Below are 55,643 nucleotides of genomic sequence, written 5' to 3'. Positions count from 1 at the left end.
TACCGGTTGATCGCCGGCGAGCCGGCCTACCGCGCCCCACCCTCCCGCTCCGCCCATCTCGCCGCGAAGGTGGCCCATTGGAGCCTCTACGTCCTGATGCTGCTCCTGCCGGTGAGCGGCTACGTCTACTCGGCGGCGGGCGGCTACGGCCTGCCGTTGTTCGGGCTCTTCTCGTTCCCGCGCCTCGTGCCGGTCGACAAGGCCCTGTCGCAGGCGGGGTACGGCGCGCATTACTGGATCGCCTGGGCGGTCGGGATCGTGCTCGCCCTGCACGTGCTGGCAGTCGCCTGGCACGCCTGGATCCGGCGCGACGAGGTGATGGGGCGGATGTGGCCGCGGCGGGTGGCCGGGGGGTGAGGCGGGTTTGGTCGATCCTTGCACCATTCCTCCTGCCCGCAACCTCATCCTGAGGCGTCAGTCGATGAACATCGACTGACCTCGAAGGAGGGCTCCAGAGGTCTCCGAGATTCCTGGAGCCCTCCTTCGAGGCTCACTTCGTTCGCACCTCAGGATGAGGTCGCGACCAGGATGAAGCGGGCTTCGCTCACCGTGCCGCCGGCGCAAACAGCCCCAGGAACAACGGCCGCGCATACAGGTCCGCGGCGGTGTCCGGCGTCACCCCCGGCACCCAGGCCGGCAATTCGGCCGCCGCGTTGACCATGCTGGAGACGAGCTGCGCGGCGATCCCCGCATCGAGCGGCCGCACCGAGCCGTCCGCCATGCCGTCGACGAGGCAGAAGCCGAAGCGCTCGGTCAGGCGGTTCATGGTGCGGCGCGTCTCGGTGCGCAGGGCCTCCGGCAGGGCGCTGAAGGCGGTGACGCGCAGGAGCGGACCGCCCGGCCCGAGCTGGCTGCGCACCAGCGTGGCGGAGGCGGTGCAGATCCGGTCCCAGCCGCTGCCGCCGCGGGCGTCCGCCGCGTCCTGCACCGCCCGGATCTGCGCGAAGCTGCGGGCGAAGCAATTGGCGACGAGGTCGTCCTTGTTGTCGTTGTGGTGATAGAACGAGCCCTTGGTGACCTTGAGGAGGCCCGAGATCTTCTCGACCGAGGCGCCGCGATAGCCCTGCTGGTTGATGAGGATCGTGGCGGCGCGCAGGAAGGCCTCCGGCGACACCTCGCTCTCCTCTGCGGGCGCCGGCTCGGGCAGAGGGTCCGGCCGCCAGGCCGAGCCCGGCGCCGCCAGGCCGTTCGTGAGGAGGTCGGCCATCCGGGCGCCGGCCCGCGCGTAGTCGCGCGGCTCGTAGCGGTGGATCCACAGCCGGGTCGAGTGCATCACCGAGAGCAGCAGATGGGTGCGGGCGTTGCGGTCCTGCCGGTCGAGGCCGCCCTCGTCGAACAGGCCGCGCAGGCGGCGGAACAGCGCGTTGTAGGCCGAGAACACGCTCTCGGCCTGGGGCGCGGGCAGCGCCCGCACGTCGTTGAGCACGGCGATGTCCGGCTCCTCGCCCGCCGCCATCGCGGCCCGGTGGGCGACCGCGAGGTCGAGGAGGCGCGCGAGCCGCGCCGGCCCGTCCGGCGCCGCCTCGGCCCGGGCCACCAGCCCGTCGAGCACCCCGATCGTGTGCAGGAAGCAGGCCGCCGCCAGATCCTCCTTGCGGCGGTAGTAGTAGGTGACGCTGTTCGTCATCAGCCCGACGCTGCGGGCGACGTCGGCGAGCGTCGTGCCCTTCACGCCGGCCTCGTTGATCAGGGCGGCGGCGGCGTGGAGGATGGCGTCGCGCTTCAGGGCGTAGCGCCGGGTCTGGCGCGGCGCCGCGTCGGGGGCGGGCACGGTCTCGGGATCGAGGCTGCGGGGCATGGGGGGATTGAGCACTGTCGCGGGGGCGCTGACAAGCCGGCGATCACGGATCCGTGCGGTAGTGCTCCCGGTACCAGGCGACGAAGGCCGGGATGCCGGCCTCGATCGGCGTCTGCGGCACGTAGCCGACGAGGTCGCGCAGCAGCGCGGTGCTGGCCTCGGTCTGCGCGACGTCGCCGGGCGGCAGGTCGCGCAGGTGGCGCACCGCCCGGCATCCGAGCGCGTCTTCGAGGGCGTCGATCATCGCCGACACGCTCACCGGCCGTCCGCCCCCGATATTGACCATCCGGTAGGGCGCGACCGGGCTCAGGGTGTCGGCCGCCGAGACGGGATCCGCGCCGGGCGGGGGAGGGGGGATGTCGACGAGCCGCGCGATGCTCTCGACGAGGTCGTCGATATAGGTGAAGTCCCGCACCGCCCGGCCGTGGTCGTAGACGTCGATCGGCTCGCCGGCCAGGATCTTCCGGGTGAACAGGAACAGCGCCATGTCGGGCCGGCCCCACGGCCCGTAGACCGTGAAGAACCGGAACGCCGTGGTGGGGATCTGCCACAGATGGGCGTAGGAATGCGCCATCGCCTCGCCGGCGAGCTTCGAGGCGGCGTAGATGGTGAGCGGCCAGACCGCCCGGTCGGTCTCGCGGAACGGCGCTGCCCGGTTGCCGCCATAGGCCGAGGAGGTCGAGGCGAAGAGCAGGTGGCGCACCGTATGGGACCGGCAGCCCTCCAGCACCTGGAACGTGCCCACCACGTTGCCCGAGACGTAGGCTTCCGGGTGCTGCAGGCTGTAGCGCACCCCAGCCTGGGCGGCGAGGTGCACCACCACCTCCGGCCGTGTCCCCGCCATCAGGGCCGTGAACGCGCCGGGCTCCTCCAGCATGAAGGCGTGGGCCGAGAAGCCCGGCATCGCCTCGAGCAGTGCCAGCCGGGCCCGCTTCAGGGCGACGTCGTAGTAGTCGGTCAGCCCGTCGACCCCCACCACCTCGTGGCCGGCCTGCAGCAGGCGCCGGGCGAGGTGGAAGCCGATGAAGCCGGCCGTGCCTGTCACGAGGAAGCGCATGGCGGGTCCTTGGGGCGCGTTTGGCTCTCGCGGGGTCCGTCGCCCGCCCGGGGCGGTTACACCGACGGGGGGCGGGTTGCCAGCCCCGTGGGGTCCCGCCTCGCCTGGTTCTGCGAGCGCCCGATCGACTCGGCCGCCCGTGAGCGGCCACGACCCTCATTCCCGCATCGTGCCTCAGTGACGTTGCATGCACGGTGCTGGGGTTTTTGACCGCGGCATCGGCCTCTCCCACCCGCGAACCTCATCCTGAGGTGCCCGGCGATCGTCGATCGCTGGGCCTCGAAGGACGAGGTTCGCGGGTGGGAGAGATGAAAGTCTGCGGCCCTCATGCCGTGTCGTGGACTGTGGAGCTGCCTCGTGCAGCTCTGCTGGCTTCGTTGTTTTGCATCGTTTTCAGCGCCGAGCCGGTGACCGTTCCGGCACCCGTCGACCCGGCCGGCGGAATGATGCCTAGACCCGCCCCGCCGCCAGGTAGCGCCGCCGCCGCACCGCGCTCTCCGCGGCGAAATGCCGGTCGGGCGTGACCACGGCGCGGGTCGGCGGGCGGGTGCAGATCTCGGCCTCGGTGCCGCCGGCGCACAGCATGCCGAGCCGCGCCGCCCCGAAGGCGGCGCCGAGCTCCCCGCCCTGCGGGCAGGCGAGCTCCAGGTCGAGCGTATCGGCGATGAGCTGGTTCCAGAACGCCGTGCGCGAGCCTCCGCCGACGACGACGCAGTGGCGCGGCGCCGCGCCGGCCTCGCGCAGCACGTCGAGGCAGTCCGCCATCGCGAAGGCGACGCCCTCCAGCACGGCGTAGACCATCGCGTCGAGGCCGTGCTCGGCCCGAAGGCCGGTGAACGAGGCGGTGAGGTCCGGGTCGTTGTGGGGCGTGCGCTCGCCCGTGAGGTAGGGCACGAAGACCGGCGCGTGGGCGCGCCGGCCCGGATCGGCCGCGAAGGCCTCGGCCCGGGCGATCAGGGCGCCGACCTGAGCCCCCTCCCCGGCGAGGCCGGCGAGCCACGACAGGGAGGCGGCGGCCGAGAGCGCCACCGCCATGCCGTGCCAGCGCCCCGGCAGGGCGTGGCAGAAGGCGTGCAGGGTGCGCTCAGGCCGCGAGACCATCCGGTCGGTCGTCGCGAACAGCACGCCCGAGGTGCCGAGCGACAGGAAGCCGTCTCCGTCCCGCACCGCCCCGATCCCCACCGCCGAGCAGGCATTGTCGCCGCCCCCGCCAGCGATCGGAATCCTGTCTGCTCCCAAGCCCCATGCCGCCGCGAGGTCGGCCGAGAGATGGGCCGATACCTCCGAGCCCTCGACGAGGTCGGGCATCTGCGCGCGGCTGAGGCCGCAGGCGGAGAGCAGCGTGTCGTCGAAGCGCCGCGCTGCCACGTCGAGCCAGAGCGTGCCGGCGGAATCCGACATCTCCGACACGAAGGCGCCGGAGAGCCGCCAGCGGACGTAGTCCTTCGGCAGCAGCACCTTGGCGATCCGGGAAAAGGTCTCGGGCTCGTGCCGGGCGACCCAGAGGAGTTTCGGGGCCGTGAAGCCCGGCATCGGCACGTTGGCCGAGCGCACCGTGAAGTCCGGCACGCGGGCGAGGAGCTCGGCGCATTCCGCCCCGCAGCGGCCGTCGTTCCACAGGATCGCCGGGCGCAGCACCTGGCCCGAGGCCGAGAGCAGCGTGGCGCTGTGCTGCTGGCCCGACAGGCCGATCCCCCGCACGGGGCCCAGCTCGCCCCCCGGCGCCCGGGCGCGCGCCTCGGCCACCGCCGCAAGCGTCGCCTGCCACCACGCCTCCGGGTCCTGCTCCGACCAGAGCGGCCGCGGCCGCGCGATCGCCACCGGCGCGCCGCCCTCGGCAAGGCAGGTCTGGGTCTCGTCGAGGAGGACCGCCTTCACCGAGGAGGTGCCGATGTCGATGCCGAGGAAGCGGGCGGGTTGGGTCATGCAAGGCTCGCGGTTGGTCAATCCGGCTGGCGCCCGCTCAGATCGCGAGCCCGGCCCCGTCGAACAGGTAGATCTGCTCGGGCGCGACCCGCACAGGCAAGTCGTCGCCGGCCCTGACCGGGGGGCGGCCGGGGGTGAGGATCGACAGGGTCTCGCCCTCCGCCGGCCGGGCGTAGATCTGGGTCGAGCCGCCGAGATTCTCGGTCATCTCCGCCCGCAGGCGGAGCGAGGGCGCGGCGCCGTCGAGGGCGAGGTGCTCGGGCCGTAAGCCGACCGTGATCCGGTCGCCGACGCGCGCCCCGCCGCGGCGGGGTGCGGCGGAGAGATGGCCGCCCACGAAGCTCGGATGCGCCAGGGTCAGGCGGCCGTCCGCCGCCTCGGTCACGGTGGCGGGGAGGAAGTTCATCCGCGGCGAGCCGATGAAGCCGGCCACGAAGGTGTTGACCGGGGCGTCATAGAGCTCCGAGGGCGTGCCGACCTGCTCGACGCGGCCGGCCCGCAGCACCACGATCCGGTCGGCCAGCGTCATCGCCTCGATCTGGTCGTGGGTAACGTAGACCATGGTCACGCCGAGCTTCTGGTGCAGCCGGGCGATCTCGATGCGCATCTGGGTGCGCAGCTCGGCGTCGAGGTTCGAGAGCGGCTCGTCGAACAGGAAGAGTTTCGGGTGGCGCACGATCGCCCGCCCGATCGCGACGCGCTGGCGCTGGCCGCCGGAGAGCTGGCGCGGCTTGCGCTGGAGCAGCGGCCCGACCTGCAGGATGGCGGCCGCCTCCTCGACCCGGCGGCGGATCTCGTCGGCCGGCATCTTCGCCATCTGCAGGCCGAAGGCCATGTTCTCGTACACGCTCATGTGGGGGTAGAGCGCGTAGGACTGGAACACCATCGCGACCTGGCGGGCGGCGGGCTCGACATGGGTGACCTCGCGCCCGTCGATCGACAGCGTGCCGGCGCTGATCTCCTCCAGGCCGGCGATCATCCGCAGCAGGGTCGACTTCCCGCAGCCGGAGGGGCCGACGAAGACGATGAACTCGCCCTTCTCGGCGCGGAAGCCGACGCCGTCGACCACCGTGTGGTCGCCATAGCGTTTGACGATGCCGTCGAGGCTCAGGAAGGCCATCTCGTGTCTATCCGTGATCGGCGGTGAGGCCCGCTTCCGCGAGGTCGTCGGCGAGGGGGGCGGCTTCCGTCGCCCACGCGTCGCGCTCGACCGTGTTGCGGACCTCGAACAGGGTCAGGTAGGTCTGGTAGGCGCGCTCGTGCGCCCGCGCCCAGGCCGGGTCGGGGGTGAGCGCGGCCTGCTCCGGCGCCATTGCGTCGAGGGCGCCGAACAGGTCGGGGACGAGGCCCGCCGCGGTGGCCGCCACCATGGCGGTGCCGAGCAGCACCGGCTCGGCCGCCTCGCCGACCACCAGGGTGCAGCCGAGCGCGTCGCGGTAGAGGCGCATCAGGAGCGGGTTGTGCCGATGCCCGCCGGCCAGCGCCACCGTGTCGATGGCGTAGCCGTGGCGGTTCAGGTGCTCGCGGATGTGCCGGGTCTGAAGGGCGAGCGCCCGGGCGGTGGCGTAGTAGGCCTCCAGGAACGACCGCTCGCTCGTCTCCTCGCCGATTCCCGTGAGGAGGGCCCGCACCCGCCCGTCGCCGAGCGGCGCCCGGTTGCCGAGCCAGTCCGGAACGACGTGGCGGCGGGCCGCGAAGGCCGGCCCCTCGGCGTCGAGGCAGGCCAGCACCGCGGCGGCGGCCGCCGCGTGGCGCTCCGGCGTCGGCGGCCCGGGGCTCGCCGGGTGGTGGGCCAGCACGGCGTCGAGGGCGGCGCCCGACAGGCTCTGCCCGGCCTCGTGCATCCACAGGCCGGGGAAGACCGCGTCCTTGAACGGGCCCCAGACGCCCGGCACGAAGCGCGCGTCGGGAGCGAAGGGCATGAACGAGGTCGAGGTGCCGGCGATCATCGGCAGCACCCGGTTGAGGCGCGGACGGCAGTCGCGCCCGAGCACCCCGAGGGCGCCGGCCTCGGCGTCGATCAGCCCGACCGCGACCGGCAGGCCGGGCGGCAGGCCGAAATCCCGCGCCGCGTCCGCGCCGAGCGGGCCGTGCACCGTGCCGACATGGGCAGGCGCCGCCGCGAGGCGCCCGAGGCTGGTCAGGTCCTCGAGGCCGAGCGCGTCGAGGAGGTCGCGGCACCAGGGCTCGTCGTCGTTCGGCAGGTAGGGCCACTTGCAGGCGAGGCCGCAGACCGAGTGGCGGTCGATGCCGGTCGCCCGGTAGGCGAGCTCGTCGCAGAGGTCGCGGGCGGCCGTCAGCCGGGCCCAGGCTTCGGGGCGGTGGCGCTTGAGCCAGAGCAGCTTCGGCAGGTTCGTCTCCGGCGAGACGGCGCCGCCGACATGATCGAGGAAGCGGTGGCCGGTGCGGTCGATGTCGAGCGCCTCCGCCTCGCCCCGGTGGTCCATCCAGCAGACCACGTCGGCCTCGCCGTCGAGCGGGGGCTCGCCCGTGGCGGTGAGCGCGAGCGACGAGGTGGCGTCGAAGGCGAGCCCGGCGACCCGCGCGGCCGCGCCGGGCTCTACTGCCATGGCCTCGCGCAGGCAGGCGCCCACCGCCGCCCAGATCTCCGCCATGCGGTAGACCGCGTGGTGCTCGGCCGGGCGCAGCAGCCGGAACGGCGCCTGGCGCGCCGCGAGGCAGCGCCCGTCCAGGGTGAACAAACCGGCCCGGGCCGACAGGGTGCCGACATCGACGGCGAGGACGAGGGGGGTGCTCATCGCGCTGCCTGCGCGGTGTGCCGGTGATCGGGCGCGCGGCGGATCATTGGACGGCGCGCAGTCCCGCGGTCACGCGTGACGCTCAGGGCCTGTACCGTGAGCGTGTTCGATCCCATCCTCGACCTCATCCTGAGGTGCCGGGCGATCGAAGATCGCGCGGCCTCGAAGGAGGCCTCCAGATCGCTCTGAGACTTCTGGAGGCCTCCTTCGAGGTCAGTCGATCTCCAATCGACTGACACCTCAGGATGAGGTCGCGGATGGGACAAGCAAGTCAACCAAATCGACCAGGTTCCGAGATAATGTGATCGCGCTTGGACGGGCTCGCCCCTCCGTCGGCCTCGGCTCGTCACGATCCCGCTCACGCGCGCGCCTCCTCGTCCAGGATCATCCCCGCCACCGCCTCGTCGGTGACGAGGCGGTTGACGTAGCGCGCGCGCAGCACCGCCGCCACGATGCCGGCCTTGTGCGGGCCGCCGGCGGCGAGGATCGAGCACGGCACCTCGCGCAGGTCGTCGGGCGGCAGGGCGACCGCGCGGGCGTTGAGGGGGTGGTCGACCGGCCGGCCGTCGCGGTCGAGGTAGACGCCGAGCAGGTCGCCGACCGCGCCGGCCGCCGCGAGGGCCGCGCGGTTCTCCGAGACGGTCTGGGTGCGGGCCAGCAGCGAGAGGTCGGACAGGTCGCCGGCCGCCACCAGGGCGACGTCGGCCTGGCGCGCCCGCCGCATCGCCTCGGCGAGGCCGTAATGGGTCAGGAGCGCGAGCCGGTTCTCGCTCGACGGGCAGTAGATCGGCGCCGGCAGGTAGTAGCACTCGGCCCCGAGCGCCCGGGCGAACTCCGTCGCGACCTCGAACGTGTTGGTGCCCGAGCCGCGGGTCAGCCCGCCCATCAGGGCTGCCACCCAGGCGCCGGGGAGGCGCCGCGGGGTGATCCGCCGGGCCGCCGCCGAGAGCGTGCTGCCCCAGCCGACGCCGAGGCCGCGGCCCTCCGCCAGCAGGGGGTCGAGCAGGGCGCCCGCCGCCTCGCCGATGACGCGCTGCTGGACGGCCGGGTCGCCCACCGCCGGCACCACCACGGCCTCGGCGAGGCCGAAGCGATCCCTGAGCCGCGCCTCCAGGGCGACGCAATGGGCGAGCGGCATCCGCAGCTCGATATGCACCGAGCCGTCGGTCCGGGCTTGGCCGACGATCCGGTTCACCCTGAGGCGCGTGATGCCGAGCCGGTCGGCGATCTCCTGCTGCTTGAGGCCGGCGATGAAGTAGTACCAGGCCACCCGGGCCCGGACGTGCTCGCCCTCGTGGTCGGCCTCCTCGGCACCCGCCCTCACGCGGCCGCCTCGCGCAAGATCAGCGCCGAGCGGCGCACCGCGTCGAGCACCGAGGCGTCGTCCTGCTCGAACGGGTAGAACACCTCCAGGAAGACCGGCGCGTGGCCGAGGCCGGCGCTGCGCTGGAGTTCGAGGGCGGCGCGCGGATCGACCCGGCCCGGCTTCGTCAGGTCCCAGTGGCGGTCGAGCTGGTAGTCGGTCTGCTGGAGGTGGACCGCGCCGATCCGGTCTCCCAGGCCCCAGAACCACGGTTCCATCGCGGCCCGGCCCGGCCCGTAGAGCGGCTCGTAGGTGCCATGACCCCAGTCGACGCAGTAGCGCCAGGGCAGGGCGGTCCCTGCGAGGTCCTCGGCCATCCGGACGGCCTGGGCGACGGTCCAGGGCCATTCCCGGCGCAACGGGGTCGGCTCGACCAGGAGCTCGGTGAGCCCCGCTCCGGATGCGGCCTCGGCGAGGCGGTGCATCCGGGCGATCAGGTCGCGGTAGTCGGAGTCGGGGATCGCCTCCGCCTCGTGCCCGTCCGGGCGCGCCGCCACCGCCCCGAGGGGACCGCCGACCCGAGCGATGCCGGCCCGGGCGGCGAAACGGTAGGCGCGGGTGAGCCAGTGCTCGGCGACGTCGCGCAGGCGCGGGTCGGGGTGGAGGAGCTGGTTGAAGCTGTAATGGGCCAGCCCCACGAAGGCGCTGTGGACCGTGATCCCGTGGCGGGCCGCAATCTCCCGGATGTCGTCCGCCGCGGCGTCGAGCACCGCGTCGGGCCAGAGCGGATCGACGAGGTCGAAGGTGAGCTGGACGAGGTCGAGGCCGAGCGCGTCCCGCACCAGCGGCGCCCAGAGCGCCGGCGTGACCCAGCGCTTGACGCAGAACGACAGGTTGATGCCGACGGGCGGGCTCGTCGCTTCCCGGGTCGTCACTTCCTGGGTCGTCGCTTCCGGGTTGGTCACTTGGTCGCCCCCATGGTGAGGCCGCGGACCATGTGGCGCGAGACCGCGAGGGCGAACAGCGTCACCGGCAGCACGATGACGGTGCCGGTCGCCATGATCTTGCCCCAGGGCAGCTCGTAGCCGGACATGAAGCTCGTCGCGACGACGGGGGCGGTCTGCACCTGGCGGCGGGTGAGCACGAGGGCGTAGAGCAGCTCGTTCCACGAGAAGATGAAGCTGAAGATCGCCGAGACCGCGATGCCGGGCACGCCGAGGGGCAGGTAGATCCGCCGGAAGATCGTGAACTGGTCGGCGCCCTCCAGGCGGGCCGCCTGTTCGAGGTCGCGCGGGATCGACCGGAACTGGTCGGTGCAGATCCAGATCACGATCGGCAGGTTGAAGGTGAGATAGATCAGGATCAGGACGAGGTGGGTGTCGAGCAGGTTGACCTGAAGCGCCAGCAGGTAGACCGGCAGGGCGAGCACGATCGGGCTGATCATCCGGTTCGAGATGAACCAGAACCACAGGTCGCGCTTGCCGCGGAACTCGAACCGGGCAAGCGCGTAGGCCGCCGGCGTGCCGAGGCAGACCGCCAGGACGGTGGTGGTGCAGACCACGATCAGGGAGTTGACGATGGCGCCCGAGACCTTCTGGTCGGCGAAGATCTCGGCGTAGTGGGCGAGCGTCGGGCGGAACAGCCACACCGGCGGCGAGGCCAGCAGCGCGGCCTGCTCCTTCAGGCTCGACGACACCATCCAGTAGAACGGAAACAGGGTGAAGCCCAAGGTGACGAGGAGCCCGAGGGCGTGGAGCACGCGCGCGGATCGGCCGGTCACGAGTCGATCTCCCGGTAGAGGAGGCGGATGTAGAGCCGGCTCAAGGCGATCGTGACGATCAGGAGCAGGATCGCCTGGGCCGAGGCGGTGCCCATGTCGAAGACCCGGAAGCCGATCCGCTGGATGTAGATCGAGATCAGGTCGGTGGCCGAGCCCGGCCCGCCCCGGGTCATCACGAACACCATGTCGAACAGCTTGAGGATGTCGGCCGAGCGCAGGATCAGCACGGCGGTGAGCCCGGGCAGCAGGTAGGGCAGCTGGACGTGGCGCAGGAGCGCGAGCCGCGAGGGCGTCTCGAGGCGCGCCGCTTCCTCGATCTCCACCGGCACCATCGACAGGCCGGCGAGGAAGATCAGGGCGCAGAACGGTGTCCACTGCCAGATGTCCATGATGGCGATCGCCGCGAAGGCCCCGGCCGAGGAGCCTAGCCAGTCGAAGCCGCCGAGCCCGACGAGGCCGAGCAGCTGGTTGGCGACCCCGAAGTCGCGGTTGAAGATCAGCCGCCCGATCAGCCCGACCACCGCGAAGGTGGTGGCGAGCGGCACCACCAGCGAGACCCGGGCGAGGGCCCGCAGGAAAGGCAGGCCCGGCTGGTGCAGCATCAGCGCGATGGCGATGCCGAGGACCAGCTCGACCGGCATTACGGTCAGGAAGAACTTGGCGGTGAGGAGGAGCGAATCCCAGTAGGTCCGGTCGCCGAGCACGCCCAGGTAGTTCTCGAACCCGACGAACGGGAAGCCGTCCCGCGGCCGGGCGAGGTTGTAGCGCCGGAACGAGGTCACGAGCGCGAACAGGGTCGGGTAGATCCCGATCACCAGGAGCGTGCCCACCGCCGGCAGCAGGAACCACAGCGGCGTCAGCCGGCCGTAGCCGGGATTGAGGCGCTGCGGCGCGGCCGCGTCGCGGGCGGCGGGCGCCGCGGCTGCGGCCCCGGTCTCGGCAGCAGCGGGCGCCGCAGCTGCGGTCCCGGTCTCGGCAGCAGCGGGCGCCGCAGCTGCGGCCCCGGTCTCGGCAGAGTGTGGGGTCATTCGAGATTGGTGTGGTTGGCGCGCATCGCCTCCGGGCTGACGCCGAGCTGCGCGCGGAGCTTCACGATCATGATCTCGAACAGCACGAACAGGGCGCCCTCGTAGAGCGATCCCATCGGCAGGATCGAGGCGCCGCCTCCGTTCTCCGCCTGGTCATCCGCCATGGTCTGGGCCGGGACGACGAGGACGCGGTCGGCGCGGCCCGCCGCCTCGCCCTGCCCTTGCGCCGTCACCACCAGCACGGCGGCCCCGGCGGCGCGGGCGGTGTCGATCAGCGCCAGCACGGTCGAGAAGCTGCCGGGCCCGGCCGAGACGACGAGCAGGTCGCCCGCTCCGATCGGCGGGGTCGTCATGTCGCCGACGACGCTCGCCTGAAGCCCGAGGTGGAACAGCCGCATGGCGAGGCCGCGCACCTGCAGCCCCTCGCGCCCGACGCCGTAGAGCGCGACCCGCCCCGCCCCGGCGATCGCCGCGACGGCCGCGTCGACGGCGTCGTCGTCGAGGCGCTCGAAGACGCGCTCCAGCTCGGCGAGGGCCTGGCGGTAGGGGGTGGGCACGGGCGGTTCTCCTGAGAGCCTGCTTGCTTCGCCGAGCCAGGTGACCTGGCACGGACGTCGACACCTCTCCGCGTCATCCCGGGGCCGCACAGCGGAGCCCGGGATCCAGAACCGCTGAAGGTTCAGGATTAGGCGGGAGGCAATCCGCCTTCTTCCGAAACACCTGCGCGTCTGGATCCCGGGCTCCGCTGCGCGGCCCCGGGATGACATCGAGGGTTTCCCTTCGGTCGGCTCCCTCGGACAAGCTCCGAAGTGAGCCGGGATATCGTCCCGGTCGAGGCGCGAAATACGCCCCGACGCCTCCGCCGCCCTACTGCAGCAGCGCCTTCTTGCCGGAGTAGTACCCTTCCTTGGCCAGGATCCCCTCCATGCGGCTGCCGATCTCCTTGGCGCCGGCCGCCGGGGTGGTCTCGCCCAGCATCATCTTCGAGCCCCACTCGGCCACGACCTCGGAGATCGCCGGCCAGGCCGGGAAGCGGGGGCGGTATTGCGGCACGCCCTTCTGCCAGGAGGCGACCATCGGCTCGACGAACTTGTACGAGGCCTTGATGTCGGGCTGCTGGTAGATGGAGGTGCGGCCCGAGACGCCGCCGGCCTCGACATAGGGGCGGGCGATCGCCTCCGAGGTGGCCCACTGGATGAACAGCCAGGCCGCCTTCTTCTCCGCGTCGGAGGCCTGCGAGGCGACCGCGAGGGAGAAGCCGCCGAGGGCCGGCAGGCGCCCGGCCGGGCCTTCCGGCTCCGGCGCCACTGCCAGGCAGTCGCCGAGCTTCGAGGTCTTCGGGTCGGTGAGCGTGCCGTAGAAGGCCGACCACTCGGTGATCATCGCCACCTGGCCCTGCGCCAGGGCGTTCACCGCCTCATTGTGGTCGAAGCTGACGACGCCCGGCGGCATGACCTTCATCAGGTCCTGGCGGAACTGCAGGCCGGCCTGGCTCTCGGGGCTGTTGAGGTTGGACTTGAAGTTCTTGTCGAGGAGCGAGCCGCCGAACGGCCAAAGCACCCGCATGAAGCTGTCGGCCGACTGGGTCTCGCCGCGGCGCGACTGCAACGCGAAGGCGAACTGGTTCTTGTCGGCCTTGGTCAGCTTCGGGGCGTAGTCCTTGAGCAGCGCCTCCCAGGTCGCCGGCGGCTTGTCGAAGCCGGCGTCCTTCAGCATGCAGGCGTTGTAGAACAGGAGGCCCGAATAGTTGTCGAAGGGCAGGCCGTAGACCTTGCCGCCCCAGGACCCGAAGGCGTCGAGCAGGAGCGGGAAGAAGCCCTGCAGGTTCAGGTTCGGGTCGGTGATCCTGGCGTCGCCCTTGAGACCGTCGATCGGCTCGATCCAGCCGTTCTCGGCGAACTCGCCGATCCAGACAAGGTCGACCAGCGCCACCGTGAGGTCGCCGCGCGAGGTGAAGTTCAGGACCTGCTTCTCGCGGGCGTTCTCGTAGGGGACGATCTCGTAATTGACCTTGATGCCGGTCTTCTTCTCGAAGTCCGGCAGGAGCTTGATGATGGCGCGGTAGCCCGGCCGGTCGAGGAAGGTGGTGGTGACGGCGGTGCCCTTGAGGGGGGCGGCCGCGCTCTCCAGCCAGTCGGCGGCCCGGGCGGGGGCCTGCCACAGGGTCGCCCCCGCAAGGGCCCCTCCCGCCAGGACGGCCAGGGCCGCGGCGGTGCCTCTCGTGCGTTTCCTCATCGATCCCTCGTTATTGGGTTCAAGATCGTTATTGAGATGAAATTCTTGGCCGTTCTGGCGTCATTGCCCGTTGGGGTAGATCAGGGTCTTGACGACGCCGGGGGTGTTCTGGGCGTGGCGCCCGAAGGCGGCCGCCGCCCCGTCGAGGCCGACCCGGTGGCTGACCAGGCTGGCGACGTCGACCTGGTGGTTCTCCACGAGCGCGATCGCCCTGGCGTAGACCTCGCCCATCCGGCGCGCGAACTTGATCTTGAGGCCACGGCGCCGGGCCTCGGCGGCCGGCATCGTGTAGACGTCCCCGTCCGGGATGCCGACGAGCACGGCCCGGCCGCCGATCTTGGCCGCCCGCACCGCATCGCGAAACCCCTCGGGCGCGTTGGTCGCCTCGACCACCAGCGGGCAGCCCTCGCCCCGCGTCCAGTCGCGGATGTCCTCGACCGAGGCGCCGACGGCGGCCGCGCCGAGGCGCCGGGCGAGGTCGCGCCGGTGCTCCTGGGGGTCGACCGCCAGCACCTCGCCGGCGCCCGCCACCTTGAGCACCTGCAGGATCAGGAGGCCGATCGGCCCGAGCCCGATCAGGGCGACCCGCTCGAGGAGCCGCGGCTTGGCGAGGTCGACCGCGTGGATCGCGACCCCGAGGGGCTCCAGCATGACCCCGTCGAGGGGCGTGAAGTGCTGCGGCAGCGGCACGACCTGGCTCTTCGGCACCCAGATCTGCTCGGTCATGGCGCCGTCGAAGGGCGGCGCGCCGATGAACTCGACGTTGGGGCAGAGGTTCGGGTGGCCGCGCTCGCAGAACTCGCAATGCCGGCAGGCCTTGTTGGGGTCGACCGCCACCAGCGTGCCGCGGGCGAGTCCCAGCTCCGGGTCGTCGCAGGTCAGCCGGCCGCAGAATTCGTGCCCGGGCACGAAGGGCTTGGCGATGGTCGCCGCGCCGATGCCGCCGTCCTTGAAGTAGTGCAGGTCGGAGCCGCAGAGCCCGACTGCCGCAACGTCGAGCAGGGCCTCGCCGGGCTGGCCGTCGCGCAGCGCGTAGGGCGCAAGGCGCGCATCATAGGGGCCGTGGAGGTAAAGGGCGTGGTGCGTGGGGCCGTTCATCGGCGCTCCGGCGTGCGTTTCCGGCGCCTTTCTTACAGATGTAATTCACAGGATGCAAGTGTATGAACCCCGCCGGTCTTGTCGTCGCCGGTGAGGGGGGCAGGCGGCCCGCGCGGAGCGCGATGCCTGGTCAGCGGGCTGGACGCGGAGCGCGCCACCGGCGGCGTCCCGACACGACGCCTCCGCACGGGTTCCGCCTTCTCAATCGGCGAAAGGGTCCTTGTGTACCGGAGGCGCCACGTAGACAGGAGAATCGGCCGCCGCGAACGGGCCAAGGATCTCGGTGATGCCGCCTCGGCGACCGGAGCGTGCGGAGACGTGACGGTCTGGGTCGCCGTCGCGATGTCCATATCCCCGCCCGTGCGGCCGGTCGTCGTCCCGGTCGGGGACGTGTCTCACGACATATCCAAGACGGCCGCTTGCGACCGACCGGACGGTCTCCCCCATCGGGAAGCCGGAGTTGATCTCCACGAACCCGGAAGGCCTGGCGTGGAACGCACGCTCGCCATCCGGGTTGGCAAGGGTCTCGACGACCGGCAACGGGGTGCCGTTGGGCCGGATGCGGAGGAACAGTGACTCGGCGTCCGCCGAACCGGACGCCAGGGTGGCGATCCCGATCCCGGCAAGCAGCCGATACACACGGAGCCGAACGTTCGGCTCTCCCGCGCGTGAATCCGTCCTGATCGTCATGTCCGGGGACTCGAAAAGAGGCTCGATCTTCAAACGACGCAGCCCGATCACGGCGGGGCTCTCCGGGTTCAGCGGATGCCGTCACTCGAAGTCAGGGCCGCCATCATAACCGGGGTCGACAGAGACGGGCTCGGGCGAGGCGTCGTAGGCATCGAGGGCCGCAGCACCCAGGAACGTTCCGGCCGCTGCGCCGAACAGGCCGAGCGCGACGCCCCCGCCCCGATATTCGCCACCGCGGTAACCTCTGTGGACCACATTGCGGTAGCCGTAGCCGTAGCCGTAGCCGTAGCCGTAGCCGTGGCCGTGGCCATATCCGTGCGGGCGCGGTGCGTAGCCGCGGTAGCCGCCGAAGGCCGGGCGTTGGACGAAGGCGCGGGCCTGATAGCCGCCGAACCCAGGCGCTCGGACACCGCCGAAACTCGGCCGGACGCCGCCGGCGAAGCCGCCTGCGCGCGCCCCTCCGCCACCGCCGCCGTGGAACGGGCGGGCCTCGGCAGTCGAGGCTGCGAGCGCGGCAATGCCAAACAAGCCAAGAGCCAGATGGACAGCGTGTTTCATATTTCTCATCCGAATTTTTATTGACGCCCGCGACGCCTCGACAAGGTGTCACGAAAAAAATTGCAGTCAAAGATCTATGTAAACTGTGGTTAAGGCATTGATGTTCGATACGCGACGCGATCGACAGGGTCCAGGAACGAAGGCTTCACCCCTCTGCCATGTTCATCCATCACGGCCTGGGCGAGGCGCCCGGATCCCCGTTCGACGCCCGCCCGAGGCGACGGACGGACCGGCCTCGACCTCCTGGCATCCAGCAAGGCCCTCGCCGACCGGTCCACACACAGGAAGGAGCAGGTCGCCGAGCCAGCGCGGTCCCATCCCGCAGCGTCAGGCGCGCGACGGGCGGTGTCGGACGCCAGCCCGGCGCCAGCGACGCCGGGTAAGGTGGATCATCGTGGCGTCGATCCGTGCCCGCTCTTCACAAGGGAGGGCCGGGTGAACGATTCGGCCTTTCGGGTGGTTGCCTCTCGGCCGCCGCAATCGGCACTATGCTCGCTACGGGTGAGATGACCGCACGGATGCAGCGCGCAATGAAGACGCGAACCGGCGACCGGGCAGGCTGGTTCGGGCCGGGCGGCGGGCCCGAGGGGCCGCCCCCGACCCGGTGGAGCCTGCGGCGCCGCTTCGCGCTCGTCCTCGCCGGGGCGGGCCTCGCCGGAGGCCTCGCCCTCGGCCTCGGCTTCCTGGCCTTCGTGGCGGGCCTCGCCCGGGCGGAGCGGCTTCCGCTCGGCCCCTCGGACGGGATCGTGGCGCTGACCGGCGGCGCCCAGCGCATCGAGGACGCGATGGACCTGCTCGCCGGCGGCTACGGCCGGCGCCTGCTGATCACGGGGGTCAACGAGCGCACCAGCCGCGACGAGATCGCCCGGCTCAACCCGGGCCAGCAGCATCTGATCGCCTGCTGCGTCGATCTCGACTACCGGGCCCGCAACACCATCGGCAACGCCATCGAGATCCGCCGCTGGATGCGCGAGAACGGGTTCCGCAGCGTCGCCGTCGTGACCTCGAACTACCACATGCCGCGCACGCTGGTGGAGCTCGACCACGCGCTGGCGGGCGGCCACCGGGTGGTCCCGCACCCGGTCGTCTCGGACGGGATCGACCCCGACCAGTGGTGGCGCCACCCGGCCTCGGCGCGGCTGCTCGCCTCCGAATACGTGAAGTTCCTGGTCGCCTGGGTCCGCACCCGCTTCGAGAGCGATCCCGAGCATTCGAGCGCGGCGGTGCTGGTCAGCCGCGGGCACCCGGTGAAGGTGGTGGCCGAGCCGCTGATGCGGTGAGGCGGCTCGGCGCCCCCTTCTTTCAGGGGCCCCCTCGTCAGCGCCCCTTGCAGCGGGTCCGGAGCAAATCCGAAAACTCCTTCTCCGAGCCCTGGACCTGAGCCAGGCGCTCGCTCCGCTCCGTGCCCGAGAGGCAGCGGCCGTAGACGGTCGCGGCGCGGCGCATCGTGTCGACGTGCTGGCGCCAGCCGCGGCAGCGGTCGGCCTCGCTGTCGCCCAGCGTCTCCAGGCGCTCGATCGCCATCTTCTGCGAGGATTGCGCCACGAGGAGGTCGCGGGCGCAGGTGCCGTCGACGGCGTTCGCGCCGGGGGCGGCCAGGACGATGGCGGCCGGCAGCATCGCCGCCGCGAGGACGGGTCGGCGCATCGTCACGCCGCCTGGGCGGGGGATTGGGTCAGGAGGGCGTAGAGCGCGTCGGCGTCGCGGGCCGCGCGGATGCGGTCGATGATGCCGGGCTCGCGCAGCACCCGGGCGACCCGGGCGAGCGCCTTGAGGTGGTCGGCGCCGGCGCCCTCGGGGGCCAGCAGCAGGAAGGCGATGTCGACCGGCTGGCCGTCCAGGGCCTCGAAATCGACCGGGCGCTCGAGGCGGGCCATCAGGCCGAACAGCGTGTCGAGCCCCGGCAGCTTGCCGTGCGGGATCGCCACGCCCTCGCCGATCCCGGTGGAGCCGAGGCGCTCGCGCTGGAGCAGCGTCTCGAAGATCTCCCGCTCGTCGAGGCCCGGCAGGTGGCGGGCCGCGTGGGCGGCCAGCTCCTGCAGAACCTGCTTCTTCCCCTGCGCCCGCAGCGCCGGGAGGACCGCCTCCGGCTTCAGGAATTCCAGCAATGGCATCGAGACCGCTGCCTCATCGGCGGGGAGCGCGAAGGGCGCCCCCTGCTCATGTTCCAGGACCGGAGGCCCTCCGGAAGCGGGGCGACGAGCCCGCTCACGGAGTGCCGCGTTCCGGCGGATCGATCCACCCGATCGCGCCGTCGCCTCGACGGTATACGACGTTGACCCGCTCGGTTCCAGCGTGAACGAAGACGAGGACGGGGACACCTGTGAGATCGAGCTCCACCACCGCCTCGCTCACCGTGCGCCGGTGCAGGGTGCGGGTGCTCTCGGCGATGATCGGCGGGTGATCGCCGGTATCCTCCTCGGGCGCCTCCATCACCGAGTAGGCCGCCTCCATCACGGCGGTGTCGCTGAGGAGCGCGCCATCGACGGCCGCCTCCTTCGCGTGCCCGTTCGGATGGCTCTTGAGGCGGTGCTTGTAGCGGCGCAGGCGCTTTTCGATCCGCTCGGCGGTCTGGTCGAAGCTCGCATGGGCGTCGTGGGCGGCGCCCGAGGCCTCGAGGGTGATGCCGGAGGGCAGGTGCAGCACGCAGTCGGTGCGGTAGGCGCTGCCGTCCCGCGCGACCGTCACGTGACCGTGGTAGGCGCCGTCGAAGTACTTGGTGAGCACGGAGGCGATCCGCTGCTCCACCCGGGTTCTCAGGGCTTCCCCCAGATCCACGCCACGACCTGACACGCGCAACGCTGCCATCGGCTCCCTCCGGTCTCGTCGTTCGTCGGCCCGCGCCCCGGGGACGTCTCCGGCGCAAGGGCCAGCCTTCAACAGCTAGGAACGGCCGGACGCGAAGTCAACGAAGCCGGCTCAGCACGGGCAGGCGGGTATCGGAGGTCAGCGCGCCGGCATCGCGGCGCGCTCGCGCCGGCGCTCGATCGAGGAGGGGATGCGCAGGGATTCCCGGTACTTCGCCACCGTGCGGCGGGCGATGTCGACGCCCTCGCCGCGCAGGCGCTGCACCAGGGCGTCGTCGGAGAGCACGTCGTCGGCCGTCTCGCCGTCGATGAGCTGCTTGATGCGGTGGCGCACGGCCTCCGAGGAATGCGCCGCCGCCCCCGCTGCCCCGGGGATCGCCGCGGTGAAGAAGTACTTCATCTCGAAGGTGCCGCGGCTGGTGCCGATCGACTTGTTCGAGGTCACCCGCGAGACGGTGGATTCGTGCATCCCGATCGCGTCGGCGACGGTCTTCAGGTTGAGCGGCCGCAGGTGGGCGACGCCGTTGACGAAGAACCCGTCCTGCTGGCGCACGATCTCGCTCGCCACCTTCAGGATGGTGCGGGCGCGCTGCTCCAGGCTGCGGGTGAGCCAGTTGGCGGTCTGCAGGCACTCCGACAGGAAGGCCTTGTCGGTGTCGGTCTTGGCCCCGCGCGAGACGGTGGCGTAGTAGCTCTGGTTGACCAGCACCCGGGGCAGGGCCTCGCTGTTGAGCTCGACGAGCCAGGAGCCGTCCGGCGCCGGGCGCACGAACACGTCCGGCACCAGCACCTCGATCGGGCCGGAGCCGAAGGCGCGGCCGGGCTTCGGGTCGAGCCGGCGCAGCTCGGACAGCATGTCGGCGAGGTCCTCCTCGTCGACGCCGCACAGGCGGCGCAGGGCCGCGAAGTCGCGCTTGGCCACGAGGTCGAGGCGCGAGACCAGCGCCTGCATCGCCGGATCGAACCGGTCCTGCTCGCGCAGCTGGATCGCCAGGCACTCGGCGAGGTCGCGGGCGCCGATCCCCGCGGGATCGAAGCCCTGCACGAGGCCCAGCACCCGCTCGACCACGCTGAGCCCGACGCCGAGGCGCTCGGCGAGGGCGGAGAGGTCCTCGCGCAGGTAGCCGGCCTCGTCGATGGCATCGACCAGGAAGCCGCCGACCAGGCGCTCGACGGGGTCGCGGGTGGCGAGGTCGAGCTGGGCCGAGAGGTGGTCGTGCAGCGAGGACTCGCTCGTCAGGGTCGCCTCGAAATCCGGCGCCTCGCCGTCGAAGCTGCCGCCGGTGCTGCCCCAGGGGGCGGGGGTGAGCGAGAGCCCTTCCGCGCCGGTCGGGGCCTCGCGGCCCACCGGCCCGTCATCCGGAAACACGTTGTCGAGGCGGGTGCCGAGGTCGCCCTCGATCTCGCTGCGGCTCGGGTTCAGGTCGTGGGAGAGCCAGGGCTCGGCCGCCTCGCCGCCGTCGAAGCCGTCGCCCCCGTCCCGCCCCGGCTCGGCCGCCTCGCCCATGGCCTCGCTTCTGGCCTCGCCGGGCTCCGGCGCCTCGACCTCGGCCCGTTCCAGCAGCGGGTTGCGCTCGAGTTCGGCATCGACGTAGGCGGCGAGGTCGAGGTGGGAGAGCTGCAGCAGCTTGATCGCCTGCAGGAGTTGCGGCGTCATCACCAGGGCCTGGCCCTGGCGCATCTCGAGCCGTTGCAGCAAACCCATCAGCCAGCCCCGACATGTGTCGCCCCGGTTCCGACCGGGGTCGGCACGACTCTTGCTTCAGATCCCTGAACACAGCTTTAAACCGAAGCGTGACACGCGTCAAAGCGGACGTGAGCCTCCCGCGAGGGTGACGCGGGGCGAGGCCCGACACCAGCGGAAAAAAGTGCCGATTCTCTCCCCGTCCGCGTCAGCGACGCAGGGGGAGGAAAGTCGGTCCGGGCGGGGCCCTCGCTCGCCGAAGCCGAGGCCGGGCGTCGCGCCGGACAGATGCCGCGGATGACCGAGGGTCGATGGGGGCGCGTGCTCCTGCCGGCCGCGCCGCGGGAGCGTCGATCCGCGCGATCGCCCCGGCCGTTACAGCCGGAAATCCTCGCCGAGGTAGAGCCGGCGCACGTCCTCGTTGGCGACGATCTCGTCGGGCGTGCCCTCGGTCAGGATGCGGCCCGAATGCACGATGTAGGCCCGGTCGATCAGGCCGAGCGTCTCGCGCACGTTGTGGTCGGTGATGAGCACCCCGATGCCGCGGCCCTTGAGGTGCATCACCAGTTCCTGGATGTCGCCGACCGCGATCGGATCGATGCCCGCGAAGGGCTCGTCGAGCAGCATGAAGGACGGCGAGGAGGCGAGCGCCCGGGCGATCTCGCAGCGCCGCCGCTCGCCGCCCGACAGGGCGATCGAGGGCGACTTGCGCAGGCGGGCGATGTTGAACTCGTCGAGGAGCGCATCGAGCTTGCGCTCGCGGGCCTTGCGGTCGGGCTCCACCACCTCGAGGACGGCCCGGATGTTGTCCTCGACGTTGAGGCCGCGGAAGATCGAGGCCTCCTGCGGCAGGTAGCCGATGCCGAGCCGCGCCCGCTGGTACATCGGCAGGCGGGTGATCTCGTGCCCGTCGAGGCTGATCGTGCCCCGGTCGGCCGAGACGAGGCCGGTGATCATGTAGAAGATCGTGGTCTTGCCGGCGCCGTTGGGCCCGAGCAGGCCCACCGCCTCGCCGTTGCGCACGGTCAGGCCGGCATCGTGCACCACCGTGCGGGCGCCGTAGCTCTTCTTGAGGCCCGCCACCGCCAGGATGCCGGGCCCGCCGAAGCCCTCGGCGGCGCCGTCCTGCTCCAGCGCGCCCGCGACGGGCTTGCGCCCGCGGCCGAAGAGGCGCCCGAGGCGAGACGCGGCCGGCATCGCCTGGGCTCGCAGCGGCAGGGCGGAGGGAAGGGTCACGGGGCAGGCTCTCTCGCGAAGGGGCCGGGTCTCCGGCGCCCCGCCGCTCCGGCCTTTCCGCCCCAGGCGGCCGTGCGGCGGGTGAACGGCGCCGGTTTAGCCGATGCCGGCCCCCGGCCGCAACGCGCCCGAGGTGTCCTGGAACACGTGTTCTGGAACAGGCCGCGCCGTTGTGCTTACAAGGGCATCCCTCGCTCTCCCGCACGGACGGCCCGATGCTCTCGCTCCTCGATCTCCGCGCCCGAATCGATGCCGGCCGGCTGACGCCCGATGGGGCGATCGGCCTGGTGCGCGAGGCGATCGCGCACCGCGAGCCGGAGGTCGGCGCCCTGGTCTGCGTCGATGCCGCGCCGGTGATCCCGGCGCGCGGGCCGCTCGCGGGGATCGCGGTCGGGATCAAGGACATCATCGACACCGCCGACCTGCCGACCCGCATGGGCTCGAGCATCTACGAGACCTGGCGGCCGCGGGCCGACGCGCCGGTGGTGGCGCGGCTCAAGAACCTCGGCGCGGTACCGCTCGCCAAGACCACCACCACGCCCTTCGCGTTCCTCGACCCCACCCCGACCCGCAACCCGCACGATCCCGGCCACACGCCCGGGGGCTCCTCGGCGGGCTCCGCCGCCGCGGTGGCGGCCGGGATGCTGCCGCTCGCGCTCGGCACCCAGACCGGCGGCTCGGTGATCCGCCCGGCGGCGTTCTGCGGCGTCGTCGGGATCAAGCCCTCCTTCCGGCTGCTGCCGACGGTGGGGGTGAAGTGCTATTCCTGGGCCCTCGACACGGTGGGCCTGTTCGCCGCGAGCGTCGCGGATGCCGCCCACGCGCTCGCGCTCATGGCCGACCGCCCGGCCATTGCGCATATGGGCGATGCCGGCGCGCCGCGCATCGGGATCGTGCGCCAGGAATTCTGCGCCGCCCCCGACCCGGAGGCCGAGGCCGCCCTCGCCAAGGCGGCGCGGGCCGCCGAGCGGGCCGGCGCGATGGTGCGCGACCTCGCCCTGCCGGGCACCTTCGGGGAGGCCTTCGCGGTCCACGGCACCCTCCAGGATTACGAGGCGCGCCAGGCGCTCGCCTGGGAATACGCCACCCACCGCGACGCCCTGCCGCCGCTCCTGCGCGCCGCCCTCGACGCGGCGCAAGGCATCGAGACCCCGGCCTACGACGCCGCCCGCCGCACCGCCCACCATGCCCGCCGCGGCCTGAAGGACGTCTTCTCGGAGAACGGCTTCGACGTGCTCCTGACCTACGCCGCCCCGGGCGCGGCGCCCGCCGGCCTCGCCAACACGGGGGATTCGCGCTTCAACCGCCTCTGGACCCTGATGGGCGTGCCCTGCGTGACGGTGCCGGTCGAGCGCAATGCGGCCGGCCTGCCGGTCGGCGTCCAGGTGATCGCCCGGTTCGGCGACGACGGGCGGGCGCTGGCCGCGGCGGGGCTGGTCGAGCGGGCGCTGCGGGGGTAGGTCCCTCGCCCGATGCGCGTGACGGCGGGAGGGGCTGCCGGGGGATCGCCGCAACGGGCGGCCGGTCAGTGGTAGCCGACATCGCCCCGCACCTTGCCGCGGAAGACCCAGTACGACCAGGACGAGTACACGGCGATGACCGGAAGCAGGAACAGGGTTCCGATGAGCAGGAACGCCTGCGTGCCCTGCGAGGAGGCCGCCTCCCACACCGTGACCTGCCGCGGCACGATGTAGGGCCAGAGGCTGATCGCGATGCCGAGATAGGACAGCAGGAACAGGAGCATCGCCCACAGGAACGGCCCCGCATCCGGTCCCCATCCGTTCAGGGCCCGCCACGCCGCGAGCGCCGCGAGCGCCGTCAGCACCGGGACGGGGGCCAGGAAGGCGACGTTCGGCCAGGAGAACCAGCGCGCGGCCACCGCCGGATCGGCAAGCGGGGTCCAGAGGCTGACGACCGCGATTGCCGCCAGCACCCCGAGGAGGCAGATCCGCCCCATGCGGCGCGCCCAGTCCTGGAGGTGCCCCTCGGTCTTCAGGACCAGCCAGCCGGCGCCGAGGAGCGCGTAGCCGAGGAGGAGCGCGACCCCCGTCGTCGCCGCGAACGGGGTGAGCCAGTCGAAGGAGGTGCCGGCGAAGTCGCGGCCCTTCACCCGGAAGCCCTGCACGAAGGCGCCGAGCACGAAGCCCTGCGCCAGGGTGGCGAGGACCGATCCGAGGCAGAAGCCCCACCGCCACAGCCGGCGGATCGCCGGATTCTTGAACTGGAACTCGAAGGCGACGCCCCGGAACACGAGCGCGAGCAGCATCAGGAGGATCGGGAAGTACACGGCCGGGATGATGATCGCGTAGGCGAGCGGGAACACCGCCAGAAGCCCGACCCCGCCGAGGATCAGCCAGGTCTCGTTGCCGTCCCAGATCGGCGCGATGGAGTTCATCAGGAGCGGCCGGTCCTCCGCCGGGGCGAAGCCGTACAGGATGCCGACGCCGAGGTCGAAGCCGTCGAGGAGCACGTAGAAGAAGACGGCGAGGCCGAGGATCACGATCCAGATCGGCAGGAAGTCGAACAGGACGCCGCCGGGTGCCATGGCCTCACTCCGCCGCCGGGGGCGGCGCCTTGACGGGCGCGCGCGATTGCAAGCCTTCGACTGGGTCCCGCGGCTCGGCCCGCAGCGACAGCCCGGCGCGGATCCGCCCGATCATGACGGCGATGCCGGCCGGGAACATGATCAGGTAGACGATCCCATAGGCGGCGAGCGACAGCGCCACGTCCGCGCCCGTGAGCGAGGGCGAGACCGAGTGCTCCGTGCGCAGGTGCCCGTAGACCGTCCAGGGCTGGCGCCCGACCTCCGTGGTGATCCAGCCCGCCAGCACCGCCACGAAGCCGAGCGGGGCGAACCACTGGCACAGGCGCAGGTACCAGCCGGTCTCGAACAGCCGCCCGCGCCGCCACAGCACCAGCCCGGCGATTACCACGGCCAGCATCGCGAAGGCGATGCCGACCATCACCCGGAAGCCGAAGAACGGGAAGGCGACGGGCGGGCGCTGGTCGGCCGGCCACTCCTTCAGGCCGCGGATCTCGCCGTCCCAGCTGTGGGTGAGGACCAGGCTGCCGAGCCGCGGCACCTCGATCGCGTAGCGCATGATCGCGGCCGCGTCGTCCGGCCAGCCGATCAGGGTCAGGGGCGCGGGCGCCGCGGTGTCGTAGCGGCCCTCGATCGCCGCGAGCTTGGCCGGCTGGTGCTCCCGGGTGTTGAGCCCGTGCATGTCGCCGATGAGCATCTGCAGCGGCACCAGGACGGCGAGGAGCGCAAGGGCCATGCGCATCATCAGGCGCGGCTCGGAGCCCGGCTCGGCCCTGCGCACCAGGTAGGCCCCGACCCCGAGCACCACGAAGCCCGTCGTGATGTAGAAGGCCGTGACCGTGTGGGCGAGGCGGAACGGGAAGGAGGGGTTGAAGACGATCTGCAGCCAGTCCGCCGGGAAGAAGCGCCCGTCCTCGCCGCGCGAGAAGCCGGCCGGCGTCTGCATCCAGGAATTCACCGACAGGATCCAGAACGACGAGAACAACGTGCCGATCGCCACCATGATTGCGGAGACGAAATGCGCCCAGGGCGGCACGAGATGGCGCCCGAACAGGAGCACCCCGAGGAAGGAGGCCTCGAGGAAGAACGCCATCAGGTCCTCGTAGGCCATCATCGGCGAGAGGACGTTGGCGGTGGCGTCCGAGAAGCGCGCCCAGTTGGTGCCGAACTGGAACGGCATGACGATCCCCGAGACCACGCCCATGCCGAAGGAGACCGCGAAGATGCCGGTCCAGAAGGTCGAGGCGCGCAACCAGGCCGGGTTGCCGGTCGCGAAGGACAGGCCTTCCAGGAGGGCAATGTAGGAGGCGAGCCCGACCGTGAAGGCCGGCAGCAGGATGTGCCAGGATATGACCCAGGCCCATTGGATGCGCGAGAGCAGCAGGGGATCGAACGCCATGGCGCTCACGCCGCCTGCATCCGGCACGGCGTCGCCGTCCTCGCCCGCACGCCCGCGACCGGGTCGAAGGCCTGCCTCCCGTCCGGAGGGCCGGCCGCGCGTCGCGACGGATGCATGTCGGTATCCCTGCGCTCGACCGGCATGGCACCTGCTCCCGGCGCGCGTCCGCGGCCCCGGCACAAGGGGCGTCTTCCGCGCTCGACCGCCCTGCTCGACGGAGAGGGCGCTGGACACCGAACATCCCAGATCCGGCGCCGCGCGCGCTCACGGTTGTTAATCGAGACGTCGGATTTTCCCGCCCTCGACGGGAATCGCGCCTGTCCGGCCCCGGCTCGGCCGCGAGGATCGGCCGGATGCGGTCACCATGTCCGGGGGGTGGCCGTTCGCCGGCCACGAGCATGCCCGGCCCCGGTCGGGTCCCGGCCCCCCGGGGTCAGGCCGCCGCAGACCGGCCGGCGGCCGCGATCCCCCGCAGCGCCCCGACCGGGCAGGGCCGGCCGAACAGGTAGCCCTGCAGCTCGTCGCAACCGGCCTCGCGCAGCATCGCGGCCTGGGCCTCGGTCTCGACGCCCTCGGCCAGCACGGTCATGCCGAGCGCCTTGCCGAGGCTCACCGTGGCCCGGACGATCTCGCTGCTGCCGGCCTCCTGGAGGTTGCGCACGAAGCACTGGTCGATCTTGATCTTGTCGAAGGGGAAGCGGCGCAGGTAGCTCAGGGACGAGTAGCCGGTGCCGAAATCGTCCATCGCGGTGCTGACCCCGAGGGCGCGCAGGCGGTGCAGGATCGCCACCGTCACGTCGTCGTCCTGGAGCAGCACCGATTCGGTGATCTCGAGTTCGAGGCGGGACGGGGGCAGGCCGCTCGCCGTGAGCGCGCCCGCCACCTCGTCGACGAGGGCGTCGCCGACGAACTGCACCGGGGAGAGGTTCACCGCGACCTTGAGGCCGGCGGGCCAGGCGGCGGCATCGGCGCAGGCCCGGGCGAGCGCCCAGGCGCCGAGGCGCCGGATCTGCCCGGTCGCCTCGGCGATCGGGATGAACTCGCCCGGGCTGACGAAGCCCTCGCGCGGGTGGCGCCAGCGCAGCAGGGCCTCGTAGCCGCGCACCTCCGCCCCGTCGGCGGCGACGATGGGCTGGTAGTGCAGCTCGAGCTGCCCCTCGGCGAGGGCGCCGCGCAGGTCGGCGCCGAGTTGGCGGCGCCGCTGCAGGTCGGCATCCATCGCCCCGTCGAAGAAGCGCCAGCCGTTCCGGCCCGAGGCCTTCGCTTGGTAGAGGGCGACGTCGGCCCGGCGCAGCAGCTCGGCCGTCGTGGTGCCGGCCTCCTCCGTCATCGCGATGCCGATCGAGGTGCCGATGCCGACCTCGTGGCCCTGGACGTCGAAGGGAAGCCGCAGCAGCCGGACGATGCGCTCGGCGAGCGCCGCCACCCCCGCCGGATGCGAGGGCGCGCAGCGCATGACCGCGAACTCGTCGCCGCCGAGGCGCCCGACGAGCGCGGTGCTGCCGACCGCCTCCTGCAGGCGACGCGCCACGTGGCGCAGGAGCTCGTCGCCGATCGGGTGGCCGTAGGTGTCGTTGACCTCCTTGAAGCCGTCGAGGTCGAGGCAGAGCACGCTCACCGCCTCGTCGGCGGCCCGGGCGGCCAGCGCCGCGTCGAGGCGCTCCTGGAGATGGGCGCGGTTCGGCAGCCCGGTCAGGGCGTCGTGCCCGGCCATGTGGGCGATCCGCGCCTCGCTCCGGCGCCGCTCGGTCACGTCCTCGTGGGTGCAGACCCAGCCGCCGCCCGGGATCGGCACGTGCACGACGCCGATCGCGCGCCCGTCGGCGAGGTCGCAGGTGAAGCTCGCCGGCGCCCCGCCGGCCGCGATCCGGCGGCAGGCCGCCACCAGCGGGTTCGCCTCGGCCTGCTGCCCGTTCCCCATCAGGTGGCCGAGCAGGGCGTCGAGCGGCGTGCCCGGCCGCCGCAGCGCGTCCGGCACGGCGTGCATCTGCGCGTAGCGCGCATTCATCACGATCAGCCGGTCGTCGCGGTCGAACAGGCACAGGCCCTGGGTCATGTGATCGAGGGCGATGCCGAACTGGGCGTGCTGGGCGCGACGCTCGCGTTCGCCCAGTTCCCGCGCTTCGGCGGCGGCGCGGGCGGCGGCACGAGCGGCGGACCTGGCGGTCTCCGCCGCGGCGAGCCGCGCCAGGGCACGGGTCTGGCGAAGCGCCAGCAGCACCAGCCCGGCGAGGCCGAGATCGAAGATCAGGGCCGCGGCGCCGACGAGCAGCGCCTGCTGGCGCCAGGCGGCGAGGCTCGCCTGCGCGGTGCGGCTGACGCTGAGGATCATCGGGTAGCGCGCCAGCGCCCGCGTCGCGACGATGCGGTCCTGCCCGTCGATCGGGCTGACGTTGCGGATCACGCCGCCGCTCGGATCCTTGAGCGCGATCCGCACCGCCCCGGTCTCCGGGAAGGTCCGCCCGACGCTTCCGTCGCGCTGGGGATGGCGGACGAGGAGCGTGCCGTCCTGGCGGAAGACCGACACGACGTAGTCGCCCGCCGGCGCGATCGCGCGGTAGAGCTGCTCGAAATAGCCGAGCTCGACCGCGCCGAGCACCAGGCCCAGGAAGGTCCCGTCCGGGGCGCGGACCTTCCGGGCGATGTAGATCGTCCAGGCCCCGTCGCCGCGGTTCTGCACCGGCTGGCCGATGGCGCGCTCGAGGGCCGGATCGGCCGTCAGCGCCTTGAAGTAGTCCCGGTCGGCGACGCTGATCGTCGGGATCGGCCAGTAGCGGCTGAAGTTGAGGAGGGTGCCGTGCCGGTCGATCACCGTGATGGCGTTGACCTGCGGCAGGGCGGCGATCCGCGTCCTCAGCGCCTCGTGCAGGGATTTCTGCGAGGCGAGGACGGCGTAGTCCGCCTCGCCGGCGACACCGGCGTTCCGGACCTCGCCGATCACGGTGTCCTGGACCAGCTCGATCGATTGCAGCGCCCGGTCGGCCTGGTCGGCCAGCACCGTCGAGAGGCTGACGAGGCCGCGCTCGGTATCGGTGACGGCCCGCCCGTGCAGATCGTGCACGAGCAGCCCCGCCGCGCCCGCGATCAGGATCGCCAGGAGGCCTGCGGACACGGCCACCATCCGGAAGGAGCGACCGCGCGAGGCCTCGGCCGGCGGTGAGATCTTGGTCGTCGGGCTCACAGATCTGATCGACTCGGTGCGGTCGCGGCGATCGGTCCTGTCTGCGCCCCGCATCTTAAGAAGCGATGAAAGTATTTCAGTCGCGATTCGCTTCCGTAGGGTGCCCCACTGTATAGGCGCCGGATTCGACGTCGCGCGCATGACGGGCGTGCCGTGAGGAGCACTGCTGCGGCGTCTATCCGGGCCTGATCGCGCCGCCGTGGACGAAGAGATACAATCGCGCGCAGTCAGTGCACCGCCTGCCAGGGCAGCCGCGGCAACGCGCACCGGGGATAGGACATTCAGGCAAGCGGGCGGCATGACGGCCGGTCCCGCCTCTGCTTCGTCGCGCCCGCGTCGGTTCCCCGCAGGGCCCGCCTTCCGCGTCGGGATCGATCCTCACAGGCCTCCGTCGCGCAGCCGGTACCAGGTCACCACCGCGGAGGCGTAGAGCCGGTGCAGACCGTGCAGCGGCAGCGGCGTGATCGGGGTCGGCGCCAGCGGCAGCGCGTCGGCATCGCCCCGGGCGAGGTAGGCGGCGATCGCCTGGCCCATGCGCGTCTGCAGGCCGACGCCGCGGCCCTGGCAGCCGATGTCGATGAGGAGGCCCGGCTCCGGCGCGTGCAGGTGGGGCAGGTAATCGCGGGTGACCGCGACCCGCCCGCACCAGCGGTGGTCGAAGCCGATGCCGGCGAGCTGCGGAAACAGCTTCGGGACGATCCGCTCCAGATGCGCCCAGTCGCCTGGGCCCCTCGGCTCGCGGAACGGCCCGCGCCCGCCCATCAGCAGGCGGCCGGTATGGTCGAGGCGGAAATAGAGCAGCAGCTTGCGGGTGTCGGAGGAGACCTGGCCCTCGGGCAGGACCGTGCGGCGCAGGTTGTCGGAGAGCGGCGTCGTGGCGACCTGGAACGAATTCGCCGCGATGATGCTCTGTCGCAGGTTCGGCCAGAGGTCGCCCGAATAGCCGTTGGTGCACAGGACCACCCGCTCGGTGGCGAGGCTCGGGCCGGGGCGTCCCGGGCGGCCGGTGCGTACCGTCCAGGTCCCGCCCTGCCGCGACAGGCCGGTCACCGGGGTGTCGGTGTGGATCGCCGCGCCCGCCGCCAGCGCCGCCCGGCTGAGGCCGCGGGCATAGGCGAGCGGCTGCACCCCGCCGCCGCGCCCGTCGAGCCAGCCGCCGCGGTAGCGCTCGGTGCCGAGCAGCCGGTCGGTCTCGGCCTTGTCGAGGAGGCGCGCCGGGGCGCCGCGCCGCGCCCATTGCTCCGCCCGGCGCTCGGCCTGGGCGAGCCCCTCGTCGGTGTGCGCTCCTTGAATCCAGCCGGTGCGGGTATGGGGCACCTCCATCCGGTGCCTGGCGATGAGGTCGAACACCGCGTCGGCGGTGCCGGCCCCGAAGGCCGCCAAGCGCTCGCCGCGCTCATGCCCGAACATCTGCACCAGTTCGTCGGGATCGTGCTTGAGGCCCGGGATCACCTGGCCGCCGTTGCGGCCCGAGCCGCCGAAGCCGATCTCGCGGGCCTCGAGCAGCACGGGCTTGAGGCCGGCCTCCGCCAAGTGGAGCGCGGTCGAGAGGCCGCAGAAGCCGCCGCCGATCACCACCACGTCGGCCCGGCCGGATTCGGTGAGCGGCGCGGTCGCGGGCGGGGGAGGGGCGGTCGTCGCCCAGAGGGCGGGGCCGAGGGGGAAGGGTTCGGTCATCGGCGATCAGACTCGTCACAACGGATTCAGCACCCGGCGCAGGAAGTCCTGGGTGCGGGGCTGCTGCGGGCGGGCCAGCACCTCGCGGGCGGCGCCCTCCTCGACGATCACGCCGCCGTCGAGGAAGAGCACCCGGTCGGCGACCTCGCGGGCGAAGCTCATCTCGTGGGTGACCACCATCATGGTCATGCCCTCCTCGGCGAGCCCGCGCATCACCCCCAGGACCTCGCCGACGAGCTCGGGATCGAGGGCCGAGGTCGGCTCGTCGAACAGGATCGCGTCGGGCCGCATGGCGAGCGCCCGGGCGATGGCGACGCGCTGCTGCTGGCCGCCGGAGAGCTGGGGCGGGTGCGCCGCCTCCTTGCCGGAGAGCCCGACCCGGGCGAGCAGCGCCCGGCCGCGCTCGGTCGCCTCGGCCCGGCTCTCGCCCTTCACGTAGATCGGCCCCTCGACGACGTTCTCGAGCGCGGTGCGGTGGGGGAACAGGTTGAAGCGCTGGAACACCATCGAGACCTGGACCCGCACGCTGCGGATCGAGCGGTCGCTGCGGTCGACCCGGCGGCCGTTCACCGTGATGGCGCCGGAATCGTAGGATTCGAGCCCGTTGATGCAGCGCAGCACCGTCGACTTGCCCGAGCCCGACGGCCCGATGACGCAGACCACCTCGCCCTTCTCCACCCGCGCGGTGATGCCCTTGAGGACGGGGAGTGCCCCGAAGGACTTGCGGACGTCGTCGAGCGCGATCATCGCCGGGCGGTCCGCTTCTCGAAGTGGCGCACGATCAGGATCAGGGGCAGGCTCAGGCTCAGGTACATCAGCGCCACCAGGGTGAAGACGCTGGTGTTCTTGAACGTCGCCGAGGCGATGAGCTTGCCCTGGAGCGCCAGCTCGGCCACCGTGATGGTCGAGGCCTGGGACGAGTCCTTGAGCATCATGATCATCACGTTGCCGAAGGGCGGCAGCGCGGTCCGGAAGGCCTGCGGCAGCAGCACCCGGCGCATCGTCAGGCCCCAGCCCATCCCGATGGTCTGCGCCGCCTCGACCTGGCCCCTGTCGATCGCCTCGATCGCGGCCCGGAAGTTCTCGGCCTGATAGGCGGAATAAGCGAGGCCCAGGCCGAGCACGCCGGCCTGCACCGCCGAGAGCGAGACCCCGAAATCCGGCAGCACGAAGTAGATGTAGAACAGCTGCACGATGATCGGGATGCCCCGGATCACGTTGATGAAGGTCGCGGCCGCGAAGGACAAGGCGGGCACGCCGGAAACCCGCATCATCGCCCAGACCAGGCCGAGCGCGGTCGAGACCACGAGCGAGCCGACCGTGATCAGGATCGTCAGCCACACGCCCTGGAGCAGGATGGGAACGAACTCCCGAGCGTCAGACAGGAAGCTGTCCATAGGACGCTTGTCTCAGGCCAGATCAGGACGGGTTCGCGGAGGGCTGCAGGCCCCACTTCTCCAGGATCCTGGCGAGCTCGCCGCTCTCCTTCAGCTTGGCGAGGCCGGCATCGATCTTGGCGAGCAGCGCCGTGTCGTCCTTGCGCACGCCGATGCCGACCGAGCCGATGACGACCGGCTTGTAGGACTCGACCAGCCGCAGGTTCGGGAAGTTGCCGAGCTTGATGTTGTAGGCGAGGATCGGCGAATCCGCGAAGGCGGCCTTCACCCGGCCGGAATTGACGTCGCGCATCAGGTCGGAGCTGGTGTCGTAGACCTTCACGTCGGTGAACTGGCCCGACTTCTTCAGCGGCTCGACGAAGGCGGTGCCGACCTGCGCGCCGACCGTCTCGCCCTTCAGGTCGGCGAAGGCGGTATAGGCCTTGGTGTCGGATTTCTGCACGATCAGCCCTTCGCCGTAGGTGTAGACCGGGGCGGAGAACGCGATCACCTCCTGGCGCGGCGGCGTGATGAACATTGCGGCCGAGATCACGTCGATCTTCTTGGCCGTCAGCGCCGCGATCAGGGTCGAGAATTGCAGCGGCTCGACCTGCACGGCGAAGCCCGCCTCCTTGCCGATCGCGGTGATCACGTCCACCATCACGCCCTGGATGGTATTGGTCTTGGTATCCAGGAAGGTGAAGGGGATGCCGGTCGGCGTCGAACCGACCCGCACCGTGGATTGCGCGAGGGCGGGCAGGGCCGAGCCCGCGAGCAGCACCAGGGCCGCGCCCGCGGCCCGCATCAGACGCTTCATCGTCACGCTCCCCTGCCGGTCCCGGGCGGCTCGACACGCCGCCGCGAAATTTCATTGACATGAACATCAGGCCATAATTCGCTGCGTCTCGCAATCGAATTTCATGCACATGAAACAGGCGGCAGACGGACGACAGAATGGGCCGATGGCTGCCGACCTCGCGGTCGGGCAGCGCCTGCGCGCGCTCCGGCGGGAGCGCGGCCTCTCCCTGAAGGCGGTGGCGACCGGCACCGGCCTGTCGATCGGCTTCCTGAGCCAGGTCGAGCGCGGCCTGTCCTCGCCGTCCCTGCGGGTGCTGACCCAGGTCGCCGACCTCCTCGGGGTCGGCCTCGCCGCCCTGTTCGGCGGGCCGGCGGAGCCGGATGCCGACGGCATCGTCACCCGGGCGGGCGCCCGGGCGGCGCTGACGCTCTGGCGCGCCGGCATCACCAAGCAGCTGCTGACGCGGGGCGACGGATCCTTGAGCCTGTTCCTGATGCAGCTCGCGCCCCTGGCCGGCACCGGAGACGAGGCGCTCGTCCATGACGGCGAGGAGGCGGGGCTGGTGATGGAGGGCGCCCTCGTGCTGACGGTGGAGGCCACCACCGCCGAGCTCGGCCCAGGCGACAGCTTCCGCTTCGCCAGCCGGCGCCCGCACCGCTACCGCAACCCGTCCGCCGACCGGCCCGCCCTGGTGCTGTGGGTCAATGCCGTGCCGCGGGCGTGAGGGCCCGCGCGCGAGGGTTTATCAGGAAATCAATCCTATCCCGCATTCGCGGCGCCGGTTTTACATTGCGTGAACAGAACTCTGGGAGGGTACCGTTCGACGGGACCGGAGCGGCGACATGAACGGGCGAAGCGGGTGCGGGCAGTGCAGGAGCGGCGAGCCGCTGCCCTTCACCTTCACGATGGCGTTCCATCCCATCATCGACCTCGGGAGCGGCGAGGTCTGGGGCTACGAGGCCCTGGTGCGCGGCACCGAGGGGCAGGGCGCTGGCTACATCCTCGACCAGGTCAACGACGACAACCGCTACCGCTTCGACCAGGCCTGCCGCACCAAGGCGATCGAACTCGCCGGCGGGCTGTTTCCAGCCGGGGACGTGCGGCTGTCGATCAACTTCCTGCCGAACGCGGTCTACGAGCCGGCGGCCTGCATCCGGGCGACGCTGGAGGCGGCACGGCGGATCGGCTTCTCGCACCAGCGGATCATGTTCGAGTTCACCGAGAACGAGCGCATGACCGACGTCGCCCACGTCCAGCGCATCGTCGCCGATTACCGCCAGCGTGGCTTCCTCACCGCCCTCGACGATTTCGGCGCCGGCTACGCCGGCCTCGGGCTCCTGGCGCGCTTCCAGCCCGACCTGATCAAGCTCGACATGGAGCTGATCCGCGGCATCGCCTCGTCGCCGGCCCGCCAGGCGATCGTCTCGGGCGTCATCGCCATCGCCCGGGCGCTCGGCGTCGCGGTGATCGCGGAGGGCATCGAGACCCCGGAGGAGCTCGCCGCCCTGCGCGAGGCCGGCATCACCCTGTTCCAGGGCTACCTGTTCGCCCGCCCGGCGGTGGCGGCTTTGCCGGAGCTGAGCCTGCCGGGGATGCGGCGGGCGGCGTGAGCCCGGCCCGTCACCCCTCCAGCAGCACGTCGAGGTCGGCCGGCGTCAGGGCGCTCGTCGGCGCCCCGTCGTGGTCGAACAGCGCATCGGCGAGCGCGCTCTTGCGCGCCTTCAGCGCCTCCATCTTCTCCTCGATGGAGCGCGCCGCCACGAGCTTGTGGACGAAGACCGGCTTGTCCTGGCCGATGCGGTGGGCGCGGTCGACGGCCTGGGCCTCCACCGCGGGGTTCCACCACGGATCGTAGAGGATCACCGTGTCGGCGGCCACGAGGTTGAGCCCGGTGCCGCCGGCCTTGAGGCTGACGAGGAAGACCGGCACCGCGCCGGACTCGAAGCGCCGCACCGCCCCGTCCCGGTCGCGGGTGCGGCCGGTCAGCTCCGCATGGGCGATGCCGGCGCGCTCCAGGCGCGGCTTGATCAGGTCGAGCATCGACGTGAACTGCGAGAAGACCAGCACCCGGCGACCCTCGGCCAGCAGCGCGTCGAGCAATTCCTCCAGCCGCTCGAGCTTGGCGGAGCCGGCCTCGCCGGCCTGCGCGAGCTTGAGCAGGCGCGGATCGCAGCAGGCCTGGCGCAGCTTGAGCAGGGCGTCGAGGACGACGATCCGGCTGCGCTCCCAGCCCTTGGCGGCGATCGCCTCCCGCACCCGGGCATGCATGGCGAGGCGGATCGACTCGTAGAGGGCGCGCTGGGCCTCGCCCAGCTCGACCTCCTCGGTGATCTCGGTCTTCGGCGGCAGGTCGCTCGCGACCTCCTCCTTGGTTCGGCGCAGCAGGAACGGCCTGATCCGGCGGGCGAGCGCCCGGCTGCGATCGGCGTCGCCCTGCTTCTCGATCGGCGTGCGCCAGGCCCGCGCGAAGGTCCTGCGCTCGCCGAGCAGGCCCGGGCAGGCGAAGGAGAACAGCGACCACAGCTCCGCCAGGTTGTTCTCGAGCGGCGTGCCGGACAGGCAGAACCGGTGCCGGGCGGACAGGCCGTGGATGAGCTGGGTCGTCGCCGCGTCCGGGTTCTTGATCGTCTGCGCCTCGTCGAGGATCAGCAGGTGCCAGTCCCGCGCGCCCAGCACCGCGTGGTCGCGGGCGACGAGGGGATAGGTGGTCAGGACGAGGTCGTGACCGTCGATCGCGTCGAACTGCTCCCGCCGGCCGAGGCCGTGCAGGACGAGGACGCGGAGGTCGGGGGCGAAGCGCGCCGCCTCCCGGTGCCAGTTCGCCATCAGGCTCGTGGGCGCGATCACCAGGGCGGGCCGGTCGAGGCGGCCTTCCGCCTTCTCGCGGGCGATCAGCGCCAGGGCCTGCACCGTCTTGCCGAGCCCCATGTCGTCGGCGAGGATCCCGCCGAGGCCGGCCTCGCGCAGGAAGGCGAGCCAGGACAGGCCCTCGGCCTGGTAGGGCCTGAGCGTCGCGCGAAATCCTTCCGGCGGGGTCACCGCCGGGATGCCGCCCTCGGCGGTGAGCCGCCGGCCCATGGCGCGCAGGGCCTCGCCGCCGCGCCAGGCCAGGATCGCGGCCGCGCTCGCCCGCTCCAGGGCCGCGAGCGTCGCGGCGTCGACGAGGCCGAGCCGCAGCCGCCCGCCCTCGCCGCTGCCGCCGAGGCTCAGCTCCCGCAGGGCGGCGAGGAGGGGTTTGAGGCGCGCCGCCGGCAGGGCCAGGATCCGCCCGTCGGGCAGCGGCAGCATCACCGGCTCGGAGGCGGTCTCGTCGAGGGACTCCACCGTGAAGTCGGCGCGTTCCAGCAGGGCGGCGATCGGCTCGGCCAGCGGGATGCGCTCGCCCTCGATCTCGATCCCGAGGTCGAGCTCGAGCCAGTCGATGCCCGAGCCCTCGCGGATCTCGACCTCGAAAGCCGCGTCCGGATGCAGCACCCGGCCGCGGAAGCCCGGCTCGACCACGATCCGGAAGCCCGCCTGCTTCAGCGCCGGCAGGGCCCGTGCCTGGACCTCGTCCCAGCCGGTCTCCCCGGCCTCCGGCACGAAATGCAGGGCCTCGGCCTGGGTCAGGTCGTGGCGGCTCTCGCGCACCGGCGAGAGGCCCTGGGCGAGGAGCAGCGCCAGCGCCCGCCGCTCGGCCGGAGCGTCGCGCGCGACGGTGTAGAGCCGGCCGCCGGAGAGCCGCGTCGGCCGCCGCCGGGGATCGCCGAACGGCACCGTCACCGGGCCGTAGCAAAAGCCGAGGGCGGCGAGGCGCACCGGCTCGCGCGGCACCGGCTTGCCGCCGAACAGCGGATAGGCCGGCGGCAGCTCGTGCTGGAGCAGCCGCAGCACCGGCACCGGCGCCGCGTCGACGATCGTCTCCTGCGGCGGCTCAGGAACGCGCAGGGACAGGCCGGGCAGCCGCTGCGCCAGGGCGGCGTTGAGGGCCGGCGCCGCCGCCGCCGGCAGGGCCGGGCCGGTCAGCAGGGCGGCGGCGATGTGGGCCGGAAGGCCGAGCTCGATTGGCCCGACGCGGCCGGATGCCGGGTCGAGGTAGACCGGCGGCTGGGCCACGAGGGCGAGAACGCCCTCGGCCTCGTCGTCGAGGCGGGGATGGGGCGCCAGGGTCTCCTCGCCCTCGACCCAGGCGACGTGTCCGGGCCGGGGCGGGCCCGCCGTCAGGACCGGGCCGTCCACCGCGCCGAGCCGCGCCCGGCCGGTCGCCAGGATCCGCTCCAGCACCTCCGCGCCGCCCTCGTCCGCGAGGGGATGGGCCGGCATCCCGTCCGGGCCGCCCTCGCGCAGGCGTCGGTGCAGGGCTGTGAGGATGCGCAGGTCGGACGGGCGCAGGTAGCGCGGCGGCGAGCCCGCATAGACGACGTTCTGGGTCTCGACCGGCCGGGCCTTCGGCGACAGGACGCCGCTCTTCAGGATGCGGGCCTGCAGCGGCGCGACGCCGAGCCGGGGCGCGGTGCCGCCGCGGCCGGGCAGAGCCACGAGGACGTAGATCAGGCGCCGGTCGATCTCGGGCGGGTAATCCTCGCTGCCGGTCAGCCGGACCTGGTCGAGGCGTGCGACCCAGCTCTCCAGCTCGGCCGGGAGCGCCTCGGAGGCCGCCGGATCCTGGAGCGTGAGCAGCCGGGCGGCGCGCGCCTCGGGAGTGGGCGGTGCCGGCGGAGCGGCGACCGCGATCCGCCCGCGGCGCAGGCCGAGCAGGCTGAACAGCACCGCCGCGACGTGCCGGCAATTCTCGCCCCGGCGGCAGGAGCAGCCCCCGTCGATCACCGTGCCGGCGGGACCGGGCTCGAGATCGATGACGACGCTGTGCCAGCGCTGCCACTGCCCCGCCGAGACCTCCGCCTCGAAGCCGCCGAACTCGCCCTCCCGGATCTCCAGGACCAGGCCGTTCTGCGCGTCCCGTCGCCCGGCGTCGAAGGCGTCGCGCCCGCAGGCGCGCAGGATGTCCTGCTCGGAGACGGTCAGGTTTTCGCGCATCGGTGGAGAACCCGGCTTCACGGCGGCGGCGAAGCCAAGGTAGGTGTCCGGCGCCGGGCGGCAAATGCCGGCGCGGCGGGAACGGACGGTTCCGCCCGCCGTTCCGGCCCCATCCCCTGTGCAACATTCGCCGAGGCGGTCACCGGTTCGGCGGCGAAAACGATGCAAAACCGACGAACTCCGCAGAGTTGCGCCGTGCAGCTCTGCTGAGCCGCAAGACTGGAGGGTTCTGGCGCCCCATGACCACCGACCCCGCGCGCGACGAGACCGAGACCCTGTTCCAGCCCGGCCGCACCTGCTGGTGCGTGGCACGGGCCGAGCGGGTCGCGGTGATGATCGACTCCGCCGAGTATTTCGCCCGGCTGGAGGAAGCGCTGCGCCGGGCGCAAGCCTCGATCCTGATCGTCGGCTGGGACTTCGACGGCCGCATCCGCCTGCGCCACGACGCGACCCCGGAGGAATCGCCGGCCCTCGGGCCGCTCCTGCGCGACCTCGCGGCCCGGTCCCCCGATCTCGAGGTGCGGGTCCTGGTCTGGAGCGTCGCCACCGTGCACGGGCCGGGCGCGACGCTGCCGCTGCTGTTCGGGGCCGAGTGGGAGGCGCATCCGCGCGTCGAGGTGCGCCTCGACACCCACCATCCCCTCTACGCCGCCCATCATCAGAAGCTCGTCTGCATCGACGACAGGATCGCCTTCTGCGGCGGCATCGACCTCACGGTCGGGCGCTGGGACACCACCGCCCACAAGGCCGGGGACCCCCTGCGCACCAACCCCGACGGCGCGCTCTATCCCCCGGTGCACGACCTGCAGATGGCGGTGGACGGCGAGGCGGCTCTGCGGCTCGGCGACCTCGCCCGCGAGCGCTGGCGCGCCGCCACCGGCGAGGTGCTGGCGCCGGTCGTCGGTGCCGCCCCGGTCTGGCCGCAGGACCTGGCGCCGCTCCTCACCGACGCGCCCGTCGCCATCGCCCGCACCATGCCGCTCCAGGGCGACGAGCCCTCGATCGAGGAGGCGGCGGCGCTGACCGCCGCGGCTTTGGCTGCGGCGAGGACGACGATCTACCTCGAGGCGCAGTACCTCACGGCGGATTTCGTCGCCGACGCGCTCGCCGCCCACCTCGCGGCGGAGGGGGGACCGGAGATCGTGGTGGTGCTGACGCGCCGCTCGCACAACTTCACCGAGCGCGTCGCCATGGGGACGCCGCGGGACCGGGTGCTGCGCCGGTTGCGCGCCGTCGACCGGTTCGGGCGCCTGTTCGTCGCCTATCCGGTCGTGCCGGGGCCGGAGGGTGCGGAGGCCGACGAGTGCGAGATCGAGGTCCACGCCAAGCTCGTCCTCATCGACGACTGGTTCCTGCGTATCGGCTCCTCGAACCTCAACAACCGCTCGGTCGCCCTCGACACCGAATGCGACCTCGCGGTCGAGGCCCGCACGCCGGAGGAGCGCCGGGCGCTCCGCGCCTTGCGCGACCGCCTGGTGGCCGAGCATCTGGGCGTCGCCCCGGACGCGATGGCTGAGGCGATCGCGCGGGACGGCCTCATCGCGGCGATCCGCCATCACATGGGCGGGCCGCGCAGCTTGCGGGTCTGCGAGGCGCCGGAGGAGGAGGGCCTGCTCGACCCCCTGGTCAGCTCCGAGCTGCTCGACCCGGAGCGGCCGTTCGGGACCTCGGCGTAGGCGCTGCCGATCCCTCCGCGTCGCGCCAGCGAAACACCGCCTCGGTCGCCGCGAAGGCGACGAGGCCGAGCGCCAGCGGCACCAGGAAATACAGGAACCGGAAGGCGATCAGCGGGCCGATGACGTCGGTCTTCGGCAGGAGGTGGACGACCACGCTCTCGATCACCCCGACCCCGCCGGGCACGTGGGTGATCAGCACCGCCGCGTTGGCGATGACGAAGACCGAGGCGACCGCGAGGTAGCCGACCTCCGAGACCGCCGACAGCACCTGGTGCAGGCAGGCCGAGACCAGGGCGAAGTTGACCGCACCCAGCCCGACCTGCGCCGCCGCGAGCGGCAGCGGCGGCATCTCGATCGACCAGCGCCGGACGGTCACCGGCTTGCGCCACCAGGCGGCGAGCCCGAGATAGACCGCGACGCCGCCCGCGCAGGCAAGGCCCGCCGCCAGCACGGCGCCCTTCCCCAGGCCCGTCACCTCCCGGGCGAGGTCGGGATGGACCAGCACCGCGACGGCGCCGAGCGCCATCAGGCCGACCGCGACGGTGACGCCGCAGAAGAGCACCGCCTTGGCGACGTCCGCCGTCCCAAGGCCCCAGCGGGTGTAGAAGCGGTAGCGGATCGCCCCGCTGCTCAGGCCCGCAAAGCCGATGCTGTGGCCGAGCCCCAGGCTGATGAAGGCCGCGAGCGCCACCCTCGGATAGGGCAGGGGCTTGCCGGCGGCGCGGAGCGCCAGCCAGTCGATGCCGGTGAGGCAGAGATAGCTCGCGGCGGCGAAGCCTCCGGCGGCGGCGAGGCGCCCGAGGGGCAGTGCCTTCACCGCATCGACGAGCTGCGCCAGGCTGTAGCCGGACAGCGTGCGGTAGAGCAGGTAGCCGCCGAGCGCGACGCTGAGGATGGTGGCGACGATGGTCCAGAGCCGACGGCGGGCGGATCTCTCCTGCTTGGCTTCGTCCTGTCCTTGAACCTGTCCTTGAGCCTGCGTCACGCGGGTTCCTCTCGGGGCACGGAGATGCGGGAGCCGGCGGCCGGCGCGAGATCGAGGTCGGCGACGAGCGGCAGGTGGTCGGAGGCGGCCCGGGCGAGCCTGCCGCCCACGGTCCTCACCCCCCGCACCGCGACGCCGCGGCTGACGAAGACGTGGTCGATGCGCAGGAGCGGCAGGCGGGCCGGGAAGGTCGGCCGCGCCCAGCCCCGGTTCCCCTGCGCGTCCGGCAGCCGCGCCGCGAGGCGGCGGTGGACGCGCGACCCCGGCAGGGCGTTGAAGTCGCCGAGCAGCACCACCGGGTCGCGGCAGGCCGGATTCCCGAGGAAGCCGGGGCCCAGCAACGCGTCGGCCTGCGCCGCCCGCTCGCGCCGGTCGAGGCCGAGATGGGTGGTCACGACCTGCACCTCGGCGTCGCCGGCCGTGACCGCGGCCCAGAGCGCCCCCCGGGGCTCGCGCCCGGCCCGTTCAGGCAGGGAAGCGGCCCGGACCAGCCGCGAGGGGAGGGCGGTCAGGATCGCGTCGCCGTACTCTTCCTCCATCACCCGCATCGCCGGGTGGAAATGCGAGCGCATGCCGAGATGGGCCGCGATGGCCCGTGCCTGGTCGACCCCGCCGCTGCGGGCGCGTCCCACGTCGAGTTCCTGCAGCGCCACCACGTCCGGCCGGCAGGCGGCGATCACCGCCGCGATGCGCTCGGGGGCGAGCCGGCCGTCGGCACCGAGGCAGCGGCGCACGTTGTAGGTGAGGACGCGGAGCAAACCTTGAAGGCCTTCTGCGAGGGGCGAACCTCCCTCAACGGCCGAGCCTGCGGGTGGTTCGGCGGCGCGCGCCACGCGTCGCGCCAAAGCGTTTTGTTAGATCCTGAACGGATCAAGCCGGTGCGCGTTCTCTCCCGGCGCCGGAGGGACCAGGATGCGCGATACGGGGAGAGCCGGGGTGGCTGGCGGCCGGCGGGGCGGGGCCGCGCGATGAGGCTCGTGGTCTTCGGCCTGACGATCAGCTCGTCCTGGGGCAACGGCCACGCGACCCTGTGGCGGGCCTTGAGCCGGGCGCTCGCCCGGCGCGGGCACAGCGTGGTGTTCTACGAGCGCGACCTGCCGTTCTACGCGGCCCATCGCGACCTCACCGCGATCCCGAACGGCCGCCTCGTCCTCTTCTCCGACTGGGCGGAGATCCGCGCGCAGGCCGCCCGCGACGTGGCGGAGGCCGACGTCGCGATGGTCACCTCCTACTGCCCCGACGCGCTCCTCGCCACCGACCTCGTCCTGTCGGGCCGGGCGCTCAAGGTCTTCTACGACCTCGACACCCCCGTCACCCTCGACCGCCTGCGCCGGGGCGAGGCGGTGGAGTATGTCGGCCCCGAGGGCTTCGCCGGCTTCGACCTCGTCCTCAGCTACACCGGCGGGCCGGCGCTGGCGGCCCTGCGCGATGGGCTCGGCGCGCGCCGCGCGGCGCCGCTCTACGGCCATGTCGACCCGGAGGTGCACCGGCCGGCGGCGGCGCAGGCGCATTACGCCGCCGACCTCTCCTATCTCGGCACCTACGCGGCCGACCGGCAGGACAAGGTCGTGTCCTGCCTCGTCGAGCCGGCCCGGCGGCGGCCGGACACGCGCTTCCTGATCGGCGGGGCGCAGTATCCGCAGGATTTCCCCTGGACCGACAACATCTACTTCGTGCGCCACTTGGGCCCCCGGGAGCACCCGGCCTTCTACGCCTCCTCGCGCCTGACGCTGAACGTCACCCGGGCGGCGATGGCGGCGATGGGCTGGTGCCCCTCGGGCCGCCTGTTCGAGGCCACCGCCTGCGGCGCCGCGGTGCTGAGCGACGCCTTCGACGGGCTCGACGCCTTCTACCGGCCGGGCGAGGAGATCCTGCTCGCCGAGACGCCGGAGGCGGTGCTCGCCGCCCTCGACCGGAGCGACGCGGAGCTGCGCCGCATCGCCGAGGCCGGCCGCGCCCGCACCCTGTCCGACCACACCTCCGCGCACCGGGCGGCGGAGCTGGAGGCGATCCTCGATTCCGCCCGCTCCCCCGTATCGATGGAGGCGTGACACCGCATGTGGGGCATCGTTCCGGCCGCAGGCCGCGGCAGCCGCATCCAGCCGCTCGCCTTCTCCAAGGAATTGCTGCCGGTCGGCAGCCGCCTGCGCGACGGGGCCGAGCGCCCCTGCGCGGTCAGCGAGTACGTCGTCGAGCGGATGATCCGGGGCGGGGCGGAGAAGATCTGCTTCGTGATCGCCCCGGGCAAGTCCGACATCGTCGAGTATTACGGCTCGGGCTACGGCCCCGCGCCGATCGCCTACGTGGTGCAGCCGCGCCCCGAGGGCCTGTGCGACGCGCTCTTCCGCGCCCTGCCGCTGATCGCCCCCGACGAGCCGGTGCTGGTGGGCCTGCCCGACACGGTGTGGTTCCCGGATGACGGCCTCGCCCGCCTGCCGGCCGACGGCCTGTCCTTCCTGCTCTTCCCGGTCGAGCGGCCGGAGCTGTTCGACGCCGTGGTGCTCGACGGCGACGCGGTGCGGGAGATCCAGGTGAAGCGCAAGGACGCCGCCTCGTCCTGGGTCTGGGGCGCGTTCAAGCTCACCGGCGGCATCCTCGGCGAGCTGCACGCCCTCTGGCAGGCGCGCCAGTGCCGCGACGAGTATATCGGCACCCTCGTCAATGCCTGGCTCGAGGCCGGGGGCCGGGCGGTCGGCGTGCGCGCCGGCAGCGCCTACGTCGATACCGGCACCCTCCACGGCTACCGCGCCGCCATGGCGCTCCTCGGGGCGGAGGAGCCGGGGGAGGCGGCGGATGCGCGGCGGCTGTCGCTGGGGTGGCCGGGGGCGCAGGGGGTGGGGATGGTGCCGTGAGCGAGCATTTTCATCAGATCTCCGGCTTCATCAGATCGTCGGTAACGATGTGAAGTCGCGGGATCCCCTCTCCCGAGTGGGAGAGGGGTAGGGGTGAGGGTGACACGGTTCCGGATGAGGCACTGGCCGACACGCTGCCAGCACCACGCTCGGAGTTTGACTCAGAACCGTAGCACCCTCACCCCCGGCCCCTCTCCCACACGGGAGAGGGGAGGTGTGTTATACTTGAAAATACCAATGAAGATGAGGACTTGGTCGATCGAAGGCAGGATGAAATCCCTCACCATCCTCAGCGTCGCCTACCCCTTCGCTCCCGTGAGCCCCGATTCCGTCGGCGGGGCCGAGCAGGTGCTGGCCCGGCTCGATGCCGCCCTCGCGGCGACGGGGCATCGCTCGGTCGTGGTGGCGCGGGCGGGTTCGCGCGTCGCCGGCACCCTGGTGCCGGTGCCGGCGGAGGACGGGCCGATCGACGACGCGGCGCGCGCCCGCGCCCATGCCCGCCACCGCGCCGCCATCGCGCAGGCCCTGCGCGATCACCCGGTCGACCTCCTTCACCTGCACGGGATCGATTTCTTCGACTACCTGCCCCCGCCCGGCCTGCCGGTGCTGGCGACGCTGCACCTGCCGCCGTCCTGGTACCCGCCGCAGGCCCTGCGCCCTGAGCGGCCCCGTACCTGGCTCCACGGCGTCTCGGCCGCACAAGCCCGGGCCTGCACGGCCCACCCCGCCCTGCTGCCGCCGATCCCGAACGGCGTGCCGGTGGACATCCTCGGGCGGGCGCGCCACGCCAAGCGCGGCTTTGCCCTGGCGCTCGGCCGCGTCTGCCCGGAGAAGGGATTCCACCACGCGCTGGCGGCGGCGCATCGCGGCGGGTTCCCGCTCCTGATCGGCGGCCAGGTCTACGACTATCCCGTGCACCAGGCCTATTTTCGGGACGAGATCGCCCCGCGCCTCGACCGGCATCGCCGCTTCCTCGGCCCGCTGGGCTTCGCCCGAAAGCGTCGCCTCCTCGCGGCGGCACGCTGCCTGATCGTGCCGAGCCTCGCACCGGAGACGAGCTCTCTCGTCGCCATGGAGGCCATGGCCTGCGGCACCCCGGTGGTCGCTTATCCGAGCGGTGCCCTGCCGGAGATCGTCGAGCCCGGCCGCACCGGTTTCCTGGTCCAGGACGAGGCCGGGCTCGCCGAGGCGGTCGCGAGGGCGGGCGCCCTCGATCCGGAGGATTGCCGGCAGGCGGCCCGGGGGCGCTTCTCCGACGCCCGGATGGCGGGAGCCTATCTCGCGCGCTATCGCGAGATCCTGGCCCGGTGAGTGATACGGAGTCCGGAAGACGGCGTCCGGGCTCCGTACTACAAGCCTGCGCGGCGCCTGAGCGAAGTCGGTTTCCGCATCGCGTAGCGATCAACCGGAAACCGTAAGGCCGTCAGGCGATGGTCGGCACGATCCCGCCCTCGACCCGCAAACTCGCCCCGTTCGTCGCCGCCGCGAGCGGGCTCGCGAGATACGCCACCAGCCCGCCGATCTCGTCGGGCTCGATCATCCGGGCGAGCAGCGAGAGCGGGCGGTGGACCCGGAAGAACTCCGCCTCGAGCTCCGCCGGCGGCGCGGTCGGATCGGAGGCGACGCTCTTGAGGAAATCGACGATGCCCTCCGAGCGGGTCGGGCCCGGCAGCACGGAATTGACCGTCACGCCGGTGCCGCGGGTGCGTTGCGCCAGGCCCCGGGCGATGGTGAGCTGCGCGGTCTTCGACACCGCGTAGTGCAGCATGTCGGGCGGCGGCACGAGGCCGGACTCGCTCGACACGAACACGATCCGCCCCCAGCCCCGGGCCAGCATGCCGGGAAAGTAGGCCTGCGCCAGCCGCGCGCCCGAGACCACGTTGACCTCGAACAGCTGGTGCCAGTCGGAATCGGTGATGTCCTCGAACGCCTTCGACTCGTAGATGCCGAGGTTGTTGACCAGGATGTCGACCGCCGGCACCGCCGCGACCAGGGCCGCGGCGCCCTCCGCGTTCGCCGGGTCCGCCAGCACCGTGCGGGGCGCCCGCGCGCCGGGCTCGGCCGCGATCGTCTCCGCCGCCGCGTCGAGCTTGGCCCTGTTGCGGCCGGGCAGCACCACCTCGGCGCCCTCCGAGGCGAGGCGGCGGGCGATGGCGAGGCCGATGCCGGCGGTGGCGCCGGTGACGAGGGCGGTCTTGCCGCCGAGCTTGAGGTCCATGGCCGTGATCTCCGTCGGTGAAGCCTGGAGATGACGATGCCGGCGATCGATGACCAGTGCACGGGGTGGCACGATGATTGTGCGTCGGACGCAACAATGGGCGCACCATCGACAACCGCATCGGCGAGCGGGCGGCCTTCGTGGAGGTGGGGCGCCGCCGCCAAGGCGCTGCGGCGCAGGCCCTCGGCGGCGAGCCGGGCGGTGGCGCGGCCGATGCCGAACCGTGTGGGCGACGACACAGTAACCACGCGGATGGACTCTCTCGCGACTGGCGATCGACACCCCATCCAGGAATCCAACCCCTTTGCAGCCCCCCAACAGACCTCTATCTGGTTTACCGTCCGATACGCGCTGACCGTCGTTCGGAGCCTGTCGGTTGAGTTGAACGTGGACGAGAGAAATTGCAATGCCAAGCATTTTAGTAACAGGCAATTGCCAATCGAAAGGCCTTGCAGAAGCTCTTGGCATCATGCTCCCTGATCATGAAGTCGTTCACAAGGATTTCTCGGCATTTCAACAAGATTCATCGATAATAAAAACTATACGATGTCGTCATTCCTGGAGATGGCGGCGCCCTTGAATTGTGCAATAATTCGCGGAGAAATGGTGAATGTCAATGTGTAATACAGCCTTTCCCATCCATGTTTTTCTCTGGATATCATCCTGATACGATTTATACCGACCCAAATGGCTTAAAAATATTATCTCCGACTGGAACAAATCATTCAGCTATAATATTGTATTCCTGGATATCCGGCTACAGCGAGGCTGATTGCCGAAAGCTTTTCAATGAACGAGTATTCCGCAAACTCGGCTATTTTGACACATTCGAATTATCCAAAAGTAATATTGTAAAACAGGCTGAAGCTTGCGGCCTCTCGTATGAAGAAAAACCTTCTGGATTGGCTGAAGCATGGACCATTTGTATATACGCCCAACCACCCCAAGCCTTTCGTTATATCATCAATGGCCCTTTCCGTGGTCAGGAAGCTGGGTATTTCCAGCTCGACTCCTGACGTGAGTGATTTGATATCGGATCCTTTCAGGGAGCTCGTCGTATGGCCGGTGTATCCCGAAATTGCCGAGACGCTAGGATTATCTGGCAGCTATAATTTCAAGCTGTGGGAGGGTCATCCACTTGCTGTGAACAAGAATATTATGGATCTCGAAGCTTACATTGCCGGATGCTATGAGTCGTATAGCAAATACGATCGGACAGATTTTTCGTTTAGTCGCCTGAAAGATCCGAGATTTGAAAATATTCATTCTATTTCCATTCGATCTGAAACGCGAAGTGCCGCGAATCCTTATCGGAATCTGCCTCCCGTGAAGTTTTGGAGCCGGTCCGTCGCAAATATTCCAATGAACGAGGTCACGCCCACAGCTCGGGCAAAATTCACCATAGCGTCATCCGAGTCTATTGCGGCTGCAGGTAGCTGTTTTGCTCAACATATTTCCAAAGAACTTGAAAATAGAAAGCTGAATTTTGTTAGAACAGACGCGGAATTGCCTGCCGGCGTTCGGAAAGACATATATGATCTGGGTTCGATTTTCAGTGCGCGATTTGGGAATATATATTCGTCACGCCAATTTCTTCAACTCTTGCAGCGCGCTGTGAACGAGACAGGACTAAATGATCTCATTTGGGAAGATAAGAATGGAAATTTTTTAGATGGATTCCGACCTCGTATCGTGGACGGCGGATTTATTTCACGAGAAGAACTTATCGATGATCGTATTCGGCATCTGGCAGCAACACGAAAGGCCATCCGCCAAGCCGACGTATTTGTATTTACCCTTGGAATGACCGAGATATGGCGATCAAAAACGAACGGATGGGTGGCGCCTATTGCTCCTGGTGTTGTCACTTCCGCATCGGTACAGGAAGATTTTGAGTACTATAACTTATCCGTATCTGAGGTAGTTTCAGATTTTTGCGAGGCGGTTGCCCTGCTTCGAGACTTAAAGCCAAATATAAAAATGATTATTACGGTCTCGCCAGTCCCTTTGGCGGCGACCTATTCCGATGCGCATGTTTTATCAGCTACGACCTACAGCAAATCTGTGTTGCGTGTGGCTGCTCAACATATCGCTGATTCGGATATGAACATAGAATATTTTCCATCTTACGAAATTATTACCGGCTCCTTTAATAGAGGAACGTATTTTTCAGACGACCTTCGGGAGGTTAAGGACGCAGGAGTCAATCATGTCATGCGGGTTTTCTTTGATTATTTTTATGCTAATGGAAATTTCCTGTATATCGAAAATCAAGCGACAAAATTGAGGATTTTTACAAGAACTTGATGCGCGCCGAAATGCAGGCCGCATCGAAGATAATTTGTGATGAGGATTTGGTTCAACAAATTTCTCTCAGCGATTGAATGGGGCCGTCCTTGAGGTGACTCGAAACGCGGCCTGCGCTGCATGCAGGACGACCGGAAGGAGCTTGCGGCTGCTCGTGTAGAGAGCCGGATTCAGTGCGGCTGATGGCGCGCGGCTGACGCGGCTCGTCCGCCTCCCCGTCGTGGAGGATCTCGCGGCCGGCCGCGTCGTGCGGGTGCAGGCGCTCGAAGCGTCCAGCCCGGGCGACGCCGGAGGGCACCCACGCCCTCCATGCCGGCCAGGACCGCCTGTCGCCGCGCATCCGCTGCTTCGTCGATTTCCTGGCCGGCGGCGCGGACTCGCACCGTGACATCGGCGCGATCCGGACGCCCGGGCAAGGATCGGGGACGCACGATCATGGAGGCTGCTGAGATGCTCGGGCAAATTGCTCCGCTCACCGGAGCGCGCCGGCCGCGCGCCCTGACCAAGTCCGTGCGTCGCGGAGTCGCCTTCACTCATGTCGTCCTGGATTCCCAAGCTTCTCGCCGCCCTCTTCGGCCTCCTGCCGCGCCGGCCCCGGCCCGATCCCGGTTCCTGGATCCTGCTCGGCGAGGGGCGCGGCGTCTCGTGGTCCGGGGGCGGCGAGGCGGCGGGGCCGTCGCTCAGCGGCCCCACGCCTCCGCCTGCGCGGTGATCCAGGCGCGGAACTGCGCCACCTTCGGGGCGTCGGTCTCGGTGGGCGTGACGAGGAAGAAGCTGTAGGGGCTCGCCACCGCGTCGGGGAACGGCCGCACCAGGCCGGTCGCCGCACTCCCGATGCCCGCCACGAGGTCGCCCCCGAGCACCCGGGTGGCGAGGCCGACCCCGCCGCCGGCGGTGGCGACCTGCAGCACCATGAAGGTATGGGTGAAGCGCGGGCCCCGCGAGGGATCGACGCCCGCGACGCCCGCCGCCGCCAGCCATTGCGGCCAGCCCACCGCCTCGATGTCGATCGGGTCGTCGTCGTGCAGGAGCGTGTGGCGGGCGAGGTCTTGCGGACGGCGCAGCGGCGGGTCGCCGTCGCGCAAGGACGGGCTGCAGACCGGAAACACGACGTCCTCCAGGAGGAGGTCGGAGCGCAGGCCCGGATAGCGCCCGCGCCCGTGCCGGATCGCCAGGTCGGCGTCGTCGCGGGAGAAATCCACCAGGCGGTTGTTGGCGACGACCCGCACGTCGAGGTCCGGATGGCGCTCCCGGAAGCTGCCGATGCGCGGGATCAGCCACAGGGTGGCGAAGGAGTGGGTGGTGCTGATCGTCAGCACGTGGTCCTGGCCCTGGCGACGCAGCCGGGCGGTGGCCTCGGCGAGGCGATCGAGCATCTCGCCGGCGGCGGCCGCGAAAAGCTGGCCCGCCGGCGTCAGGGCGACGCCCCGGCTCGGCAGGCGCCGGAAGAGGGTGAGGCCGAACCAGCCCTCCAGGATCTTCACCTGCTGCGCCACGGCGCCGGCGCTGACCCCGAGCTCGTCCCCGGCCTCGTGGAAGGTGGCGTGGCGCGACGCGGCCTCGAAGGCCCGCACGGCGTTCAGCGGCGGCAGGCGGCGGCGGGGACCCCGATCGAGTGCCATGGCGTGACCCAGTTTTCCTGCGGCGGAGGGTGAGGCGATCTGGTTTGATAGCGAGGCTCCGGAAAGGCAATCTCCTCCTACACCGACCGACCCTCCCAACCCGGAGAGAGCCATGACGACCCTCGTCGCTGGCCGAGGAAACCTGCGCCTCGTTCCCGCCATCCGCCTGGCGTCCCCGCGCCGGCGCTCCGCCACCTCCCTCCTCCAGCAGCTCGAATTGTGGGCCGACCGCCGGCGCGAGCGCCGCGACCTCCTGAACTGCCCCGACGCGCTGCTCAAGGATGTCGGCCTCTCGCGGGCCGACGCCGTGCGCGAGGCGCAGAAGCCGTTCTGGCGGAATTGATCCGCCGCGCATCGATCCGCCGATTGCACCGCAAGGACCGGGATGCCGCCAGGGGCCGCGCGCCGCAGGGTGCGGCGTCCCCGTCCCGGAGCCCCCCGATGCAGCCCGCCAACCGCCCCATGACCCCGTCCGAGTGGGGCCTGCTCCTCGGCCTCTCGGTGTTGTGGGGCGGCTCGTTCTTCTTCGTCGGGGTGGCCCTGCGGGCGCTGCCGCCGCTCACCCTGGTGGTGCTGCGGGTCGGCCTCGCGGCGGCGATCCTCGCCCTGGTGCTCCGGGCGCGGGGCCTGCCGCTGCCGCGGGGCGCGATCGTCTGGCGCGCCTTCTTCGGCGCCGCCCTCCTCAACAACGCGGTGCCGTTCTGCCTCATCGCCTGGGGCCAGACGCAGATCGCCTCCGGGCTGGCCGCGATCCTCAACGCCACCACGCCGCTCTTCGGCGTGCTGGTGGCGCATGCGCTCACCGACGACGAGCGCCTGACGCCCGGCCGCCTCGCCGGGGTGCTGGCCGGTCTCTCAGGCGTCGCCGTGATGGTCGGGCCCTCGGTCCTCGCCGGGCTCGGGGCCGAGGCCCTGGCGCAGGGCGCGGTGCTGCTCGCCGCGCTCTCCTACGCCTTCGCGGGCCTCTACGGCCGCCGGTTCAAGCGCCTGGGCGTGCCGCCGCTCTCGGCCGCCGCCGGGCAGGTCACCGCCGCGAGCCTGCTGCTCCTGCCCCTCGCGCTCGTGATCGACCGGCCCTGGACGCTGGCGATGCCGCCGGGTTCGGCAGTCGCCGCGGTGCTGGGCCTCGCGGCGCTCTCCACCGCGCTCGCCTACGTGATCTTCTTCCGCCTGCTGGCGAGCGCCGGGGCGACGAACCTGATGCTCGTCACCTTCCTGATCCCGGCCTCGGCGCTCCTGCTCGGCGCCCTGGTGCTGGGTGAGCCGGTGGTGGCGCGCCAGCTCCTCGGCATGGCGCTGATCGGGGCGGGGCTTGTGGCGATCGACGGGCGGGTGTTCGCGGCGTGGTGGCCGAGCCGGAGGTCGGAATCGGCCTGACCTGGGCGACGAGGCCCCGGCGCACCGCCGCGCGGATCCACGCCGCGGGCCTGCACCGGGTCGGCCTGTTCGGCACCGCCTTCACCATGGAGCGGGACGTCGACGACCGGGCGGAGGGGCGCCTGATCATCGACCGGGAACCCGGTCGGGGCGGGGTCGCGTCGTCGATGCGCTGAGCCGTTAATCGCGCTTCTTGAACCGGGCCAGAACATCGATGACCGTGCTGAGCCAAACGACGGGAATCTTCAGCAAGACCAACACAAATAGCGACGTCGTAATGAGAATGATGGGTCCGAGGGCGACGGACGGCAGGCTGCCATGGGTCAAGCCGACGGTGGAGTCCAGCAGGGTGACGATGCAGGCCCACGCCGCGGCCCACAGCGCGAAGCGGACGGACCTGTCGATGAACCACGGCGTTCGCGCGATGCATCCTGCAAGCGCGTATCTCGCCGCGAACGAGATGACAACCAATCCAAAGAATATGAATGACCCTATGAAAATCTTGCTGTCTTCAGACACAACAAACGATCGCGCCTGGTCGAGAATAGAAGTCGAATCCTCAATCGTCCACACGGTGCGGCTCCGGTCGGGTGACCGCCCTCGATCCAGATCGCGATGATCCCTATCTCAGGTTTCTTGTCTGCTCCATCATTCTACGCGAGAAGGGGTCCGTTTCTCCGGAACGGCGTTAACCGCCGTTCACCAGCCGCCGGCTGAGCGCGTCGTGCCGCTCGGCCAGCACGCCTGTGTCCACCGTCAGCAGCCGCCCGTCCCGCACCACGATCCGCCCGTTGATGACGCTGAGCGCCACGCTCGGCGGCGCGCAGAACACCAGGGCGGCGACCGGATCGTGCCGGGCGCCGGCAAGGCCGAGCCCCCGCAGGTCGAAGGCGACGAGGTCGGCGGCCATCCCGACCTTCAGCGCCCCGATGTCGTCGCGCCCGAGCACACGGGCGCCGCCGAGGGTCGCGATCTCCAGGGCCTCGCGGGCGGTCATCGCGGCCGGGCCGTGGCCGACCCGGGCGAGCAGCAGCGCCTGCCGGGCCTCGCCGAGGAGGTGGCTTCCGTCGTTCGAGGCCGAGCCGTCGACGCCGAGGCCGACCGAGATACCCTCGCAGCGCATCCGCGGCACCGGGGCGATGCCGGAGGCGAGCCGCATGTTCGAGCACGGGCAATGCGCGACGCCGGTGCCGGTTCGGGCAAAGAGCCGGATCCCGTCCTCGTCGAGCTTGACGCAGTGGGCGTGCCAGACGTCCGGCCCGACCCAGCCGAGATCGGCGGCGTACTCGGCCGGCGTCATGCCGAAGCGCTCGCGGCTATAGGCGACGTCGTCCTGGTTCTCGGCGAGGTGCGTGTGGAGCGAGACGCCGTAGGACCGCGCCAGGGACGCCGCGTCGCGCATCAGCCCCGGGCTCACCGAGAACGGCGAGCACGGCGCCACCACGATCCGGCGCATGGCGAAGGGCGCGGGGTCGTGCCAGGTCTCGATCAGGCGGCGGGTGTCGGCGAGGATCGCGGCCTCGTCCTCCACGAGGGCGTCGGGCGGCAGGCCGCCGGCGCTCTCGCCGAGGCTCATCGCCCCGCGGGCGGCGTGGAAGCGCAGGCCGACCGCGTCCGCCGCCTCGAGGCTGTCGTCGAGGCGGCAGCCGTTGGGATAGAGGTAGAGGTGGTCGCTCGAGGTGGTGCAGCCCGAGAGCATCAGCTCGGCCATCGCGGTCTGGCTCGAGACCCGCACCATCTCGGGCGTCAGCCGGGCCCAGATCGGGTAGAGCGCCTTCAGCCAGCCGAACAGGTCGGCATCCTGCGCCGCCGGCACGGCGCGGGTGAGCGACTGGTACATGTGGTGGTGGGTGTTGACGAGGCCGGGCAGAAGGACGTGGCCGGAAAGATCGATCACCGTGTCGGCGGCGGGCAGCGCCTCCCCGTCGCCCACCGCGACGATCCGCTGGTCCTCGACCAGCACGAAGCCGCCGGCGATCTCGCGCCGGCCCTCGTCCATGGTGACGACGCGGTCGGCGTTGCGCAGGAGAAGCGTGGCCATGGCGGGCTCCGGCGGGGACGGCGCCATGCTGCGGTGCACAGGAGGGCCGGTCAAGCCGCCCCGTCGGCCCGGCGCGCGGTCCCGCTTGACCGAACGGCAGCCCTCGGGCACCCCGGGGAGCCGCCACCGGAGACCCGAGCATGTCGAGCCCAGAGACGCCGCGCCTGACCACCCATGTGCTCGACACCGCCCACGGACGACCCGCCGCCGGGGTCGCGGTGCAGCTCTGGCGCCTGGCCGACGGCGGGCGGGAGGAGGTCGCCCGCACCCTCACCAACGCCGACGGGCGCTGCGACGCGCCGCTTCTCGCCGGCGACGCCTTGCGGCCCGGCATCTACGAGCTGGTCTTCGCGGTCGGCGCCTATTTCGCGGCCTCGCACGGCGCAGGCGCCGGCGACTTCCTCGACGAGGTGCCGGTGCGCTTCGTGGTCCGGCCCGGCCTGAACCACTACCATGTGCCCCTGCTGATCGCGCCCTACGCCTACAGCACCTACCGGGGCAGCTGACGGCCCCGCCCCGGAGGCCTGATTGCACCAGGGCCTGATTGCATCAGGGGCCTGACGTCGTCAGGGGCCCGCCTTCTGCCAGCCGCGGCGGCGCTCGGCCAGGCCGTGGCGGCGATAGTGGAGGAGGGGGTTCATGCCCGCCTTCTCCACGTCCGGGTTGGCCGAGAGGTAGCCGCGCGTGCTGAACTGGGCGGAGGGATCCCGCCCCTCGCGCCAGCCGAAATGCAGGTAATGCTCCAGGGGATCGCACCCCTCTGCCGCAACGTCCGGGTTCGTGCCGAGATAGTAGATCGGATCGAAGCCGCCGATCAGATCGGGCGGGTTCGGTCTGCGGCTCCGGTTGACGACGCGCCACAACATCGGACGTTTCGAGGCTCCTCCGGGCTGTCCGCGCGCCGCCGATATTCGATGACCTAGCGTTCGCCGGATGCCCGATGGGCAGGAAGCCCGAATCCCGGCCGCGGCGCAATAGCCTTGTTGGCGGGCTCGCCGGGCGCATCGCGCGGCCCGGCCGGCGGTCCGGGGGTGGAGTACGCAGAGGCCTCAACTCCGCCACAAGGTTCGGCATCACTGCGGGCGGGCGGCGGGGCGCGTTGCGTAGGAGTTGACGATGGGACTCGTCATTCTCGATCCCCAAACGGGCAAACGCGTCGAAATCAGCATTGCATCACCCGATGAGAGGACTGGAGTCCGCGCGGCGGACGGGGCAGGTAGAGCCTATGCTCGGCCAGGAGGACTGCCCATGCCACGATACTTCTTCAACACGCATATCGGCGAGGACGTCATCACCGATCTGAACGGCGAAGAGCTGCGCGATCCGGATCATGCCTGGGAGGCGTCGCGGTCGATCATCCGGGCGATGATGAACGACCCCAAGAACCAGGATCGGCTGCTCGCCGCGAGCCTGGTGGTGACCGACGAGGCCGGCGAGGTGGTGCTCGAATTCCCCTTCGCCGAGGCGCTCGCCGCGGACTCGGCCGAGGAACCGCGCCACGAGGCGCCGCCGAACGCCCACTGAGCGGGGGCGGCGCGGGCGTCGCGCGCCGTCCGCCCTGCCGCGCATGACAGCGGGCCGTCGCGCCCTACATGAGGGAGTGGTACCGGGAACGGGTCGCACTCGGCGGCGCGTTCGGCCCGGCGCCCCCCGAGGCCGCGGCTCGCCCGTGCCTCGCATGAGGGATGACGTGATGGCGACCCAAGACAGCACCGCGCGCGGACAGGCAGAGACCCGCGCGGCGCGAGCCCAGATGCAGGCCGAGATGGCGGCGCAGGCCTGGGCCGACCTGGCCAGCCAGGAGCGCAACCGGGACGAGAACACGGCCCGCCTCAAGGCCCTGCGCCTCGCCCGCGAGGCCGAGGCGGTCGCCGCCAAGCCTGCGCCGCGCGCCCGGGCCAAGAAGCGCTGATCAAGACGCCCTGACGTCGAAGCGCTGACACCTCGCGGCGGGGCCGAGGCCCCGGCCGGTCCCGCTCCCGCGGGCGACCGGCCCGTCGCGGCGCCGGACAGCCGCATCGTCGGGGCGGCGGCACCGGCCGTGTCACCGGCGTCGTTCGGGCCGCCTGCCGCGATGGCGGCCCGAGCGGGATCTGCGCGCCGGTCCCGCCACCATTTCTCCCCGGCAAGATGACGCGCCGATCAGTCACGACCGGGAGGTGCGGTCGTCGCGAAGCCGCGCAATGCCGGCATGCTGTTCCGGCAGATGTTCTCCGGGTTGATGAGGAAAATATTCCATATTCGATCGCTGCCATCTCCCTCGTTGTCGCTCGTCTGAGGGCGGGCATGCCCCACCCGGGACGATCATTCGGAACATCTCGCAGCTTTCTTCTTGAGTTTCCAGCATTACCGCAGATACCGAACGTCAATATCTCTCGCGTTACCGTGGTTCCAAACCAGGGGAACGGGACATGAAAAGCCGCATCAGCATGACGACGCGGGTGGTCGTCATCGTCGCGTGCGCGATCGTGATGACGACGGCCGCGATGTGGGTGGTCGCCTCGCGGCAGATCTGGATCGATCTGCACCGGCAGGATCTAGGGCCTGTTGTCACTTGAACCTATTGCGGTCGTGAGCGTTTCCGCGCTTTGAGCGAGGAGACGCGATGCTGACGGA

General features: G+C 71.2%; 51 protein-coding genes and 1 pseudogene (1 of these 52 running past the window's edge). 18 read left to right on the top strand and 34 right to left on the bottom strand.

Annotated elements, in window-relative coordinates; genetic code table 11:
- Nucleotides 1–357: the 3' portion of a cytochrome b gene (locus tag EU555_RS29940; protein WP_135418992.1), read on the top strand. Its footprint begins 204 nt before the window's first position; 357 of the gene's 561 nt are visible here — the last part of the coding sequence; its start codon lies off the left edge, out of view; it ends in the stop codon at nt 355–357.
- Between the two features lie 187 nt (nt 358–544).
- Here EU555_RS29940 and EU555_RS29935 read toward each other — a convergent pair whose 3' ends face one another.
- The 14 genes from EU555_RS29935 to EU555_RS29865 all read right to left on the bottom strand — a co-directional run bounded on the left by EU555_RS29935 (nt 545) and on the right by EU555_RS29865 (nt 16,232).
- On the bottom strand, nt 545–1,798 hold the full coding sequence (locus EU555_RS29935) for a TetR/AcrR family transcriptional regulator (RefSeq protein WP_135418991.1): 1,254 nt from the start codon (nt 1,796–1,798) through the stop codon (nt 545–547).
- A gap of 43 nt (nt 1,799–1,841) precedes the next feature.
- On the bottom strand, nt 1,842–2,855 hold the full coding sequence (locus tag EU555_RS29930) for an NAD-dependent epimerase/dehydratase family protein (RefSeq protein WP_135418990.1): 1,014 nt from the start codon (nt 2,853–2,855) through the stop codon (nt 1,842–1,844).
- A 450-nt stretch (nt 2,856–3,305) separates the two neighbouring features.
- Nucleotides 3,306–4,781, bottom strand: coding sequence for a xylulokinase (xylB, locus tag EU555_RS29925; RefSeq protein ID WP_135418989.1), 1,476 nt, complete (start codon nt 4,779–4,781; stop codon nt 3,306–3,308).
- 37 nt (nt 4,782–4,818) lie between these two features.
- Nucleotides 4,819–5,901 carry an ABC transporter ATP-binding protein gene (locus EU555_RS29920; RefSeq protein ID WP_135418988.1) on the bottom strand — a complete coding sequence of 361 codons (1,083 nt, stop codon included), beginning with the start codon at nt 5,899–5,901 and terminating at the stop codon, nt 4,819–4,821.
- Between the two features lie 7 nt (nt 5,902–5,908).
- A complete protein-coding gene (locus EU555_RS29915) occupies nt 5,909–7,540 on the bottom strand; it encodes an FGGY-family carbohydrate kinase (RefSeq protein WP_135418987.1) in 1,632 nt (543 codons plus the stop codon).
- A 358-nt stretch (nt 7,541–7,898) separates the two neighbouring features.
- Nucleotides 7,899–8,864 carry a sugar-binding transcriptional regulator gene (locus tag EU555_RS29905; RefSeq protein WP_135418985.1) on the bottom strand — a complete coding sequence of 322 codons (966 nt, stop codon included), beginning with the start codon at nt 8,862–8,864 and terminating at the stop codon, nt 7,899–7,901.
- On the bottom strand, nt 8,861–9,808 hold the full coding sequence (locus tag EU555_RS29900) for a sugar phosphate isomerase/epimerase family protein (protein WP_245524566.1): 948 nt from the start codon (nt 9,806–9,808) through the stop codon (nt 8,861–8,863). Before EU555_RS29900 ends, EU555_RS29905 begins: the two co-directional genes overlap by 4 nt.
- Nucleotides 9,805–10,623: a carbohydrate ABC transporter permease gene (locus EU555_RS29895; RefSeq protein WP_135418984.1), complete on the bottom strand. Its 819-nt coding sequence runs from the start codon at nt 10,621–10,623 to the stop codon at nt 9,805–9,807. The genes EU555_RS29900 and EU555_RS29895 overlap by 4 nt, the downstream gene beginning before the upstream one ends.
- The gene (locus tag EU555_RS29890; RefSeq protein ID WP_135418983.1) at nt 10,620–11,651 is read right to left on the bottom strand and encodes a carbohydrate ABC transporter permease; all 1,032 of its coding nucleotides are present in this window, start codon (nt 11,649–11,651) and stop codon (nt 10,620–10,622) included. Before EU555_RS29890 ends, EU555_RS29895 begins: the two co-directional genes overlap by 4 nt.
- On the bottom strand, nt 11,648–12,208 hold the full coding sequence (locus EU555_RS29885) for a phosphoheptose isomerase family protein (RefSeq protein ID WP_135418982.1): 561 nt from the start codon (nt 12,206–12,208) through the stop codon (nt 11,648–11,650). Before EU555_RS29885 ends, EU555_RS29890 begins: the two co-directional genes overlap by 4 nt.
- Before the next feature lie 310 nt (nt 12,209–12,518).
- Nucleotides 12,519–13,886, bottom strand: coding sequence for an ABC transporter substrate-binding protein (locus tag EU555_RS29880; protein ID WP_135418981.1), 1,368 nt, complete (start codon nt 13,884–13,886; stop codon nt 12,519–12,521).
- 60 nt (nt 13,887–13,946) lie between these two features.
- A complete protein-coding gene (locus EU555_RS29875; RefSeq protein ID WP_135418980.1) occupies nt 13,947–14,984 on the bottom strand; it encodes a zinc-dependent alcohol dehydrogenase in 1,038 nt (345 codons plus the stop codon).
- Nucleotides 14,985–15,185: 201 nt separating this feature from the next.
- Complete coding sequence (locus EU555_RS29870) at nt 15,186–15,725, bottom strand: hypothetical protein (protein WP_135418979.1); 540 nt, start codon at nt 15,723–15,725, stop codon at nt 15,186–15,188.
- 30 nt (nt 15,726–15,755) lie between these two features.
- On the bottom strand, nt 15,756–16,232 hold the full coding sequence (locus tag EU555_RS29865) for a hypothetical protein (RefSeq protein WP_135418978.1): 477 nt from the start codon (nt 16,230–16,232) through the stop codon (nt 15,756–15,758).
- 530 nt (nt 16,233–16,762) lie between these two features.
- Between EU555_RS29865 and EU555_RS29860 the strand changes: the two genes are divergently transcribed.
- Complete coding sequence (locus EU555_RS29860) at nt 16,763–17,512, top strand: YdcF family protein (protein ID WP_167858708.1); 750 nt, start codon at nt 16,763–16,765, stop codon at nt 17,510–17,512.
- A 37-nt stretch (nt 17,513–17,549) separates the two neighbouring features.
- On the opposite strand, the gene EU555_RS29855 is transcribed toward EU555_RS29860, so the two are convergent.
- From EU555_RS29855 to lptB, 5 genes are all read right to left on the bottom strand, one after another.
- The gene (locus EU555_RS29855) at nt 17,550–17,879 is read right to left on the bottom strand and encodes a hypothetical protein (protein ID WP_135418976.1); all 330 of its coding nucleotides are present in this window, start codon (nt 17,877–17,879) and stop codon (nt 17,550–17,552) included.
- Nucleotides 17,880–17,881: 2 nt separating this feature from the next.
- Nucleotides 17,882–18,346, bottom strand: a complete 465-nt coding sequence (gene ptsN / locus EU555_RS29850; RefSeq protein WP_135418975.1) for a PTS IIA-like nitrogen regulatory protein PtsN — start codon at nt 18,344–18,346, stop codon at nt 17,882–17,884.
- Nucleotides 18,347–18,440: 94 nt separating this feature from the next.
- Nucleotides 18,441–19,040 carry a ribosome hibernation-promoting factor, HPF/YfiA family gene (gene hpf / locus EU555_RS29845; RefSeq protein WP_135418974.1) on the bottom strand — a complete coding sequence of 200 codons (600 nt, stop codon included), beginning with the start codon at nt 19,038–19,040 and terminating at the stop codon, nt 18,441–18,443.
- 138 nt (nt 19,041–19,178) lie between these two features.
- Nucleotides 19,179–20,744: an RNA polymerase factor sigma-54 gene (gene rpoN / locus EU555_RS29840; RefSeq protein WP_135418973.1), complete on the bottom strand. Its 1,566-nt coding sequence runs from the start codon at nt 20,742–20,744 to the stop codon at nt 19,179–19,181.
- Nucleotides 20,745–21,098: 354 nt separating this feature from the next.
- Nucleotides 21,099–21,920, bottom strand: coding sequence for an LPS export ABC transporter ATP-binding protein (gene lptB / locus EU555_RS29835; protein ID WP_425375167.1), 822 nt, complete (start codon nt 21,918–21,920; stop codon nt 21,099–21,101).
- A gap of 254 nt (nt 21,921–22,174) precedes the next feature.
- Here lptB and EU555_RS29830 point away from each other — a divergent pair, with 254 nt between their 5' ends.
- On the top strand, nt 22,175–23,419 hold the full coding sequence (locus EU555_RS29830; protein ID WP_135418971.1) for an amidase: 1,245 nt from the start codon (nt 22,175–22,177) through the stop codon (nt 23,417–23,419).
- A gap of 65 nt (nt 23,420–23,484) precedes the next feature.
- On the opposite strand, the gene cydB is transcribed toward EU555_RS29830, so the two are convergent.
- The 7 genes from cydB to EU555_RS29795 form a co-directional block, all read right to left on the bottom strand.
- Nucleotides 23,485–24,504: a cytochrome d ubiquinol oxidase subunit II gene (gene cydB, locus EU555_RS29825; protein WP_205821025.1), complete on the bottom strand. Its 1,020-nt coding sequence runs from the start codon at nt 24,502–24,504 to the stop codon at nt 23,485–23,487.
- A 4-nt stretch (nt 24,505–24,508) separates the two neighbouring features.
- Nucleotides 24,509–25,900, bottom strand: coding sequence for a cytochrome ubiquinol oxidase subunit I (locus EU555_RS29820; RefSeq protein ID WP_135419008.1), 1,392 nt, complete (start codon nt 25,898–25,900; stop codon nt 24,509–24,511).
- Between the two features lie 433 nt (nt 25,901–26,333).
- Nucleotides 26,334–29,021 carry a bifunctional diguanylate cyclase/phosphodiesterase gene (locus EU555_RS29815; RefSeq protein WP_135419007.1) on the bottom strand — a complete coding sequence of 896 codons (2,688 nt, stop codon included), beginning with the start codon at nt 29,019–29,021 and terminating at the stop codon, nt 26,334–26,336.
- Between the two features lie 438 nt (nt 29,022–29,459).
- Nucleotides 29,460–30,758, bottom strand: a complete 1,299-nt coding sequence (locus EU555_RS29810; RefSeq protein ID WP_135418970.1) for an NAD(P)/FAD-dependent oxidoreductase — start codon at nt 30,756–30,758, stop codon at nt 29,460–29,462.
- A 15-nt stretch (nt 30,759–30,773) separates the two neighbouring features.
- A complete protein-coding gene (locus EU555_RS29805; protein WP_135418969.1) occupies nt 30,774–31,505 on the bottom strand; it encodes an amino acid ABC transporter ATP-binding protein in 732 nt (243 codons plus the stop codon).
- Nucleotides 31,502–32,155, bottom strand: a complete 654-nt coding sequence (locus EU555_RS29800; RefSeq protein ID WP_135418968.1) for an amino acid ABC transporter permease — start codon at nt 32,153–32,155, stop codon at nt 31,502–31,504. The genes EU555_RS29805 and EU555_RS29800 overlap by 4 nt, the downstream gene beginning before the upstream one ends.
- A gap of 22 nt (nt 32,156–32,177) precedes the next feature.
- Nucleotides 32,178–32,951 (bottom strand): ABC transporter substrate-binding protein, encoded by a 774-nt coding sequence (locus tag EU555_RS29795; protein ID WP_135418967.1) that lies wholly within the window; start codon nt 32,949–32,951, stop codon nt 32,178–32,180.
- A 145-nt stretch (nt 32,952–33,096) separates the two neighbouring features.
- On the opposite strand from EU555_RS29795, the gene EU555_RS29790 reads away from it, so the two are divergent.
- Nucleotides 33,097–33,657, top strand: a complete 561-nt coding sequence (locus tag EU555_RS29790; RefSeq protein ID WP_342636504.1) for a cupin domain-containing protein — start codon at nt 33,097–33,099, stop codon at nt 33,655–33,657.
- Between the two features lie 118 nt (nt 33,658–33,775).
- Nucleotides 33,776–34,543: an EAL domain-containing protein gene (locus tag EU555_RS29785; protein ID WP_135418965.1), complete on the top strand. Its 768-nt coding sequence runs from the start codon at nt 33,776–33,778 to the stop codon at nt 34,541–34,543.
- 10 nt (nt 34,544–34,553) lie between these two features.
- Here EU555_RS29785 and EU555_RS29780 read toward each other — a convergent pair whose 3' ends face one another.
- On the bottom strand, nt 34,554–37,949 hold the full coding sequence (locus EU555_RS29780) for a DEAD/DEAH box helicase (protein ID WP_135418964.1): 3,396 nt from the start codon (nt 37,947–37,949) through the stop codon (nt 34,554–34,556).
- Nucleotides 37,950–38,188: 239 nt separating this feature from the next.
- On the opposite strand from EU555_RS29780, the gene EU555_RS29775 reads away from it, so the two are divergent.
- Nucleotides 38,189–39,625: a phospholipase D-like domain-containing protein gene (locus EU555_RS29775; protein WP_135418963.1), complete on the top strand. Its 1,437-nt coding sequence runs from the start codon at nt 38,189–38,191 to the stop codon at nt 39,623–39,625.
- On the opposite strand, the gene EU555_RS29770 is transcribed toward EU555_RS29775, so the two are convergent.
- Together EU555_RS29770 and EU555_RS29765 are read right to left on the bottom strand one after the other, a co-directional pair.
- Nucleotides 39,576–40,610 carry a lysylphosphatidylglycerol synthase transmembrane domain-containing protein gene (locus tag EU555_RS29770; RefSeq protein WP_135418962.1) on the bottom strand — a complete coding sequence of 345 codons (1,035 nt, stop codon included), beginning with the start codon at nt 40,608–40,610 and terminating at the stop codon, nt 39,576–39,578. The two genes, EU555_RS29775 and EU555_RS29770, sit on opposite strands and share 50 nt — an antisense overlap.
- Nucleotides 40,607–41,368, bottom strand: a complete 762-nt coding sequence (locus tag EU555_RS29765; RefSeq protein ID WP_135418961.1) for an endonuclease/exonuclease/phosphatase family protein — start codon at nt 41,366–41,368, stop codon at nt 40,607–40,609. Before EU555_RS29765 ends, EU555_RS29770 begins: the two co-directional genes overlap by 4 nt.
- Before the next feature lie 210 nt (nt 41,369–41,578).
- Between EU555_RS29765 and EU555_RS29760 the strand changes: the two genes are divergently transcribed.
- The 3 genes from EU555_RS29760 to EU555_RS29750 all read left to right on the top strand — a co-directional run bounded on the left by EU555_RS29760 (nt 41,579) and on the right by EU555_RS29750 (nt 44,773).
- A complete protein-coding gene (locus tag EU555_RS29760; protein WP_135418960.1) occupies nt 41,579–42,661 on the top strand; it encodes a CgeB family protein in 1,083 nt (360 codons plus the stop codon).
- Nucleotides 42,662–42,667: 6 nt separating this feature from the next.
- A complete protein-coding gene (locus EU555_RS29755; protein WP_135418959.1) occupies nt 42,668–43,462 on the top strand; it encodes a nucleotidyltransferase family protein in 795 nt (264 codons plus the stop codon).
- A gap of 270 nt (nt 43,463–43,732) precedes the next feature.
- Nucleotides 43,733–44,773: a glycosyltransferase gene (locus EU555_RS29750; RefSeq protein ID WP_135418958.1), complete on the top strand. Its 1,041-nt coding sequence runs from the start codon at nt 43,733–43,735 to the stop codon at nt 44,771–44,773.
- A gap of 112 nt (nt 44,774–44,885) precedes the next feature.
- On the opposite strand, the gene EU555_RS29745 is transcribed toward EU555_RS29750, so the two are convergent.
- Nucleotides 44,886–45,680: an SDR family NAD(P)-dependent oxidoreductase gene (locus tag EU555_RS29745; RefSeq protein WP_135418957.1), complete on the bottom strand. Its 795-nt coding sequence runs from the start codon at nt 45,678–45,680 to the stop codon at nt 44,886–44,888.
- Between the two features lie 641 nt (nt 45,681–46,321).
- On the opposite strand from EU555_RS29745, the pseudogene EU555_RS37760 reads away from it, so the two are divergent.
- Nucleotides 46,322–46,504, top strand: a pseudogene (locus EU555_RS37760) (WcbI family polysaccharide biosynthesis putative acetyltransferase); the annotation flags it as partial.
- Between the two features lie 58 nt (nt 46,505–46,562).
- On the top strand, nt 46,563–47,987 hold the full coding sequence (locus tag EU555_RS29740; protein WP_135418956.1) for a GSCFA domain-containing protein: 1,425 nt from the start codon (nt 46,563–46,565) through the stop codon (nt 47,985–47,987).
- A gap of 680 nt (nt 47,988–48,667) precedes the next feature.
- Here the strand turns inward: EU555_RS29740 and gcvA are convergent.
- Nucleotides 48,668–49,609: a transcriptional regulator GcvA gene (gene gcvA / locus EU555_RS29735; RefSeq protein WP_135418955.1), complete on the bottom strand. Its 942-nt coding sequence runs from the start codon at nt 49,607–49,609 to the stop codon at nt 48,668–48,670.
- 112 nt (nt 49,610–49,721) lie between these two features.
- On the opposite strand from gcvA, the gene EU555_RS29730 reads away from it, so the two are divergent.
- From EU555_RS29730 to EU555_RS36705, 3 genes are all read left to right on the top strand, one after another.
- Nucleotides 49,722–49,952: a DUF1127 domain-containing protein gene (locus EU555_RS29730; protein ID WP_135418954.1), complete on the top strand. Its 231-nt coding sequence runs from the start codon at nt 49,722–49,724 to the stop codon at nt 49,950–49,952.
- Between the two features lie 98 nt (nt 49,953–50,050).
- A complete protein-coding gene (locus EU555_RS29725) occupies nt 50,051–50,986 on the top strand; it encodes a DMT family transporter (protein ID WP_135418953.1) in 936 nt (311 codons plus the stop codon).
- On the top strand, nt 50,953–51,162 hold the full coding sequence (locus EU555_RS36705; RefSeq protein ID WP_205821022.1) for a hypothetical protein: 210 nt from the start codon (nt 50,953–50,955) through the stop codon (nt 51,160–51,162). Before EU555_RS29725 ends, EU555_RS36705 begins: the two co-directional genes overlap by 34 nt.
- A 4-nt stretch (nt 51,163–51,166) precedes the next feature.
- On the opposite strand, the gene EU555_RS29715 is transcribed toward EU555_RS36705, so the two are convergent.
- Together EU555_RS29715 and EU555_RS29710 are read right to left on the bottom strand one after the other, a co-directional pair.
- A complete protein-coding gene (locus EU555_RS29715; protein WP_135418952.1) occupies nt 51,167–51,559 on the bottom strand; it encodes a hypothetical protein in 393 nt (130 codons plus the stop codon).
- A 115-nt stretch (nt 51,560–51,674) separates the two neighbouring features.
- Nucleotides 51,675–53,027 (bottom strand): 8-oxoguanine deaminase, encoded by a 1,353-nt coding sequence (locus tag EU555_RS29710; protein WP_135418951.1) that lies wholly within the window; start codon nt 53,025–53,027, stop codon nt 51,675–51,677.
- A gap of 140 nt (nt 53,028–53,167) precedes the next feature.
- On the opposite strand from EU555_RS29710, the gene uraH reads away from it, so the two are divergent.
- Nucleotides 53,168–53,533, top strand: coding sequence for a hydroxyisourate hydrolase (uraH, locus tag EU555_RS29705; RefSeq protein ID WP_135418950.1), 366 nt, complete (start codon nt 53,168–53,170; stop codon nt 53,531–53,533).
- A gap of 60 nt (nt 53,534–53,593) precedes the next feature.
- Here uraH and EU555_RS29700 read toward each other — a convergent pair whose 3' ends face one another.
- Entirely contained in the window at nt 53,594–53,893 is a 300-nt protein-coding gene (locus EU555_RS29700; protein WP_245524565.1) for a hypothetical protein, read from the bottom strand.
- A 382-nt stretch (nt 53,894–54,275) separates the two neighbouring features.
- On the opposite strand from EU555_RS29700, the gene EU555_RS29695 reads away from it, so the two are divergent.
- From EU555_RS29695 to EU555_RS36425, 3 genes are all read left to right on the top strand, one after another.
- Nucleotides 54,276–54,551 carry a DUF6894 family protein gene (locus EU555_RS29695; protein ID WP_135418949.1) on the top strand — a complete coding sequence of 92 codons (276 nt, stop codon included), beginning with the start codon at nt 54,276–54,278 and terminating at the stop codon, nt 54,549–54,551.
- A gap of 169 nt (nt 54,552–54,720) precedes the next feature.
- On the top strand, nt 54,721–54,939 hold the full coding sequence (locus EU555_RS29690) for a hypothetical protein (RefSeq protein WP_135418948.1): 219 nt from the start codon (nt 54,721–54,723) through the stop codon (nt 54,937–54,939).
- A 499-nt stretch (nt 54,940–55,438) separates the two neighbouring features.
- Entirely contained in the window at nt 55,439–55,585 is a 147-nt protein-coding gene (locus EU555_RS36425) for a hypothetical protein (protein WP_167858705.1), read from the top strand.
- Nucleotides 55,586–55,643 lie beyond the last annotated feature (58 nt).

Origin of the sequence: Methylobacterium nonmethylotrophicum, assembly GCF_004745635.1 — a bacterium.
Taxonomy (GTDB): Bacteria; Pseudomonadota; Alphaproteobacteria; order Rhizobiales; family Beijerinckiaceae; genus Methylobacterium; species Methylobacterium nonmethylotrophicum.
This window is presented reverse-complemented; position numbering and strand designations above follow the sequence as displayed.

Bases quoted from the DNA above. Each gene is read 5' to 3' on its own strand.
- EU555_RS29935 (WP_135418991.1), bottom strand. From the start codon at position 1,798: ATGCCCCGCAGCCTCGATCCCGAGACCGTGCCCGCCCCCGACGCGGCG.
- EU555_RS29930 (WP_135418990.1), bottom strand. From the start codon at position 2,855: ATGCGCTTCCTCGTGACAGGCACGGCCGGCTTCATCGGCTTCCACCTC.
- xylB (WP_135418989.1), bottom strand. From the start codon at position 4,781: ATGACCCAACCCGCCCGCTTCCTCGGCATCGACATCGGCACCTCCTCG.
- EU555_RS29920 (WP_135418988.1), bottom strand. From the start codon at position 5,901: ATGGCCTTCCTGAGCCTCGACGGCATCGTCAAACGCTATGGCGACCAC.
- EU555_RS29915 (WP_135418987.1), bottom strand. From the start codon at position 7,540: ATGAGCACCCCCCTCGTCCTCGCCGTCGATGTCGGCACCCTGTCGGCC.
- EU555_RS29890 (WP_135418983.1), bottom strand. From the start codon at position 11,651: ATGACCCCACACTCTGCCGAGACCGGGGCCGCAGCTGCGGCGCCCGCT.
- EU555_RS29880 (WP_135418981.1), bottom strand. From the start codon at position 13,886: ATGAGGAAACGCACGAGAGGCACCGCCGCGGCCCTGGCCGTCCTGGCG.
- EU555_RS29875 (WP_135418980.1), bottom strand. From the start codon at position 14,984: ATGAACGGCCCCACGCACCACGCCCTTTACCTCCACGGCCCCTATGAT.
- EU555_RS29865 (WP_135418978.1), bottom strand. From the start codon at position 16,232: ATGAAACACGCTGTCCATCTGGCTCTTGGCTTGTTTGGCATTGCCGCG.
- EU555_RS29860 (WP_167858708.1), top strand. From the start codon at position 16,763: ATGAAGACGCGAACCGGCGACCGGGCAGGCTGGTTCGGGCCGGGCGGC.
- EU555_RS29855 (WP_135418976.1), bottom strand. From the start codon at position 17,879: ATGCGCCGACCCGTCCTCGCGGCGGCGATGCTGCCGGCCGCCATCGTC.
- ptsN (WP_135418975.1), bottom strand. From the start codon at position 18,346: ATGCCATTGCTGGAATTCCTGAAGCCGGAGGCGGTCCTCCCGGCGCTG.
- hpf (WP_135418974.1), bottom strand. From the start codon at position 19,040: ATGGCAGCGTTGCGCGTGTCAGGTCGTGGCGTGGATCTGGGGGAAGCC.
- rpoN (WP_135418973.1), bottom strand. From the start codon at position 20,744: ATGGGTTTGCTGCAACGGCTCGAGATGCGCCAGGGCCAGGCCCTGGTG.
- lptB (WP_425375167.1), bottom strand. From the start codon at position 21,920: ATGCCGGCCGCGTCTCGCCTCGGGCGCCTCTTCGGCCGCGGGCGCAAG.
- EU555_RS29830 (WP_135418971.1), top strand. From the start codon at position 22,175: ATGCTCTCGCTCCTCGATCTCCGCGCCCGAATCGATGCCGGCCGGCTG.
- cydB (WP_205821025.1), bottom strand. From the start codon at position 24,504: ATGGCACCCGGCGGCGTCCTGTTCGACTTCCTGCCGATCTGGATCGTG.
- EU555_RS29820 (WP_135419008.1), bottom strand. From the start codon at position 25,900: ATGGCGTTCGATCCCCTGCTGCTCTCGCGCATCCAATGGGCCTGGGTC.
- EU555_RS29815 (WP_135419007.1), bottom strand. From the start codon at position 29,021: ATGGTGGCCGTGTCCGCAGGCCTCCTGGCGATCCTGATCGCGGGCGCG.
- EU555_RS29810 (WP_135418970.1), bottom strand. From the start codon at position 30,758: ATGACCGAACCCTTCCCCCTCGGCCCCGCCCTCTGGGCGACGACCGCC.
- EU555_RS29805 (WP_135418969.1), bottom strand. From the start codon at position 31,505: ATGATCGCGCTCGACGACGTCCGCAAGTCCTTCGGGGCACTCCCCGTC.
- EU555_RS29800 (WP_135418968.1), bottom strand. From the start codon at position 32,155: ATGGACAGCTTCCTGTCTGACGCTCGGGAGTTCGTTCCCATCCTGCTC.
- EU555_RS29795 (WP_135418967.1), bottom strand. From the start codon at position 32,951: ATGAAGCGTCTGATGCGGGCCGCGGGCGCGGCCCTGGTGCTGCTCGCG.
- EU555_RS29790 (WP_342636504.1), top strand. From the start codon at position 33,097: ATGGCTGCCGACCTCGCGGTCGGGCAGCGCCTGCGCGCGCTCCGGCGG.
- EU555_RS29785 (WP_135418965.1), top strand. From the start codon at position 33,776: ATGAACGGGCGAAGCGGGTGCGGGCAGTGCAGGAGCGGCGAGCCGCTG.
- EU555_RS29780 (WP_135418964.1), bottom strand. From the start codon at position 37,949: ATGCGCGAAAACCTGACCGTCTCCGAGCAGGACATCCTGCGCGCCTGC.
- EU555_RS29775 (WP_135418963.1), top strand. From the start codon at position 38,189: ATGACCACCGACCCCGCGCGCGACGAGACCGAGACCCTGTTCCAGCCC.
- EU555_RS29760 (WP_135418960.1), top strand. From the start codon at position 41,579: ATGAGGCTCGTGGTCTTCGGCCTGACGATCAGCTCGTCCTGGGGCAAC.
- EU555_RS29755 (WP_135418959.1), top strand. From the start codon at position 42,668: ATGTGGGGCATCGTTCCGGCCGCAGGCCGCGGCAGCCGCATCCAGCCG.
- EU555_RS29750 (WP_135418958.1), top strand. From the start codon at position 43,733: ATGAAATCCCTCACCATCCTCAGCGTCGCCTACCCCTTCGCTCCCGTG.
- EU555_RS29745 (WP_135418957.1), bottom strand. From the start codon at position 45,680: ATGGACCTCAAGCTCGGCGGCAAGACCGCCCTCGTCACCGGCGCCACC.
- EU555_RS29740 (WP_135418956.1), top strand. From the start codon at position 46,563: ATGAAGAAAAACCTTCTGGATTGGCTGAAGCATGGACCATTTGTATAT.
- gcvA (WP_135418955.1), bottom strand. From the start codon at position 49,609: ATGGCACTCGATCGGGGTCCCCGCCGCCGCCTGCCGCCGCTGAACGCC.
- EU555_RS29730 (WP_135418954.1), top strand. From the start codon at position 49,722: ATGACGACCCTCGTCGCTGGCCGAGGAAACCTGCGCCTCGTTCCCGCC.
- EU555_RS29725 (WP_135418953.1), top strand. From the start codon at position 50,051: ATGCAGCCCGCCAACCGCCCCATGACCCCGTCCGAGTGGGGCCTGCTC.
- EU555_RS29710 (WP_135418951.1), bottom strand. From the start codon at position 53,027: ATGGCCACGCTTCTCCTGCGCAACGCCGACCGCGTCGTCACCATGGAC.
- uraH (WP_135418950.1), top strand. From the start codon at position 53,168: ATGTCGAGCCCAGAGACGCCGCGCCTGACCACCCATGTGCTCGACACC.
- EU555_RS29700 (WP_245524565.1), bottom strand. From the start codon at position 53,893: ATGTTGTGGCGCGTCGTCAACCGGAGCCGCAGACCGAACCCGCCCGAT.
- EU555_RS29695 (WP_135418949.1), top strand. From the start codon at position 54,276: ATGCCACGATACTTCTTCAACACGCATATCGGCGAGGACGTCATCACC.
- EU555_RS29690 (WP_135418948.1), top strand. From the start codon at position 54,721: ATGGCGACCCAAGACAGCACCGCGCGCGGACAGGCAGAGACCCGCGCG.
- EU555_RS36425 (WP_167858705.1), top strand. From the start codon at position 55,439: ATGAAAAGCCGCATCAGCATGACGACGCGGGTGGTCGTCATCGTCGCG.